Source organism: Paenibacillus sp. JZ16 (assembly GCF_015326965.1).
In the GTDB taxonomy this organism is placed as follows: Bacteria; Bacillota; Bacilli; order Paenibacillales; family Paenibacillaceae; genus Paenibacillus_AQ.
The window spans coordinates 4,181,544-4,239,214 of sequence record NZ_CP017659.1 but is presented as its reverse complement, the minus strand read 5'-3'; the positions used below and the strand labels follow the sequence as shown (position 1 = coordinate 4,239,214).

Genomic DNA, 57,671 nt, shown 5'->3' with positions numbered 1-57,671 from the left:
GAAGATGCGGATGCTGTCATTGCCGCACTCGAACGCAATACGGAGACCGATTTGATCGGAGAGTATATATAAATCATGGCCAATATATTTAGTTAAGCGGCAGGAGGAGGAAGAAATGTCTTACAGCGAATGGTTTATTCCGCTTTGCAAAATCGTCAGCCTGATGTTTACCCTTGCGGTACTGGGGCTGTTCATTGCAACGATGGCCCTTCGAGTTCGCGTACATCGAAAATACGACCGGAGGAAGATTCGTGGCTGACTTATTATTGATGTTTTGTATTGTTAGCATTTGGGCTGCCGTGTTGGAGTCGATCCTGATTATGGGGGGAGCGGTCCGGTTTATTTTCAGGCAGAGCCGCAGGGAGTGGACCATTCCTGATGTGGATGAGATGGAGCATTTCCCTAAGGTAACCGTCATGGTGCCTGCGCACAATGAAGAATTGGTGATCGCGGCAACGGCGGAAAATATTTTGCGGCTTAATTACCCGAAGGATAAGGTGCAGCTCATTGTCATTGCCGATAACTGCAGTGATGATACTGCCGGTAAATTGAAGGCTTTGAGAAGCAAGGAAGCGTATCGAGATCGGGACTTTATGATCTTTGAACGTACAGGAACGGGCGGCAAGTCCGGAGCGCTTAATGATGCGCTGGAGTATGCGAAGAACGAGTGGATTTGTATCTTTGACGCAGATGCGGCACCGGAGCGGAACGCCTTGTACTTCTTAATCGAAAAAGCAATGGAAGACCCTGAAACCTACGGAGCGGTATTTGGACGGAACAAGGCCAGAAACCGCGGGCAGAATTTCCTCTCCAAATGCATTAATCTCGAGCTTGTGACCGCGCAGCGAATCTATCATACCGGATTGTGGGAGCTGTTTAAGCTGGGGACGATTCCGGGAACGAATTTTATTGTGAAAACGGGGCTGATGCGCGAGATCGGCGGCTGGGATACGGAGGCCATTACAGAGGATACGGCCATCTCGTTCGAGATTATGACAAGGGGACAACTGATCGCCCTGGCTCCTCAGGCGGAAGCTTATCAGCAGGAGCCGGAGCAGCTCAGCGTGTATTTGAAGCAGCGGGAACGATGGGCCAAGGGGAATTTTTCGGTCGTGATCGAGAACATCCATCATTTGTTTAATCGGTCAAGCTGGCGGATCAAGCTGCAAGTGCTGTACTACGCGGCGAGTTATTTCTGGTTTTTATTATCCATTATCGTGTCGGATATCATCATCGTTGTCAACTTGGCCTACTGGGTGATTGCGCTGTTCAATCCGGATGTGGTGTCACCGTTCCAGTTTGCCGATGATGTATACGTCTACCTGATGGTGGCTTGGGGATTGATGTATTACCTATTTGTGCTGCAGATTAATCTGGCGCTGGCAACCGATGTCGGGCAAAGCACAACCCAGAATTTCATTCTGTCCTGCCTATCGTATTTCACGTATGCTCAGCTATTTCTGCTCATTTCCCTGCGCGCGCTCTATTCGTTTGTTGTAGACAAAGTAACAGGGAGAAAAGCCAAGTGGTACAAAACGCAGCGATTTGGATAAGGGAAACGATCCCGATTCGGAAGAGGATCGGCGAACGTAGGGTTGAAAAGGCGAGCGATTTCGGATTTACACTATTTCAAATGTCATGGTTAAACCTAGCGTCAAATCATAGGAAAAGCCACTCCTATTAAGGAATGGCTTTTTTTGTTCATATCCTGCTGCACGGATAGTTCGTCAAAGGACCTTGTTGCTAACTACGATTGCTTTTGTTCGATCTTGGTTTTGTTTTTCATAGGCATAAAAAATGTGATAACAAATGCGATGACGGCCAGAATCATCATGAAGGAATAGGCGTCGCTTGCCCCTATGATGGATGTAAGGGATTTAAGGAGCTTAGCAGTCGTTGTAGGATTGTTCTGCATCACATCAGCTGCATGGCTTGTTGCCTGCACGGTATAAATCGTAATCACGACGGCAGTACCAATGGCGCCGGCAATTTGGCGAACGGTATTATTCACCGCGGTACCGTGCGTACCGAGGTGTTTGGGCAGCGCATTGAGTCCGGCCGTATTGAGTGGCATGGTGACGAAGCTTAATCCGATTCGCAAGCAAATGGTACGAATCATCAAATACATATACGTGGTTGACTCAGATAAATCTGTTACCGCCCACATCGATGGAATAATAAACAGCAAACCAATGATGAACAGCGGCCTCGCACCGAAACGGTCATATAACCTGCCGGTGACCGGTGACATCAGCGCATTGACAACCGCACCCGGCAATAAGAGCAGTCCTGCATCGAATGCCGTAAAACCGCGACCATCCTGCAGATAAATAGGCAGTAAGATCATGTCCGCGTACATCAACATCGTGACTAATACGTTAATAAGAGACGTTAACGTAAAGATTTTGTTTTTGAAGACAGACAGGTTCAACAGGGGATCATCGGACCTGACTTGCCGCATACAGAATATGGCCGTGACCACGATCCCGATGGCTAAGGACAGGATGACCATGGCATCGTCCCAGCCTTTACTGCCTGCACTGCTGAAGCCGTATAAAATAAAGCCGAATCCAACGGTTGATAGAAGAACGCTGCCTACATCAAGCTTCGACTTGGCCGCTTCGGAGACATTGGCCAAATACTTGAATGCCAATGCGATGACCATGATGACAAGCGGGATGAGACCGATAAATAACCACCGCCAAGAGTGGTATTCGACAATAAATCCCGAGAGCGTCGGGCCGATGGCCGGAGCGAAAATCATGGCCAGTCCCAGCAGTCCCATAGCGCTGCCGCGTTTTTCCACGGGAAAGATGGCGAGCACAACACTCATCATGAGCGGCATGACAATTCCCGCACCGGCAGCTTGAATCATCCGTCCTAACATGAGCACAACAAAGCTTGGCGCCGCCGCGCAGATGATTGAACCGATTAATAAAAACAACATGGCGCTTATAAATAATTGACGCGTAGTAAAGCGTTTCATTAAATAGGCCGTAATCGGGATCAATATCCCGTTAACCAGCATAAACCCCGTTGAAATCCATTGTACGGTGGCTGCCGTGACATCAAATACACCCATTAGATTGCTCAAGGCTACATTTAACAGCGTCTGATTGAGCGTGGATAAGAAACAACCAAGGATCAAGATGGTTAGTAATATCCCTTTATTTATTTTCTTTATGTCTTCTTGCATGGTGCTGTCCTCTCTTCATTGCTTTTTCGACATAGTGTCAATAAAATATATCTTATCAGCATCGAAGAGTGATTCCTATTTGCAATTCTGCTGAAATTGTCGACTAAACGACAGAATGGGAAGATCGGTCGATGAAGTGACAAATAAACGATAATCGAGGGATGACATGCCTGAACATAAAAGGATGGATCCACGAGCCATTCGCTCCAAAAAGCTGCTGAAGCAGGCCGTTTTTTCATTACTGGCCGACAATCTGGAAATCTCTCAATTGACCGTCCGAAAAATTGCAACTCGCGCAGAGCTAAATCGTGCCACGTTTTATTTGCATTATGAGGATATTAACGATTTGCTGCGTCAGATCGTGCATGAGATCTTTGACGACCTGTCCAAGAAAGTCGAGCCGCTATTACAAGTGAAGAGCCGAAACGAACGGGAGCAGCTGATTGCATTTTTAAATTATTTTTATGAATACCGGAAAATTTTCGCTGTATTGGTTGAGCATACGGGCTTCAAAACCCACTTGTCGAACCTGTTGAAAAATACGATCAAACAACGCAGAGACGCAAGAAACATCCATTCCACAAGTCGAGTTGCCTCCGTTGATATTGTGGCATCATCACTTCTCGGGATTATTATGTGGTGGATTAAGGATGGTACCGAGCATAGCGCAGAATATATAGCGGATCAAATTACCCTGATGTATAGAAGAAAGTATTTGTAACCGATTAGGCGTAAAGAGGCGAAGCTGGCAACTTTGGAACCAATATTCATAGAAACATTGAAAATATCTCCACCCCTCTATATCATGGACGTATCTTAAGTAAAAAGCCTATCTAATGGAGAGTTGATGGGTGATCACCATTTATGAGGAACAGCGGCAAGGAGCTGCGGCGCACACGGTCGAGCATGCTCATGCATCGCTTCAGCAATTATTAACCGATACATCCGCCGAGCTGCACTGGGAAATCATCGAAAAATAATAGTGGCAGCCAGATTTTGATATCCTGGCGTGGAAGGAGAAGAACATGTATACATGGGAAAGCTTAATGAAGCAATTAGAGCAGCTGGGCATTGACGGCAAAGGGACGTTGTTGGTCCACTCTTCGATGAAGAGTATGGGGCCGGTCGAGGGTGGCGCGGACACGGTTCTCGATGCACTCACAGCGTATATGAAAGAAGGGCTGCTGGTGCTGCCCACCCACACGTGGTCTTATATCAATGCGGATAATCCGAAATTTTACGTGGATCAGTCACCTTCTTGTGTCGGGATCTTACCCGAGCTTTTCCGCAAACGGCCTGGTGTGGTGCGTTCGCTGCACCCTACTCATTCCGTGGCGGCATTGGGTCAGGATGCCAAAGCGTTCACAAACGACGATCATCGTTTCGACACGCCATGCGCTAGAGGTTCTGCCTGGGGGAAGCTGCTCGACCGAAGGGCGACCATCTTGTTAGTTGGGGTCGATTTAAAGCGCAACACTTTTATTCATGGAGTCGAAGAGTGGGTGGACATTCCGGGCAGGTTAACGGATGATCATGAGAAGCTGTACACGGTTTTACCGGATGGAACGGAAATCCCGGTGCCTTCCCGCAGACATTGCGGGTTATCGTGGTCGGAACATTTCTGGAAGGTCGATGAGGTTCTGGAAAGTCGGGGCGCGATGCATAAGGGGCATCTTGGCGATGCCGTTGTCCGGGTATGCGATGCGGCCGCGGTGGCGGATGTCATTACGGACATGCTTAAGGACAATCCGGATTTGTTCTCGGACAATCATCCCTTGGACCGAGATCAAATTTAACTTCGATGGATGGGAAGACGGATGTTAAGGATAAACCAGCCGTCCTGCAACGCGGCATCCATTTTCCCGTTCATCTTCTCAACTAACTGTTTAGACAGATAAAGGCCGATCCCGCTGGATTCCGTGTTTGTTCTGCTGGCGACCTCGGTATAGAAACGCGTAAATACCTTCTCAATGGCAACTTTGCTGTCGGGTTTGATATCGTTTTTAACGCTAAGTATTAGATCGTTGCCCTCATCCCGGTAACGGATCACAGCTTGACTGTTGGCATAACGAAGGATATTTTGAACGATATTTTGGATGACACGCGTCATCAATAACGGGTCTGCAATGATATGACGGTCATGGGTTGGTTCGGGAAATTGGAGATCAATCTGCTTTTCCTCAAATTGTTCATAGAAGGACAAGAAGATTTCTTCAGCCAGGTTGGAGAGAGATAGGGAAGACCATGCCAGTTCCTTTTGATTCATTTCAATGCGTGCCAGGTCGTAAAAGTGGTCGGTCATTTCTATCAGACGCCGTACAGAATGTTCGATAATCTTAAGATATTGCGCCTTCTTTGTCTCATCTGTGGCTGCATGGAAAAGCTGAACATAGCCGTGGATGGATGTGAGGGGCGTCCGTAAATCATGAGAGAGCCCTGCGATGGATAGCTTCACATTCTCTTCCATCCGCTTAGCCTCACGATTTTTTTCTTCAAATGCATCGATCATCTGATTCAATTCATCGACCAGCTCCATGATTGCCTTTTGGCGAAAATCTACATAAAGTCTGGAGCCATAGCTGGCGTTCGTTGGAATCTCTTGGACCGCATGTTTTAATTTCCCCAGTTCCCGCTTTAAGAAGTAAATATAAAGAAGAAACGCAAAGGCCAGGAAGACAAAGATCCATCCCCACATCCCATTCACGTCCCTTCCTCTGAATCGAATTTGAAGCCGATACCCCATACGGTCTTAATGTAATTCGTGTCATCCAGGTTCAGCTTGTTCCTTAAATTGCTGATATGCATGTTAATCGTTTTATCGCTGCCCCAAAATGGCTCGTTCCACACACTTTCGTAGATATTGGCGCGGCTGAATACTTTTTGCGGGTGCTCTAAGAATAACAGAAGTATGGCGTACTCCCGTCCAGTAAGATGAACCGCCTGTTCATTGATTGTCACTTCACGCGTGTCTAGGTTTACGCTGATATTCTTGTAACGGATTTCATCCATAGGGCCGGCTGAAGCTTTGGCTGCATGGCGCAATTGGATGTGAATTCGTGCAAGCAGTTCCTTCACATCAAAAGGCTTCGTGATGTAATCATCGGCCCCGTGTGTCAAAAGCTCCAATTTCGAATGCTGATCATTTTTTGCGGAGATCACAATTACGGGCGTGTTTGAATTTTGCCGAATGTGCTCCAGAAGTTCATCTCCATCCATCCCCGGCAGCATCAAATCCAGGAGAACCAGATCAACCTGATGGTGCTCAAACAGCAGCTTCCCTTCTGTTCCGGAATAGGCGCTCTGCGTTTGAAAACCATGCAGCTCCAAGGCTTCCTTGATGAGTGAATGAATGGCTGTATCGTCTTCAATGATTAATATCGCTGGCATACATATCGACCTACTTTATGTCAGTTCGTGTAAACCGAAGAATTCCTATAGCTGATGATAACACGATCGTGATGAGACTGACCAATATCATCTCAGGGAACTTGCCGATATCCGCCGATTTGGCGAAATCGGAATAGAACAAGAAGGATAACGAAAACCAGTAGGTGAGCTGCTTGAAATGCTCGGTTTGCAGGAAGATGGGTGCGCCAAAGCCAGTCGCAATCGTATAAATAAAAGTCCAAATCAGCGAGATGCCGCTATTTTTGGTTAAGAAGCTAATCATCATATAGATCGATACGTTAGACAGAATTAATACGTACAGCGTGAGAAACGCTTGGATCGCATAGCTGAAGTAATGGTTAATCCCGGCAACTTCGCCGAAACCAAACGCGATGGAAAAGCTGACCATGCCAAGCGCGGTCAATATGATGACACCAACGAGCGAGAGGAGCGCGGCTACCACCAATTTTGACAAATAATAATGCGTGCGGCTGCGTCCTAAAGAAAGCGCATTTCGAATCGTCCCATTCTGAAATTCTTCCCCAATCAAGAAACTGATAAAAGCGCCAATGACGAGTAAAATCGTTAATCCATTCTTCTCGATCATCAGAATGCCTGTCGCTCCATTAATGACGGTATCAACGGGCTGGACGAGCTCGTTGCCATAATGCACGGCCGTCAGGCTATTTGCGACCTGGAAGATCGGAAGCAAAGATAAAATGCCCAGGACGATCCATAGTTTTTTGCTTCGGCGCAATTTGATTTTTTCGGCGGTTAGCAGATTAAGCATGGGGGGCACCTCCTGTTAATTGCAAGAAATAATCCTCGAGTTTTTGTCGGGTTGTACCGATTCGCAAAACGTTCACGTCAGCCAAAACCAGCGAGCGGTTGATGGCGGCAACGTCATCGAGGCGTTCGTAGATATTAATTTCGGTTCCGTTGATGACTTCATAGTCCCGGATCCCTAGATCGTCCAACACCACGACGGCGGAATGGACTTCCGTTGTCTCCAGTTCAATGTATTGGCGAGTTTCGTTTGCCAGCTCCTCTCGTGAAAATTCACGGATAAGTTTTCCGTCATGCAAAATCCCGTAATGCGTAGCCACCTGTGAAAGCTCATCCAGCAAATGACTGGATAGCAAGACGGTCATCCCGCGTTCGGTCACCAACCGCTGAATGATTTCGCGCATTTCAACCATTCCTGACGGATCGAGACCGTTCGTCGGCTCGTCCAGGATCAAGAACTCGGGGTTCGTAATCAGGGTGGAAGCAATCGCCAGCCGTTGGCGCATGCCTAAGGAGAAGTTCTTGGCTCTCTTCTTGCCGGTATTCCCCAGGTTCATCAAGCGAAGCAAATCGTCGATTTCGCGTTCGCTTACGCCGCCGTTTGCCGCTTGGACTTGCAGATTCTCCCGAGCCGTTAATTCCGGATAAAGTGCCGGCGTTTCAATGGATTGCCCCATTTTTCTTCGTGCACGCTGCAATCCCTGATTGCCTGTTGCTCCAAACAGTTCGATGCTGCCCTCGTTAATGGTGATGAGTCCCATGATGATGCGCATAAACGTTGATTTTCCCGCACCATTCTCCCCGATCAAGCCGTAGATCATCCCGCGCTTAATCTCGATTGATACTTTATCAAGGGCTTTGTGTTTGCCGTATATTTTGGATATGTTTGCTGCTTTCAGAATGGTATCCGACATCCGTGATCATCCTTTCGATGTTGATGAGTTTAGGATAAGCAGCAGGTATAAATATTTGGACCAGAAAAGTATAAAGAAAGTGTAAAGAATGGACGCGGGCATGCCCGTACGAGGGCGAACAGGGGTCATAACAGGGCCATTCATCGGATAGGGAATAAGTGAGATGGGGGAATGTGGCACTAACACAATACGGTTGATCGGATATACGCGAGGGGATTTTTTACATTAGGTGACAGGTGGGCATAATGGAATCATTGTGTTCGACAGAAAGGAATGAATTACATGTCTACGGAAATGAATCATCCCTGCGTCATCTTGCCAGAAGAGCAAGCGCCCGAAGATATGCAGCATTGTGAACGCTGCGAATTGTGCAAACAGCGGAATCGCGTCATTTGGGGGGAAGGTAATCCGCAAGGCACGCTGATGATGATCCTGGATAACCCGGGAGCCAGGGAGGACCGGGAAGGAAATCCGTTCTTGTGCGGGACCCGGGAAACCCTCCAACTCGGCATGAGGGAAGCAGGCATGGATATAAACTCGGTTTACATCACCTATTTGCTGAAACGCCGGCCAACCCGTGCTTACGATAAGCCTGCAACCCGAGCGGCATGCCTGCCGCATCTGCAGGCGCAGCTCCTTCAGAAGCAGCCGCTCGTACTATTCGGCTTCGGGAATGTCGTAGTCGAAGGATTATTCCCCGAGATGGAGAACGCCACCGTCAAGGAGCTACGGGGGAGCTGGCATGAGTTCCAGGGCATCCCCATTAGCTTTACCTATCACCCGCTGGCCGTAAGAAGAAGACCCAATTTGCTAAGATTCTTTGTCGAGGATTTGAAAGGGTTGAGGGCGAAGTGGGAGGAGAGAGCAGGGAGGGGGACATAAAGACATAAAGAGGAGCGAACGCACCCGGCGTTCACTCCTTATGCTGCAGCTTATTTCATCAAGGTCTCCATAAAATGCTCCTGAAACCGCTTGGCGTCGACACCGATACATACGTTAACATTCGGCTGGTCGGTACAACGCGGACGCAGATCGGCAACGGTTCTGCCATAGGAGTGGATGCCTTCCAGATCGACCTGGAGCACCATCGGCTGAACCTCGATCAGGCTCGGGTCGATCGCCACGGCTACCGCCAGTGGATCATGTAGGGCACAGCCGGTCCGGTCGCCATAGGCTTCCCGGTAGCCTTCAATATAGTAGGAAGTCATGTCGGCCAAGAAGCGGGTCAGGTCCGAATCCAGGTCTCTCCAGCGCTGAATATCCTTTAGACTGAGCTCGGTCTGCATAGTCACGTCCAGCCCGACCAGCGTGATCGGAGCTCCCGATTGGAAGACGAGTTGGGCCGCCTCCGGATCGGAGTATACATTCGCTTCCGCATGCATCCGGCGGTTGCCCGCCACGCCAACGGCTCCGCCCATCACGATAATCTGACGGACCAGCGACGATATCTCCGGCGCCTGCAGAATGGCTGCGGCCAGATTGGTCAACGGGCCGACGCAGATCAGCGTTACCTGCTTCGGATACCGCCGGATCTGATCCACCATAAAGGCAGCGGCAGACGTGGAGACCGGCTTAGCTGCCGGATCGGGGAATGCCAAGTTGCCGAGTCCGTTCTCGCCATGAAACTGGACGGGATGCGACTTCATCGAGGCATGGAACAAGGGGGCGGCTTCCCCCATGGCAACCGGAATCCCGGCTGCGCCAAGCCGCTCCAATACATGGAGCGTATTTCGTGTCGCATGCTCCACCGGTACGTTTCCGAAACAAGTCGTTATTCCAAGGATATTGAGTGCCGAGGATCGGACAGCATAGGCAATCGCTAACGCGTCGTCAACGCCCGTATCCACATCCAATACGATTCGATGCATCAATCATGCTCCTTCCTCTGACGGTTATGACAGCACCGTTCGAATATAATGCTGCATGAATGCTTCTTCACGAACCTGCATGCAGACAGAGGCATTGGTCCGTGACTGCGGACGTCTGAAGTCTACCAGCGTCGCACCGGAGGAAATCTGTCCTTTTGTCTCGATATAGACGTAATAATCCTCCGTCTCCACGAGGGAGGCATCCTCAACGACAGCCAGCGCCAGCGGATCATGCATCAGCCGGTATCTGCCTTCGTTCAAGCGGTCGCTTGCCTCAAAGCTGAAGGTGAAGATGTGATGCATGAAAGCTTTTAACTCCGCCTGTTCCTCCGTGAAGCCGCTCATGAGTTGTTGATAATGAGCCTCGCCGAACTTCGCCTTTCCGGTCACGTCCAGGCCTACCATCGTAATCGGAATTCCGGACTCGAACACCCGATGCGCCGCTTCGGGGTCGCCGTGGATGTTGGCCTCGGACACGGGTGTTATATTGCCCGGCATCTTGATGGCGCCTCCCATCAGCACCAGCTTGGCTTTCTGAGCGATCGACGGGTCCTTGGCGAGCGCCACCGCTAAATTGGTTAACCTGCCGGTGAAGACAAGCGTAATGTCATGCGCCTGTTCCCGCACCTTCCGCACGATGAAATCGGATGCCCTCTCGTTCACCGGCGATTGGCGTGCCTTTGGCAGTACATATCCGGCCAGGCCGTTGGCTCCATGGATGGCGGTGACGTTCTCCCGGCGAGGGCGAAATAAAGGGGCATCCGCTCCCATGGCAACGGGAATTTCGTAGCCGGGCTGCGCCAATTGCAGCACTCGGAGCGTATTCTCCGTCGCCTGCTTCACATCTACGTTGCCGAATACCGTTGTAATGCCTTCTATATGCAGCTTATTGGACTTGACGGCAAAGATAAGCGCCAGGGCATCATCCACGCCGGTATCCACATCCAAGAGGATGTGTTTAACCTGCTCCATCGTTGTCACTCCCCTATTCCCTCACTTATGCTTGGCAAGCTCGTCCGCAAGCTCTGGTATTGCCAGGATGTTATGGCCGATATCCAGGGAGTGGCTGAGCCTGCTGATATGCGGCTGCTTCAGCATCGCCTGCTCCAGCACATCCAGATTCCAGAAGATGGCCCGCTTGTCGTCATCCGCAATGACCTGACGGTTCGCCATGACGATGACCCGCTGGAAGTTGTTCACGACAAATTCCATATCATGTGTGATGGTGATGATGGTTTTTCCTTCCTGGTTTAAAGCCTCGATCAGATGGGCGAGACGCGCCATAGCCGGAAGATCCTGGCCTGCCGTCGGCTCATCCAGAATGATGACGCTGGAATCCATCGCTATGACGGAGGCAATCGTTACGAATTTACGCATGGAGTAGGGCAGGTTGTACGGATTGTCCTTAAGAAACGGGACGACGCCTGCCAGCTCCGCCGCTTTCATGACGTTTGCTTTGACCTGTTCTTCCGATAGGCCCAGCTTGCGGGGACCGAATTCAATCTCGCTGTACACGTCGTTATGAAAAATTTGGTCGTCCGGGTTCTGGAACACATAGCCGACCTTTCTTGATATTTGGGCGGTGGTATAATCCCGTGTATTCCAGCCGTCGATGACGACATCCCCCTCGGAGGGCTTGAGCAGCCCGTTCATCATCTTGACGGTGGTCGTTTTACCCGCCCCGTTCTGGCCGACGATGGCAACGGATTCGCCCTTTCGGAAGGACATATTGACGCCGTCCACCGCTTTGTAGCCGTTTGGGTAGGCAAAGGAAACATTCGTCAAAGTCAGAAAGCTCATGCGTTAACCCCCTTCTTCATCCATGTCTTGACGGCATCCATGGCTTCTTTTTCAGTTAACGGGATGCTGCCAAGATCCATTCCCCGTTGGCGCATGTCCAGGCCGAACAGCGAATATTGGGGAAGTGCAGCTCCGAATGCTAGTGCGCGCTCATCGGTGAGAATCTCCTGCGAGCTGCCTTGCATGGCCACTTCACCCCCATTCAGCAGGATGACATCGTCGGCATATTCGGCAATCAGCTCGATTTTGTGCTCGACGAGAATAATGGTTTTCCCCTTCTTCTTCATCAGCTCGATAATCTTGAACACTTCTTCCGTTCCCTTCGGATCAAGCTGCGAGGTCGGCTCGTCAATCACGAGCACATCTGGCTCCATGACGATGATGGAAGCGAGCGCAACCCGCTGCTTCTGGCCGCCGGAGAGCTCGAACGGGTTTTTCTCCCGCAAATAATCGATCTCCAGCATCTTGATGACCTGATCCACCTTCTCCCGGATCAGTGCGGGCTCCATGCCTAGATTTTCCAAGCCGAAGGCAATCTCTTCAAAGACGTTATCCTTCACGCCGCTGATCTGTGTAAAAGGATTCTGGAACACATAGCCGATTTTTTGGGAGAGCTCGCCCATTTCCCATTCGCGGATATCCTTGCCTTCGATCAGCACCTCGCCGCGCAGATCTCCCTTATAGAAGTGGGGGATAAACCCGCGGATGACGTTGCACAGGGTCGTTTTTCCGCCTCCGTTGGCCCCGATCAGCGCATACAGCTTGCCTCTTTCGATCGTTACATTCACGTTCTTGAGCGCATCGGACTCGCTGATCGGATATTGGTAGGATAGATTCTTGATCGTAATGATACTCATAGCGCAACTCTCCAGACGATTAAGATAGCAAGCAGTACGACCAGCAGCATTCGAACCAGCCGGTCATGCTTTGTTTTCTCCAGTTTGTAGATGCTGCTCTTTTTGACATTGGCCGAGAAGGCTCTCGACTCCAGCGTCAGTACCCGTTCCTCCGTGCTGGCCACGGATCCGAGGATGAGTGGACTAAGGGTGGGCAGGAAGGCCTTCATGCGGACAAGCAGCTTGCCTTCGGTTTCAACGCCTCGTGTTTTTTGGGCATCCATAATGACGTGGGTCAGCTTTTTCATCTCCGGAATGAGCTGCAAGGTGGACAAGATGACATAGGTTACTTTGGACGGCAGGCCGATCTGTTCCAGGGAATGGACTAAATCCTTGACCTTGGTGATGCGGAAGAACAGAATGAAGGCCGAGGCCACCGCCACGATTTTGGATGTCAGGAACAGGGCGAACTCCAGTCCCTCCCGCTTGATGGAGAAGATGCTCCAGCTCCACAGAATGTCGTTGCCAGGGTAGAAGAAGCTCTGCAGGATAAAGATGAACACAACAATCATCAGCAGTGCCTTGATCGCCAGATTGGAAAACTCCTTAAAGCTGCCGGCAAAGTAGGCGAGGACCATACAAATCGGCAGAATCGCGTAGCTGAACCCGTAGCCGGGCACGATAAATGCGGCCATACATAAAGCGATGGTAATCATAAACTTGGTTGTTGGATAAAGACGGCTTAACAGGGACCGTTCGTTATGCACAAAAACCCCTCCCTTATGAAAGCGTATCCATTACGGACTATACGTCATTTCTTTTTGATAAAAGCTGCACCGTAATTGAGCTTGGACAAGTATCTTGGGGACATCTTCATCACGATGACAAAGGCAATGACGTTGCTGATGATTTTGTCGACGCTTTCCACCAGGATTTTGGTTGAGAATACCGCTGTCCAAATCTGTTGACCGGAGGCCAGGAATGTAGCAACCACGGCATCCGAAGAGTTGCCGGTCGCTCCGCCGAACATCAGCACCTGGATCGGAGAAGCCACGATCAGAACGGTCAGTACGACTGCGAATGAAGACAAGATCACTTTCCACAGCTTCGTATACATGCCTCTCATCGAGAGCAGGCCGACCACCAGACCGACGGCCATTTGTACAGGCGTAAATGCGAACGAGACCGGGTTCGTTATGCCGACAACAAGATTGGTGCTGGCCCCCGTAATCATACCGACCCAAGGACCGGCGATCATGGCCGTCAGAATCGTCCCGATGGTGTTCAGGTATATCGGCAGCTTGAGCAGCAGAATGATTTGCGCCCCGACAAAGTTGATGGCGATCCCGATCGGGATCAACAAAATGGCCAACAACGAAAAATCATATTTAAATCCGCGTTTGATTCCCATTGATTTTTCCCCCTAGAGCAAAGTTTGTTAAGATATCCGAACGTTTTTGTTATGCAAGCAATCCTGCGGCAGACTATTCGTCCGCTAAAATGGTATGGAGCGCGACCTCGACCATGTCGTGGAAGGACTTCTCGCTGTCTTGATGGGACGAGCGCTCATTGGTCAGCAGATGACTGCCTACCGTCAATATGGACAGGGCCCTGACGCCGTACTTAGCAGCCAGCGTGTACAGGGCGGCGCTTTCCATCTCGACCGCGAGCACGCCGAACTCCATGAATTTATGAAGACGGTCCAATGTTTCCCTATAGAATTCATCGGAATTATAGATGTTGCCGACAAAGACATTCACCTGCTTCTCCTGAGCCAGCTGATGCGCTTTGCTTAGCATGGGGTAATCAGCGGTTGGCGCGTAATTGCAGCCATGAAATATTTTTTCCATCAGATTGCTGTCCGAGGATACGGCTTGGGCCAGTACGATGTCGCGGACCTGAAGTTCTTTTTGCATGGCGCCGCAAGTACCGATGCGGATCAGCTTTTTGACCCCGTAATCCTGAATCAGCTCCGTCGCATATATGCTCATGGTCGGGTTGCCCATTCCCGTACCTTGGACAGAAACGGGAACGCCTTTATAAAGGCCGGTGTACCCGTACATGCCTCTCACTTCGTTGTAACAATATACCTCCTCCAAAAAGTGCTCAGCCACAAACTTCGCCCGCAGCGGATCGCCGGGCAGCAGCACGCGTTCTGCGATATCTCCCTGTTGTGCTCCCAAATGTATGCTCATCTTGCTCCTCCTGCTTACTGGCCTCCCTTTTAAGAAAGCGCTTTATTCTTTGATCTGCCTTCATCATAGTCAGAATCGGAGGGATAACCAAGACCAGAAAGTTACGGAGCTTAACGGAAAAATGCAACCATGAGGTCTCATGGTTGCATTAATTCCTTGCGGATATTTTCCAAATCCCGTTTGGTCGGTATCGTTGAAATAATGACCACGGGTACTGTATTCAGCTTAACTGGAAACGTGCTGATCACGAAATCGATGCCGTGCTTCTGAATCATTTCATCGGTAAGCCCCTCCATAATGGAGGTGTTGATGATCAGCTCGTCGCCGATTTCATTCTTGATGAGCTTGGCGACGTAATGGCGGATGGAGAATTCCTCGCCGATCAGCAGGAAAGCTTTTTTGCTGTTATAGCGCAGGCTGGAGCTGATCAACAGCGTCAGCTTCGTCAGATGATAGTCGTTATACCGCATGCCGGGGTAACGCTGGCTCCATTCCTGCATGCAGCTCTTTACGCTTTGATACATGGGGCGGCAATCCCTTTGGACATATTCCGTCAGGCTGCTTGCCGAGATGGCGATTAGATCGGGAAGCGCATTTTCCAGCCGGAGCTTCTCGAAGAAATCCCCGATTTCCCAGATGAACCGGTCGTTCATATCGATCGCAGGGAACGCGGCAAGCGCCAGCATGAGGAAATGATTGATGATTTGATATTTTTCCTCCTCGATTTGCATCAGATTCGCTTTCTCCCTCGATAACATCGCGCTGACTTTCGCTTCATCATAATAATTGTATTGGCCCAAGCTGAACATGGCCTGCAGAAACCGGATTTCGTCCAGCGGCAAATGAATGGCGTACCGCTGCTCCAGCGCTCTGGCCAGTGTGGCAACAGAGGCGTGAAGCATGCGATTCTCCCAGTCATATGACCCGCTCTGAACATCCGCGTATTTGCCCTGCAGCACTCGGGTAATCATGATTGCCGCCAGAAACGACAAGCTGCGCTTAGCGTTAAGGAAATACACGATGTCATTCTCCGACTCGATCGCCGTAATGTACTCATGGATCTGGGCTTGGTCGATGTCGGTAAATGGCCAGCCGGAAAATTCATAGGCATCGTAAAACATTTTCCAGTAAAAATAACGAATACTGATTTCACTGCCTTTGACCTCTGGCATGGAATACGCAATGCGCAAATGGTATGGCTTCAATTCATGGTTGTTCAGCCGGATGATCAGCTTTTTCAGCGAAGAAGAGCTCATATACAGCTTGTCTGCCAGCTCTTCCAGCGAGTAACGCCCTCCCTCGGCAAAAAGCACAGCGAGCAGTTGGTAGAAGGTTCTCTGTCTGTACATGGAAGAGATGACTTCGCCAATCGCGACATTTCGTTTATCATAATGGAGAATGACGCCTTTTCCCCGCGAAATCTCGAAATGTATGGAAGGAGGAAGCTCCTGCTTGGCTTCATCGATAATTTTACGGATGGTTTTGTCCGATACGCCAATCTGCTCTTCAATCTCGGCAAGGGTGAACCAGCGATATTCGGAATCGAGCAGGGTCAACAGCTTGTGTGTCAGTATGAATTCCTTTTCCATGTGTCTGCGTTCCCCCTTACTAACGAGTCGGTTAGAGACATTCGTCTTACCTGTTGATAGACCTAAGTATGGGACGTAATGTACGGATTTATAAACAGCCGTGCAAAACGTTCAGAAGGCATCCCGTTTCACGCGGCTTACAGTCCATGTGCTTTTTCTATTTGGAGGATAGCTATGCCTCGGGACAAGTATCCTTATAAGTAATCGTAATAGGCTTTGGGGTTTTAATCAATCGGTATATCAAAAACTTAACGCATGTGGGTGTAAAACGCTTGATGACCTAATGATCAGCGAAATGTTGGTCGCACAGCCTATAGCAAGATACGCCATGAAAGTCTTGCATTCCAGACAGGTGAGTAAAGAGAGTGTACATTCGTAATATTGAGCTATATGCAAAAAATATGAAGACAAGTGAATCAGCTAACCAACCATAGCTGATCAACTGAAGAAAGGCCGTCGATGATGTCGACGGCCTTCTGTTTGCCCAGATTAATTTGACATTGCGCGATTGCAACCCGGAGCAGGCACCTTGTTTACCTGCAGCGACATGTCTGTCAAGACTTACCCGGTTTACTCCGGTGTTCCTTGCGTTACCCCATGAACATACGTCAGCCAAGGGGTGTCCAGTGCTCCTTGCCCCGGGTTATAGGTAAAGAAGTATTCGACGGTATCACCATGCTTCAGGTTGTTGACAGGGTAGGTATAGTTGCCGTTCCCCTTTGGGGCCATGGCTACGTTTAATTGCCCGCCATTATTGATCTTATAATGTAAATCGGCAAAGGTCGCGCCATTGACATAGAACAGCAGGTCATCGCCGATCTTCTTCAGGCCCTTCGCCTCATCACCGATGACGATCACGGTGGACGGTGCCGGTACAACGATAATCGAGGCGCTGGCTGTTTTATTGCCGTCAGCGGTTGTCGCCGTGACGGTTGTCGTGCCCGGAGCGAGCCCGGTCACGAGACCGCTTGCACTCACGGATGCGGATGCGATGCCGCTGCTCGCAACCGACCACGTGACCTGCTTATTCGTTGCATTGGACGGCGCCACGCTGGCGTTTAGTTGAACACTTTGCCCGACTTCCACCTGTGCCGTGGTCGGATTCACCGTTACGCCGGTAACGGACACGTTTCCTGGATTCTGGCCACCGCCTTGCCCTTCTTTATAAACACGGACATAGTCCACCTGCATCGTTGCAGGGATATCGGACGGATCCGGGGTCCGGCCGCCGTCAAAGGTGCCGCCGATCGCCAGGTTCATAATGAGGTAGAACGGCTGATCGAATGGGGCGTTCGGATTGTTCGGCGCGGCTGCGGAATACCATTGATCGCGGGTTACCTTAAAGAAGAACTTGCCATCCACGTACCATTTAATATTGTCCTCTTCCCAGACGACCGAATAGACATGATAGTCATTGGCAAAGGTTTGGCCTTCAGGGAAGTGATACTCACCGGAAAGATGCCGGTTCGTCGGCCATTGGCCCCCAAAGTGTACGGCGCCGCTCGTCGCACCTGGCAAGCGTCCTCTTGCTTCCATCACATCGATTTCGCCGGAGGCTGCCCATGTTCCGTACACATGATCCTGCGGAAGCATCCAGAGCGCAGGCCAGATGCCGTTACCGGTAGGCAGCTTGGCACGGAAATCCACTCGGCCGTATGTGAGGGAGAAATGATCTTTGGTGTTAATTTTGCCAGAGGAGTATTGTGCATACCGACTAGGATCCTGCGGGAAGGATTTTGGCTCGTTCAAGGCCTTGATATTAAGCTTTCCGTCCTGTACAAAAACATTTTGCGCACTATTGGTATAGTGCTGCAGCTCCGAGTTGCCCCAACCCCAGGTATTCGGATCATCATTGAGATAATACCCTGTTTCATAATTCCATTTGCTGTTATCGAGCGTCGTTTCGTTAAACTCATCCTGCCAGATGAGATTCATGCCCTCGATGGCAGAGTCGCTTGGCGTTCCGATCGGAATATCCTCCTGGTCGGTTACATCCGGGCGCGGAGCATCCGGGTTGCCAATCAAGGTATAGTTGACAAAATTGCTGCCCACACTTCCACCTGCCTGCCCATTTAGCGGATAGCCGATACGGATCTGCATATCCTCCTGGATCGGCTGGAACCATAGGCCATAGATATGGTCGGCCCAATATCCCCACTGATTGGCATCGGACATGTTATTGTAGCCATTAGCGGCATATACAAATCCGCTCTGGCTTGAATTGTCCAGATCCACCCACTGTCCGTTGATGTTAATCTGGTATACGAATTTGCCAAGCTCGGTGCCGATTGGAGCGCCCCCGTCAATCTTAGGCAGCGGGATGCCGATAGCGCCGCTTGCATCAGCTGTAAAGGTCGTTCCTTCATAAGGCGTAAGGACATAAGAGTTTCTTACGGGCTCATTAAAGGTGATGGTATAGACGATGTTAGCCGAAGAGGTCTTCGATTCTAATTTGACGTTAATCGATTCCGTTACGTTAAACCAATAGCCGCCGCCTCCATCGGTAAATTGACCAAAGTTCTGATCATAGATCCAGCCGCTGGCTGCATTGTTGTCGATATCGATCCATTGGCTGCTGTTGACAGGCTTCACGTACACTTTCAAATCATCCGCTACGGCCGCATAGGTAATGGCCGGGTCATTGTTGAATATCGGATAGGTAAAGCCGGCACCGCCCGTAAACCCTGCCGTAATTTGCGGTCCTTGCGTCGGGGTCATCGCCGTGATGGTTGTTTTGTTGATGTTTTCAAAAACGAGTGAATATTCAAGCGTGACCCCATTGGCTTTGGAGTACAGCTGAATCTCCGTTGTTGCGGAGAGCGTGAACCAATAGCCGGTAAAGCCGCCGTCGTTCCAGTGGCCCCAGTTCTGGTTATAGACAAAGCTGCCGACACTGTCGATATCGACCCAGCTGCCATTTACTTTCACCTTTACTCCCAGGTCCTGGGCAACATCATTCCAGGTGGCAGAGCCACCGTTGAATAGCGGCATGACAAAACCGTAGCTGGCTTCCCCGACTCCTGATTTTGTGATGACAGGTCCGTCCGCAGCTGAAAAATAAGACATCGAGGTGATGGTGGTTCCAGCAGCGTCAGCTGCCTGAACCTTCGAAGTCGGCAATAAGCCGATGCCAGCCAGTATCATGACCGCCAAGAACAAACTCAATACCTTTTGCCTATACCGCCTTTCCGAAATCTGAGATCGCTTCATAAATACCCTCCCTTAAAAAAATATGGATTCTCCCAGACTATGCGCGTGATGGAAAACGCTTACACCGAAGGAATATCTTTATTCTATCGAATTTCATAATCAGAAGGATAGGTACCATTTTTTTGGTTGGGTCCCATAATTTCGGGTTTATATATAATACTGGCTATATACTAGAGCCTATGGCAGCGTTAGTCCCAAGACGGTCAGAATGAGCGCAACGGTCATCAAGATCCAGCTGGGATGAAGGCGACGCATTACCCAAAATGAGATGATTGCACCGTACAGAAAAGAACTGCCGGCTAGCAGGCCCGTCACGAGCCTTGCCTCCTCCCCGAACCAGATCGCGGCTGCAATCAAAAAGAGCCCGCTGAGTAACCAGTTGAATGTGCTGAAATGTAAAAGCAGCGTCCCAAGCCTTCGCAGCGGCGCAGATATTCGCCCATCCGCTTCAAAAACCGTCTCCATCGGCTTAATGATCACCCGTTTCATGAGAATGCCGTGTGCCACTGCCGTGCCGCCGCCTATGACACCGGCCGTTGCCAAAACCATACTACTCCAATCCATATCCATGCACCTCCAGCAACATATTAATACGATTTCGTAGTAATGACTGGAAATCAATGTAACACTGAGCATGAAGTGCTGTCAATCGTAGGTTTTACCTGCTAATAAAAACATCGTATAAAAATTCGGCAGGTGATTGATATTATTACGAAATCGTATTAAAATAGGCGCAGACGTAATATTACGAAATCGTACGAAAAGGAGTGACCGGTATCCAACACCTATATGACCTTTTCCTCAAGACCGGTCTGCGTCCGTTTGCTTTTATGACCGATACGCTTCAGCTTGAACAAAAAGTGACTCGCTCCGATATGTCAACGCTGCTTATTTTGCTCCTCCGCGGAGATTTGACGATGTCGCAGCTGGCCTCCGAGATGGGGGCACCTTTAAGTTCGATGACAAGCATAGCTAAACGGCTTGAACGTAAAGGCTTGATTGCACGGGCTACGTCTGCACAAGATCAACGGGTTAAGCTCGTCACGCTGACGCAGGAAGGTCTGCAGCTGGCAAAGGAATGGGAGCAAATCATGATGGCGATGCTGAGCAGATTGGAGACGGCATTTACGCCTGAGGAAATGGAGCAATTCACGACACTACTGTTCAAGGCAGCCAGAGTCTTCCAGGATGGGGGACCTGTAACGCTTCAAGAAAAGAAACGTCACTCTGTAAAGATTCAGATTGAGGAATAACCGGTTCAAGCCGGATTTTCTCGGCTATTTACTACGAAATCGTACTAAAAGGAGCGGATGGATATGAGGATCATCATCTACACAGGCAAAGGTGGCGTCGGCAAGACGAGTATTGCGGCGGCGACGGCAGTGAAAATGGCCAAACAAGGCAAACGGACCCTTATTCTCAGTACAGATGCGGCACATAGCTTAGCAGATTCGCTGGCGGTACCGATCGGACCGGATCCCGTCCAAATCAGCGACAACTTGTGGGGGCAGGAAGTGAACGCGATCCGCGAGACGGAGCGCAATTGGGGAACCGTCCAGGGCTGGATCACGAAATTACTCGACAAAGCGCAGCTTAAAGATGTCACTACAGAAGAAATGCTCGTGTTCCCAGGTATGGAGGAGCTTTTCAGTTTGCTGAAAATCAAGGAACATGCTGAAAGCGGGCAATATGACGTACTGGTGGTGGATTGCGCCCCGACCGGAGAGACGCTGCGGCTGCTTAGCTATCCAAACGTATTGAATTGGTGGCTGGAGAAGATATTCCCGACCGAACGCAAATTGATCAAGATCGTGCGGCCTGTGGCCAAAATTGTAAAGGATATCGATCTTCCTTCGGATGACGTGCTGGACAGCATCGAGCGGTTAGCACGCGGCTTGGAGGAAATGCAGCGGCTCGTTCTGGATCCGGAGATCACGTCGGTCAGGATCGTGCTGAATCCGGAGAAGATGGTGCTTGCCGAAGCGAAGCGCTCCTTTACCTATTTGAATCTGTTCGGGTTCAATACGGATGCCATTATCGTTAATCGGGTGCTGCCGGATGAGGCAGGGAAAGGATTCTTCGCGCATTGGCGGGACATTCAAAAGAAATACGAGGAAGAAATCGTATTGAACTTTCAGCCGCTTCCGATTCTGAAGGCGCCTATGATGCAAAAGGAAGTTATCGGACTCCCTATTCTTGAGGAATTAGCGGATATCGTTTATGGAGAGCAGGTTCCTTCTGCCATGTTATATCGTGGCAGAACGGAGACGATCCGGGAGGATGACGGAGACATGCTGCTGGAGCTTTCCATTCCTTTTGTCGAGAAGGCGGATCTTGATTTAACGCAGACAGGTGACGAATTAACGGTAGATGCAGGCGCCTACAAACGCAAGGTCATCCTACCAAGAACGCTGATGGGCCGCGAAGTTATAGGCGCAAGGTATGCGAAGGACCGTCTTATCATCCGATTTGGCAAACGGGAATTGACTGCACAAGGAGAGGTTGAAGATCAATGAGAAGCGCAGAGCTTAGGAGGGAACGAGTGATGGAAAATCTGCTTCGAGTGGAGCGTTTGTTGGAAAATCTGGAGCGACATCAAACCAAGGAGCATGTAAAAAACGCGGTCAAGGAATGGCTGCTTGCATCGCGATCCGTGATCGACAGTGTCATCGACACGATTGAGGAGGAAAAAGCCCCCCCTGTTGCCCGCAAAATTAATATTTCAAAAGAGTAGCAACGATTAGCATTTCCATTTCGCGTTCGGTCAGAACGAACGGGATGCTATTCCTTGCTGCCTTCGCAATTCATCAATTCCATACTAGAATACGTTTTATACCTCGTTCGGTGGCATGAAGCGGAGTGCCGCATTCGTGGGCCGCGGAAAGCGCGTGATTTATTTCATTGAACTTCATAAAGATGCAAATTTCAATTGCCGGGTTTACGGAAAGGGTGTACACTGGGTGCCGAAGTGACCATTATAGAACAGGGTGTGTTTCATATTTTCAGACTGCGCCAATTCTATTTAAATCATCTGAAGCGAAAAATGTTCAACAAAATCGTTGTGCTGTATTCGACCGTCATGATCGTGCTATTTGCGATTGCGGCAACCCTGGTTTATCAATACCAGACGCAGCGCATACTCCGCGAGCAGACCGATGCGAATCTTAAATCCGCGCATGTTCTGAATATTTATTTAAGCCGGCAGTATGAGGGCATACAGAATATATTTCAGCAGATATATGGAGATGCCACGCTGAGCGATGAGCTGATCTATTTTTTGAACCACGAATATGAGAGTTACCTGAAATACCGCCTGGATTTGTACACCAGGACGGGAGAACAGCGTTTGCGCTCTTTCAATACCTTGCTGAAAAATTACTTGGAGCAGGAATCAAGCGCCAGAAGCGTGTCGATCTACAGCTATCCGAACAATTTCTACATGCATATCAGCCGGACCAACCAGCAGCTGAATAATGAAGCGGGCTCCAAGAACAAGTGGGAGACCTGGTTCGCCCGCCGGGAGCAGCACAGCTGGGATACCATGCCGCAGAACGAGTCTTCGCATTCACCGGGAGGCTCCAGTCCAAGATCGTATTCTTATTCGAGAGAGCTGAAGGACCCGTGGACCCTGAATCGGGTGGGGATGATGAATGTGGAGTTCGACGCCCGGCAAATTTCATCCTGGCTGGAGAGCCGCGCATCGGTCAAAGGCCGGATCCTGGTGTTGAACGCACAGGAAACCGTGATTTACGATTCGGAGGACGAGTACTACGGTCAAACCTATCCCTACCACCTGGAGCAGGAGAAAGCTGGGGACTGGGTTCAGCTGGATGAACCCTCCAAAGTGAACATATTGAATGTCGGCAATGCGGGCCTGTCGGTGGTGGGCATTGTGTCGCAATCTTTGATTAAAGAGAGCACGGAGAGTCTCAGAACCGGACTGATTCTGGTCACCCTGGTGTTTATGGCGGCCAGTTTTGCGATTACGTTTACGATCGTTCGCAAGTTCTCCAAAAAAGTGCAGCGGATTATCCGCTCGATGAACCGGATCGGCGAAGGGGACCTGTCGACGCGCATTCAAATGTCCGGCGAAGACGAGCTTCAGCAGATTTCCCGCCGGTTTAACGACATGGGCGACCGTTTGGAGCAATATATCGATAAAATGTATACCTCGGAGATCAAGCAAAAAAACGCGGAGCTGGTTGCCCTGCAATCCCAGATCAACCCCCATTTTCTATACAATACGCTTGAATCCATTCGCATGAAGGCGTACTTCGTGGGGGCAAAGGAAGTGGGGCAGATGATATACAGCTTGTCGGTCATGTTCAAGAACATGGTAAAGAAAAGCACGGTGGTTACCGTTGAAGAGGAAATGGACATGTGTTCCGTTTATCTCGACTTGTTTCGCATTCGCTATGATGGCCGGCTGGAGACGGAGATCGAGGTGGATCCGGAAATCCAAAGTGCCAGCATTATCAAGCTGCTGGTCCAGCCGATCGTGGAAAACTATATCGTTCACGGATTTCGTCCGCTGGAAGACAACAATAAAATTTCAGTCCGAGCTTATGGGGCAGGGGACCGGGTTGTGATCATCGTATCGGACAATGGAACGGGCATTCCGGAGGAAAAGCTGACCCAAATTCGCGGCACGCTGAACAAGGTTCTCCAGCCTCCCGAAAAGGGCCATCGTTCGATCGGGCTGATGAACGTGCATGAACGAATCGTGCTGAACTACGGGAATGATTACGGAGTGACTATAAACAGTACGGAAGGACAGGGAACCGAGGTCCGCATGGAAATACCGATGCTTCGCAAGGGGGAGACGACATGAGGAAGGTATTTTTTGTTGATGACGAGCCTTTGATCGCTCAGGGCTTAGCCACCATTGTGGATTGGCAGGACTACGACCTGCATGTGTCTGGTTCGGCCAACGATGGGTTACAGGCGCTTGAGAGGTTGAAGGAAGAGCCCGTGGATCTGCTGATCACGGACATTATGATGCCCAGAATGAACGGGCTCGAGCTGATCAAGAAGGTAAAGGAAATGCATCCCCGCACCAAATTCATAGTGCTGAGCGGGTACGAAGAATTTGAATATGTGAAGGTGGGGATCACGCTCGGCATTCAGAATTACATTTTGAAGCCGATCAACATTGAGGAGCTGGAAGCCACCATTAAGCATATCCGAGGCGATTGGGAGCGCGAGGAATTGAAACGGTTTCGCTCCGAAGAGGATTGGAAGATTCTCCGCAGCAATATTTTGCAGCGATGGGTCAACGGCGACATCAAAAGCTCGGAATTAAAACAAAGAGCCGAGCTTCTCGGAATTCCGCTGAATTATGTGTCTTACCAGGTTTACGTATTGCGGCTCATATCTGACGAACGCCCGGTATCCCAGCTCTATCGCTTGACCAGCCTAGCCGATGAATATTGCCGGGCTTTCTCGGAAGAGCTTGGGGGAGATCATGAGGTGATCTGCTTCCCCGATGCGGATGACGACATCGTGGTGATGTCGGTCGCGATGACTGAGCGGAGGGATGCCGCACGGGAGGGTATGAGAAATGCCATGGTCAAGCTGAGGGAGCTGACTGGCTTGCGCATGTGGTGCTCCGAAGGAAATGCGGGATTCAATGATTTCAAAGACATTCAGGAGAGCTACAGGAAGGCGAAGAGCCACTTCAACGCCTGTCTGATTGCCGGAGATGACATGACGCTGTACAGTCCGCCTGCGGAACCGGAGACCGTTCAGGCTTCTTCGCCGTCCGCTCGCCCCGACACGTTCGCGAAGCTACTGATCGAGGGAGACGTTCCGTCCTTGCAGGCTTATATCGAGTCCGTTCTCGGCGGTGACAGCGGAGAGCAGACGGTACCCCGGGGAAGCTGCTTGAATGCGGCAGTCCAGCTGATGATCGCGGCGAAGGATATGGAGAAGAACCCCGATTACAGCGAGGTGTTTACGCCAATGCACCGGATTAATACGCTCCAGGGACTCCGAAATCATGTGTGGCGTATCGTCGAGCGCAGCCTTGCGCGCCTGGAAGAAGCGGATCAGGGCTATAGCCTGCACGTCTCGTTCCTTGTAGAGCAGGTCCAGCACCATTATCCGGAAGAGCTTTCCCTGAAGACGCTGAGCCAGCGGCTGCAGATGCATCCGAATTATTTGGGGCAGCTTTTTCAGCAGGAGGTCGGAGCAAGCTTCTCGGATTATTTGAACCAGTACCGCATCGAGAAAGCCACGCAGCTTCTGTTACATACCGATCAAAAGACGGCGGATATTGCGTTCAGCGTAGGTTACACGGACAGCTCGTACTTTTACAGGCAGTTCAAAAAATATACGGGCGTGTCTCCAACTGAAATGAGGTCCATGTATCGGATCTAAATAAACCGTAAACCGTCTAGTGACAGGCTCAGGGCTGATAAGCTTTGGCCTGTTTTTTGTTATTTTCTGGGGATTCTTTAATTTATCCATCCCGTTCTAGTATTTTTCAACTTGAGCGCGATAGCGCTTACTTGGCACAATGATAGTAGTTAAGGGTGAGTGATAGAATAGCCGCATTGACATAGATCATGGGGGATCTTCTAGAACAGTCGCATCACTTGTATTTAACGGGGAAGAGGAGGAGTGCTCATGTCGGGGTTCATCAAAAAGGTTATACGCAACCGGTTTATGCTGCTGATGATACTGCCCGGAACCATCTGGTTTCTTATCTTTGCTTACTTGCCCATGTTTGGCACCGTTCTCGCGTTTAAGGACTTCCGTATAAGCCCGGACGGATTTTTTGCCAGCGTGTTCAACAGCGAATGGGTAGGGTTCAAAAACTTCGAATATCTGTTTACAACCAATGATGCCTATATCATTACGAGGAATACGATTCTGTACAACCTGGCTTTTATTATCCTGGGCCTGATCATTGCGGTGGGCTTTGCGATCATGCTAAGCGAGCTGGTCAACAAGCGGACGGCCAAGGTATATCAGACCGGCATGTTTCTGCCGCATTTTTTGTCGTGGGTTATTATCAGTTATTTTGCGTTCACCTTCTTGAGCGTAGACAAAGGGACGTTGAATCAAATCATCACTTATTTCGGGGGAGAGCCGATCAGCTGGTACGCCGAAGCTAAATATTGGCCCTTCATTCTCGTTTTTGTCGGCATCTGGAAAGGCGTGGGCTACAACAGCGTTATTTACCTGGCAGCTATTACAGGGATCGACAAGTCTTATTATGAAGCGGCTGTTATCGATGGAGCCAACAAGTGGAAGCAAACGCGGTACATTACGATTCCGCTCTTGAAGCCGCTTATGATCATACTGACCATACTGGCCATCGGGGGCATCTTCCGTTCCGATTTCGGATTGTTCTATCAGCTTCCGAAGGACTCGGGCGCTCTCTACCCGGTAACGAATGTTATCGATACCTTCGTCTACCGCGGACTGATCAATATGGGGGACATCGGAATGAGTACGGCAGCGGGCTTGTACCAATCGCTTGTAGGGCTGGTTCTGATTCTAGTTGCCAACTATATCGTTCGACGAATTGAAAAAGATCATGCGATCTTCTAATCCGAGGGAGGTGTACCGTTCATGACGCAGCTATCCACGCAAACCGCGAATCAGCCGGCAAAGCGTTCAAAGAAGAGAGACTACAACGCCATCTCCCCATTGTGGAATACGATTTTTAATATCGTGATCGGCATCTTCTCGTTCTCCTGTATCTTTCCGTTTCTATTTGTTATTATTATTTCCTTGACCGACGAACAGACGCTGGTCTTGGAAGGCTTCAGGCTGCTGCCGAGTCAGTTCAGTACGGCGGCGTACGAATATATTTTTGAAACGGGAGGCGAGCTGCTGTCCTCATTCAGCTTAACGCTCCTGGTTACGGTACTGGGGACGCTGGTGAGTCTGGCATTGGTTACGACTTATGCCTATGCATTGTCTCGCCGAAACTTTGAATTTCGAGGCTTTTTCAGCTTCCTTGCATTCTTTACCATGCTGTTCTCGGGCGGTATGGTACCTGGTTATATCGTGATGACCCAGTTCCTGCATCTGCAAAACACGATCTGGGCGTTGATATTTCCTTTATCCTTGAGCGCGTTCTCCATCATCGTCATGAGGACCTTTTTCCAAACGACGATTCCGGATGAAATTATCGAGTCCGCCAAAATCGACGGCGCCGGCGAGTTTCTGACCTTTATCCGAATCGTGCTGCCGGTCTCGCTGCCGGGGATTGCAACGATTGGTTTGTTCAGCTCTTTGGGTTACTGGAACGACTGGTTTAATGCCTTGCTGTATTATAACAATCCACAGGCAACGCCACCGCTGCAGTTCATGCTGATGAAGATCGAGAAGAACATGGACTTCCTGACGCAGAATGCGCAGAATATCGGTTCATTCGATGCAGCAGCCGGCCTGCCAACAGAGACGGTAAGGATGGCGATGGTCGTATTGGCGACACTGCCGATTGTTATGGCGTATCCGTTCTTCCAGCGATATTTTGTCCAGGGCCTGACGGTAGGCTCGGTCAAAGGCTAATTTCATATGGTTGTACCCGCATCGCACACTGCCGGAGAAATCCGGCTTTGATGTTTCAGGTGTGTAAGCGGTGTCAATATAGCATTAACCATTAAGTGATACAGGGGGAAAACACATGTTTAAGAAAAAGGTTTCTATACTGTCCCTTGCTCTTGTGCTTCTGCTGACGGTTGTATTGTCGGCTTGCGGCAGCAAGGAAGGCGCTAAGTCCGGCGAGCCTGCGAAGGAAGAGGCAGCCGTTCAGAGCGACGGCACGGTCGATGTTTCCAAGCTGGATCCGGTCAAACTGAAAATGTATATGATCGGGCCTAACCAGAAGGATCTTCCCGTGGTTCAAGAGGAAATCAATAAATATTTGACGGAAAAAATCAATGCAACGCTCGAGATCAGTATGATCGACTGGGGCGATTACAGCCAGCGGATGCAGGTTATTACAAGCTCCGGCGAGAATTACGACATCGCCTTCACTAGCTCATGGGCGTTCGATTATCTTCCAAATGCAGCGAAGGGCGCATTTAAGCCGCTGAATGATCTGCTTGATCAATATGGAAAAGGCATTAAGGAAGCGCTGGATCCTCGTTTCTTGGAAGGAACGAAGGTCAACGGCGTGAACTATGGCATCCCGGCCAACAAGGAATTGGCACAGCAGTTTGTATGGCGTTTCAATAAGAAGTATCTGGATAAGTACAACCTGGACATTTCCAAGGTGACAACACTTGAGGATCTGGAGCCGCTTCTGAAAACGATTAAAGAGAACGAGCCTGCGGATATTACACCGCTTGCCGTACCGAAAGGCTTTAAGCCGTACTTACCGGTCGACTTCCCGCTTGGCGATGAAATTCCAATCGGTATGTACCTTGACACCAAAGACTTTAAATTTGAGAATCTGCTGGATTCACCTGAACTGAAATCGGCTCTGACCACGATGCGCAAATATTATAAAGCGGGTTATGTACGCGAGGACGTAGCGACGCTCGACGGCATTGATAACATCAAAACCGGCAAATGGCTCGTGGACCGCGAGATTACACAGCCATACGCGGAGCTCGGCTGGTCCAGAAACGCGGGATATGACATTGTGACAAGACCGATGCACGATCCAGTCATTTACACCAGCTCGGCTGCGGGCTCGATGATGGCGATTTCTTCGTACTCCAAAAATCCGGAGCGGGCGATGATGTTCTTGAACCTGCTGAACACGGATGAGAAGCTGCGCAATATGATTCAATACGGTTTGGAAGGCACGCATTACAAGAAGCTTGAAGGACCATACATCGAGGATATGCCTGCTATGCAGGAAAGCTATGCCATGCCTGGATTTGCGCTCGGCAATATGTTCCTGACGTATCTTCATGAAGGCGAGCCTGAAGACAAATGGGAAGCATTCGAGAAATTTAACAGCTCCGCTGTGGTAGCTCCTACGTTCGGCTTTAACTTCGACACGGCTCCGGTAAAAACGGAGGTTGCGGCCATCACCAACGTAGCGAAAGAATTCATTCCTGCACTGTACACCGGCTCCATCGATCCTGAAGAATACTTGCCAAAAGCAAAACAAAAATTCCAGGATGCTGGAATTGACAAAGTTATCGCTGAAGCTCAAAAGCAGTTTGATGAGTGGAAGGCTCAAAACAAGTAATCCATAAAAGTGTATGAGGGGGTAGAAACGGCTGATCTAAAGCGGCCGTTTCTCTCTGTCATTCCTTCTATTAGATGGAAAACGCATTCATTGTCACCACGAAATCATGAATTAAACAGGAGGTTTTCCCATGAAACGAATCAAACCGGATTATTTAACGAAAGCCCAGTGGAAACGCAGAATGACGGTATGGATGAGCACGGCAGTGCTGGCCGCGTCCCTGACGGGTTTTGCTGGAGAAGCCGAAGCAGCACAACCTCACTCGTCATATTGGTATCCGAACACGCTGCTGGAATGGTCGCCGTCCACGGATAAGGATGCCCTGTTTAATCGGGGAACGGTTAAGCTGGAGGATCAGCGTATCCAGGGTCATAAGATAAACAGCAATGCCAAGGAGGAAGTGAAGGTTTTATCGATCGCTTCCATGTATCCAAGCACAAGCGGAGCTCCTTCCCAAGGCTCGGAGAAGTTCCATACCTATACGTTCAGCAATTGGCAGTATATCGACAAGCTGGTGATGTGGGGCGGTTCGGCAGGCGAGGGATTGATCGTTCCGCCAAGCGCCGACGTGATCGATGCGGCTCACAAGAATGGCGTACCTGTTTTTGGAACCGTTTTCTTGCCGCAAACCGAGCATGGAGGCAAAATCCAGTGGATGCATGATCTGTTAAAGCAGCGGGAGGATGGATCCTTCCCGGTTGCAGACAAACTGATTGAGGTTGCTAAGTATTACGGATTTGATGGCTGGTTCATCAATCAGGAGACTCAGGGCGGAACGCCTGAGGATGCCGCCAAGATGGCTGAGTTTTTAACGTATCTTCAGCAGAAAAAAGCGCCGAGCATGGAAGTGATCTGGTACGATTCCATGATCAAGGAAGGACCGGTGAAGTGGCAGGGGGCTTTGACGGACAAGAACGAGATGTTCTTCCAGGAGGGAAATCAGCGGGTTTCCGACAATATGTTCATCGATTTCCGCTGGCAGTTCAAAGACGAGAAGAACGGCCAATACGATTACATTACTCCGTTCTTGAACTCTCCGGCCAAAGCGGCGGAGCTTGGCCGCAGTCCGTATGATTTATATGCCGGCATCGACGTGGAGGCGAAGGGCTACGAAGGCAAGTTCAATTGGCCGGTTGTGTTCCCGGATGGGAAGAAAGCCACGACTTCACTTGGCATTTATCGTCCCGATTGGGCGTTCAACAGCTCCGAAACCCATGAGGAGTATATGAAAAAGGAGCAGATCTTCTGGGCGGGACCTGGCATGAATCCGGCTAATACCTCGCAGCCTGAAGGGACCGATCCGCTCGCCTGGAGAGGGATTGCGAATGATGTGGTGGCCAAAACCGTGCTCACCGATTCCGAATTTGTCACCCATTTCAATACCGGGAACGGCCATATGTTTGCGGTGGACGGTAAAGTGATGCGGAGCAGGGACTGGAGCAATCGGAGCCTGCAGGATATTTTGCCGACCTGGCGCTGGATCACGGAAACCAATGGCAAGGGTGAAGCCCTCAAGCCTGGATTTGACTTCAGCAAATCTTACTACGGAGGCAGCTCGCTTCAGGTGGCGGGTGCCGTAAGCAAAGGCTCCTCTACTCATGTCAAGCTGTATAAGGCGAATATCCCGGTAGAACCGACGACGGAAGTATCGCTCGTCTATGCGGACAATGCGAAGGACGCCAAGGTGAAGATTGGGTTGGCATTCTCCGATGCGCCGGATCGGTATGAATTTTTCGAGCCTGGCAAGTGGACCGCCACGGGTGCCGATCAGGATTGGAAGCAGGGCAGCGTTAAGCTGAACAAGTATAAAGGCCGCACGATTGTGGGAATCTCGCTGCAATTCGAATCAGCCGCGGATATAGCGGATTATCGGGTGAATATTGGAAAACTGGCTGTTACTCAGGTGAACGATAAGGCGAAGAAACCGCACCAGGTGACCGATCTTCAGGTCATCGATAATGATTTCCGCGACGGAATATATGGAGATGCGCGATTGTCTTGGAAGGCACCGAAACAGGCTGAGGACGTGATGTACTACCAGGTGTACCGGGTTCATCCGGACGGCAAGTCCGAGTTGATGGGCATGACGGGGAATACGGTATATTACGTGCCGGAAATGAAGCGGATGCTGAAAGAGCAGGCAACCAAGATGGCCGTGATTCCGGTAAACCGACATTACGAACAAGGAAAAGCATCGTCGGTAAGCTTTGACTAGCCGGAATATCCGAAGCCGGTTGCAGCCTTCAAAGCGGATAAAACACTGATCGCACCGGGAGAAACGGTACAATTCACAGATCTTTCCTCGGAAGTGACGGAGTCCTGGAGCTGGAGCTTCCCGGGCGGACAGCCAGCATCCAGCACGGAGCAGAATCCTAAAGTGACCTATCCGGAGGAAGGAACGTACGAAGTGACGCTAACCGCTACAAATAGCGTTGGCGAGGACTTGGTTCGGAAGAAACTCATCACGGTTACACGGGAAGCGGAGAATGGCGTGGGCAACCTTGCTCTTGGCAAGGAAACATCAGCATCCAGCTTCGTGAATGAGAAGGAAGCACCTGCATTTGCGGTGGACGGTAACGCCGCCACCAAGTGGTGTGCTGTTGGAGACGGGCCTCACTGGCTGACGGTGGACCTGGGAGCCGAGCATAAGCTCAGCGAATTCGCGATCAAGCATGCGGAAGCCGGGGGCGAGCCGGCCGCGTTCAATACGCGGGCATTTACCATTCAGGTAAGCTCGGATGGCAAGGAATGGAAGGACGCGGTATCGGTCAAAGACAATACGAAAGCGGTCAGCAGCCATGCCATCGAACTCACCTCCGCACAGTACGTGCGTCTTCAAATAGAGAAGGCGACGCAAGGCGGGGACACGGCTACGCGGATTTATGATTTTGAAGTACTGGGCTTGAAATAATTCGGAGAACTAGAAAGGGCGTTTCCCATAAGGGGGACGCTCTTTTTTTGTTGTCTATATAGTTTGTGTCCCGTCATAGAATCGCTGTCAATGCCCTAGGCCACCCTGTATAGATTTTGTATAGATAGGGTTGTTAATCTAATGTAGGACAATTTTTGGATATTGAACAATTGACGCGTGCAGCGGTAAGAGTATTAATTGCATAGCTGCTGAAATTGATAAATTGAGCAATAAATAATGAAGCAACTTAAAACAACCATTGATGGCATGGAAGTCGTCAATGGTTGTTCTTGCATGGAGCAGTGCCTACATTAGAATGGATTAGGAGAGAATACTTCTTGGCAAACGACTCACCCATATACCAAATGAAAAAGAGTCATATGATCTTGTTAATAGGGTTATTGTTAGTCATTCTATCGAGCCTGCGCATGGTGTGGATGGTATTGTTGCCTCATCAAGAGCAGGTGTCCATTACGAACGGGCAGCTGGATTTGCGTCATTGGAATGCAGATGATGGCGGCGTGCTCTTACTTGATGGGGAATGGGAGTTTTATCCTTCACTATGGTTGCTGGATGGTAGTCGTCGGCAGCGTGTGTCAGCCGAGATCGAGCCAAAGCTGATTTCGGTTCCGGGAGGATGGAACGAAGCTTTGCATAGTGAAGAGCCGACTCCATATGGTTATGCGTCCTACCGCCTGCGTATTAAGGTAAACCCGAAACAGAACGTTAATTATAGTATTCGTGTACCCAGCGTACGCACGTCATCCGAATTATATGTAAATGGACGACTGCTTGCTAAATCCGGGCAGGTGGCAAAAACAAAGGAAGAATATACGGCGAAGAACCTGCCTTACTCTACAAGCTTTACAGCAGACAAAAACGGCGTCATCGATGTAGTGATTCAGGCGGCAAATTATGTGGATAGTCGAGGCGGCGGCATTGCCAGGTCCATTAAATTCGGTTCGGAAGAAGCCGTCGCACAGGAAATGAAATTCTCCGTTTCCATGCAGACGCTGGGAGCCATTATATTTCTTATGCATTCCGTGTATGCACTTATTTTATTTTTACTAGGAAATAAAGAGAAGAAGCTGCTCTATTTTTCCCTGTTAACACTATGCGTAACCATTTCCAGCCTGTTTAGTAACGATGAAAAGCTGTTTCATCAATTATTTTACATCGGCAGTGATTGGGATTTTCGGCTATCCAATGCCGCTTTTATGATCGGATGCTATGCGTTGCTGGAATGTACGGATCATCGTGAGCTCCCTTACTGGCGCAGGGTATATCCGGTTTATACCGTAATGGCTCTGGGGACTGCCGCGGTTACGTTATTTTTAGCTCCGCATCAGGTGATCATGCTCTTCCCGGTTTATTACCTATTGGGATGCATCGCAGCCTTAATCACGATCATAGCCATTATAAAAAAAGTAATCCAGGATATAAAAAGCCATCTGTTACTGCTCTTTTCTATGCTTGCGCTGGTTCACCATTTCCTTTGGTCGTTATTCTGGCGGGAGAGCGGTTTGAGCATTGTCCATTATCCGTTTGACCTGATTATATCGATGGGGTGTTTGGCCTCTGTATGGTTTAAGGCTTATTTCATCATGCATGCTAACACCAAGGAGATTGCCGCAACCTTGCAAAGAGTGAATGACCATAAAGATCAATTCCTGGCGAACACGTCTCATGAATTTAAAAATCCGCTTCATAGCATCCTTAACATGTCACAGTCCGTGCTGAACAGAGAAGGGCATTTGTTACAGGATCGAAGTGTCAAGGAGCTCGAAACGGTACTATCTGTAGGACATCGGCTAACACTTATATTAAATGATTTGATTGATGTGATGAGTCTGCGGGAGGGCAATCCTCGTTTACAGGAAAAAGCCATATTGATTCAGCCGATCATAACGGGAGTCATTGATATGCTGCAATTTAACGCAGAGGCGAAGTCCGTCAACATCGCAAATCAGATTCCTGAGGATTTTCCACCTGTTATTGCGGATGAGAATCGGTTGATTCAAATTGTTTTCAATTTGCTTCATAATGCCGTGAAGTATACGAATGAAGGGGTCATTACGATTCAAGCTTTGGCAGAAGACGGAAGAGCGTATATTGTTATTGCTGATACCGGGATCGGCATGGATGAGGACATGCTAAAGCGTTTATTCCTTCCGTATGAGCAAGCCAGCGCCAGCGAAACTATGATTGAAGGCGGCTTTGGCTTAGGCTTAAGTATAAGCAAGCAACTGATTGATCTTCATCGAGGTACGTTAGAGGTATCTTCTGTTTTAGGAGTAGGCTCGAAATTTACATTTTCGTTAAAGCTTGCGGAATTGAATGTGGAAGATGAGGAACTTGTTTCTAACTCATTCAAACCATTTACAATACAACCAGCGCCGACTCAGGAAACTGCCCCCATCATCTTGGATAAAGAGGATATCCCGCCAGCGGCAAAACCAACAACCTCTATTGCAATGAATTGTGATCGTCCGCTCTTATTAATTGTGGATGACGATCCTGTTAATCTGCAAGTGCTCGAAACCATACTACCGCCTGATGATTATGATGTCACGATGGCAACGAGCGGTAAAGAAGCATTGGCTATACTGGACACGAGGGAATGGGATCTGGTCATCTCCGATATTATGATGCCGCAGATGTCGGGCTATGAGCTGACACGAAGAATTCGAGAGCGGTACACGCTTACCGAGCTCCCGGTGCTGCTCCTTACCGCAAGAAGCCAGCCGAAGGATATCCAGAGCGGTTTTTTAGCAGGAGCAAACGATTATGTGACAAAGCCGGTGGAAGCATTGGAAATCAGATCGCGGATTGAAGCACTAACGACGATTAAACAAACGGTTCGGGAACAATTGCGATTGGAGGCGGCATGGCTGCAAGCCCAAATCCAACCTCATTTCTTATTCAATGCTTTAAGCGCGGTAACCGCTTTGAGTGACATTAATTTGGATAAGATGCGCCATTTGCTTGATGAGTTCAGCAATTTTTTGAGGTATAAATTTAGGTTTCAAGATACGGATGGACTTGTTTCGATTAAAGAGGAATTAAGTCTAGTGCGTTCATACTTATATATCGAAAAGGTCCGGTTTGAAGAGCGGCTGCAGGTCGTTTGGGAGGTAGATGACTGCGAAGAGTTACAAATTCCTTTCCTCTCGATCCAGCCTTTGGTTGAAAATGCAATAAGACATGGCATTATGAAGCGCACTCGCGGAGGGGAAATACATATTCGAATTTCTGTCCATGACACGCTTACAGAGATAACGGTTCAGGACAATGGGATCGGCATGGACGAAGTTCAATTGCAACGGGTATTGGAAAGAAATGCAGATCGCAGCTCAGGAGTCGGCCTGATCAATACGCATCAGCGCTTGAAGCGACACTTCGGCACAGGACTTCATATCAAAAGCACGTTGGGTAAAGGAACCGAGGTAACTTTTTACGTGCGCAGCGAAACGAGGTAAATGTAATTTTATATACGAAAAAAAGTCGGAGCATTGAAGTGACCCCCAAAAGTTAGACACGGTTATTTCATTAGGCAGCTTTCTCAAAATGAGTTCGGTACTGTACCGGACTCATTTTTAATTTTGCCTTTAACCGTTTGGTATTGTAGTATTCAATATATTTTTTCAGTTCTTCCTTAAAATGTTCCACACTTTCAAACTCTTTGTAGTACAGAAACTCCGACTTAAGAATGCCGAAGAAATTCTCTATGACGGCATTGTCGTAACAATTCCCTTTTCGTGACATGCTTTGGAGAATGCCACTCGACTTAAGCGCATGGCGATACGGCTTCATTTGGTAATGCCATCCTTGATCTGAATGAAGGAGAAGTTGGTGTTCTTCTGGCAGACGCTTCAGTCCTGCATCCAGCATCTCGGATACCAGAGAATAGGTTGGTCGTGAACCCAGGGTATAGGTGATAATTTCCCCGTTGAATAAGTCCAAAATGGGCGATAGATACAGCTTTTCTCCAAATAACTTAAACTCCGTAATGTCCGTCACCCATTTCTCATTTGGCGCCCCAGCCGTGAACTGGCGGTCCAGATGATTCGGTGCAATCTTGCCGACGGTCCCTTTATATGACTTATACTTTTTCATGCGAACCAGGCATTGAAGGCCCATCTTCTTCATGAGTCTCTGAACCTTTTTGTGGTTAACTTTCCACCCACGGACGGCCAGTTCATCACGAATACGGCGATATCCGTAACGCCCATCATGTTCCACGTAAATGGACTGGATTTCAGCCCCCAACTCGGCATTCGGATCTGGTTGGTTCATACGCTTTATAAGGTTGTAATAGGTGCTGCGCGGGATACCAGCCAGCTGTACGAGTGCCTTCACCGGATATTTATGCCTTAGTTGCCAGACGGCTTGTGCTTTGTCTTGTTTGGTGATTTTTCCTTGTTTCGAACTAAGGCATTCAACTTTTTTAGATACTCATTTTCCATTTCAAGCTGTTTGATACGTTCTTCGAGTGCTTCGACAGACCCTTGAACTACGGATCGTTCGGTAGACGAATTGGGATTTTTCTTCATGGATGGACGCCCTTTCTTTTTTGGCTCAAGGGCTTCTAAACCGCCTGTCTCCATCTTTCTCTGCCAGGAATACAACATGGAGAAGTCCGGAAGCTTAAACAAAGCAGCGGTATCCATGAGAGAAGCGTCTGATTGAGCCATATGATTGAGTACGTCCAGTTTAAAGCTTGCCGAATATTTTGTATAGCCGTTAGTAAAGGCAGTCTCTCCATGGATCTCATAGAGCTTCAACCAATATTGGAATTGAGACTTGGTAACGCCCATTTGATTTGCGTATTCGGTCTGAGATAGAAGATCAGAGTCATACCCTTCAATTAATGTCAATTTGCTATCCTTAGTAAATTTAGTCATAAAAAACTGCACCTCCAACTGTTAGATGTGTCTAACAATTGGGGTGCAGTTCACATGGAAGCTGCGGCTTTTTTTCGTTACCGGGGTTGGCCGTCTGTTCATGGAATTGGGAACGCATGGTCCTGCGTACAGAATAAAACGACATCCCAATAGATGCCTGGCATGAAGCACGATCGCCATAACGACGGAACCGGAGTGGCACCTTGCAAAGGCACCACTTATGGTCAACGATGTTACACTTGTTTCCCCTTAGGTTTGCTATTCAGCAGCTGGTATACGGCAACGGCCAGCGCTGAGCCGGCAAGCGGGGCGATAAGAAACACCCACACTTGGGATAAGGCCTGCCCGCCAAGCAGAAGTGCGGGTCCCAGGCTTCTTGCAGGGTTAACGGATGTTCCCGTTAAGGCTATGCCTAAAATATGTACGAAAGCGAGTGTCAGTCCGATCACAAGGCCGGTTACGTTTCCGTTGCTCTCCGTAGAGGTTACGCCCAGGATCGTATAAATAAATACGAAGGTTAAAATGATTTCGACAACGAATGCCATAGTGGTTGAAATCCCGAACCCATACCCAGGGCCGAAACCATTCTGACCGAGCCCCGTAGTGGGCATACCCGCGGAGACGATGATGGCGTACAGAATAGCGGCGCCCGCAATGGCACCGGCGATTTGCGAAACAAGGTACCCGATGAAGTCGGTACCGGTTAGCTTACGTTTAATAAGCATGGCAAGTGAAACCGCCGGATTGATATGACATCCCGAAATCGGACCGATGACGTAGGCCATCGCTACGATAGACAGCCCGAATGCCAATGCAATCCCCAAATGGCCGAGCGCTCCTCCCGCCGTAGCGGCACTGCCGCAGCCGAACAGAACAAGCACCAAAGTTCCAATGAACTCGGCAGCGTACTTTTTGAATGACGCGTTCATAATCTACCTCCTAATAATTAAAAATCGATTCTCATTATATATGAGGCAAATAGACAAAAACTGGACATAGAGCGGGAGGATGTCTGATTTTTGAACAAAAATGACCCGCAAGGGATCACTTTTTCCAAAGTGCCTTATGCGGGTCATCGACTCATACTTATGGATTTAATCTCCTTGAAAAACCGAATTCGGATATTTCACTTCCGGATACTCCTCCGTGGGACCGGCTAGAAGCTTACTCTCGATTCCGCGTAAATGCTGGTTGAAAAACTCCAAAAGATAGCGATTGACGATTTCTGCGCCCCTCTCTCCATTCAAGCTTCCGGTCATGCCAGTCAGTCCGATAAGCGGAGAGTACAGCTGGAGATCGGTGAAGTTATAATGTCCGGCTCCTTCAATATAAATGGTTCGTCCATACCCTTGCTGCGATAAACGGTCCATCAGCTTCAGTTCCGCTTCCCGATTCGCCAGTATGGTGTCAAATTGTTCTCTCGTTAACCGGAGCTCCTTGAGCTCAGCATCCGTGGCCGGTGTTTTGCGGTACTTCGCCTGCTGCTCGTTCACATTCTTAAAATCTTCGGATTCCATGAACATAAACGGTTTCTTCATGTCGTCACGGTTCTTCGTTATGAACAACGTGCCATCCATATTCACGCCGGCCTTGATTCGCGGGTTGGAATAAACGGCTTCAAAAGCTGCTGCTCCACCGAAGGAATGACCCAGCATCCCGATGTTGTCCATATCCAGCATTCCTTCGAATTTGCTGGCGACGGCCCCTGAGTGCAGCTTCTCTAGCTGATCCACAATAAATGCTGCATCCTTGTTCCACACATCTAAAATGGCGCGGCTGTCTTCAAATAATCGCTCTTGAGACTGCTCCGTTAGGAATCCGGTCATGCGTCCGTCCGGAAATGCGGTCATAACGGTACTATAAGTATGATCGACTGCGAATACGATATAGCCGTGGCTGGCAAGATGTTCAGCCTGCGACGTATGCAAAATTCTGCCGACCCCCATGCCGTGTGACAGCAGTACCACTGGATACGGATTGTCCGCGGGATGCAAATCTGCATGTATAGATGTATTGGCCTTGCTGTATTTCCAGTAGTCGAGGGCGGGAGCGGGAAGGCCCAGATATCCGGAATAAGCTTGCATATAGGCATGGAAGAGCCCTCTGTCCTTAGGGAACACTGAATTTTTCTCGGCGCTCCGTCCAGATTCCGCAGCAGGGTACCATACCTGAACGACCATCTCTCGCTTGTCGCCCTTCTGCTCGGTAAACGTTTCTTCTCGGTCGGCATCGATAAAATGGAATGTTTCCGTTCCCACACTGAACTCGCCTGAAGGCTTGGGTAAATGAAAGACCGGCAGCAATACAGATAAGGCAACCGATACGCCCAGCAAAACAACGGATAGAGCCAAAATCGTGTAACGAAGCGGTTTTCCTACCTTTTTGCGTCTAAATAAGACGAAGGTGAGGAGCAAAGCAGCGATATAGGCCGGAATCATCTGCCACCTATAGCCCTCAAACAGCAGTTGCGCTGCTAACAGTGAGCCACAAGCGACGCCGGCTATAGCCCCTGTCATCCGGTTGATTGTGTTACGAAATAGTAAGACCATCAGCACCAAAACGCTGGATGTTATCAACAACATTTCCAATACTCGCATACGTTCTCTCCCTTATTGCTCCAGTTTCTTTTAATCGTAACGGATCAAGGTTAAAACGAACGGGCAGTTCCGTTTAAAAATGGTTTAAATATGGGAGAGTCGTTTGCGTAGAGGATGGGCGTTTCAGCTCATTTAAGGAAAATCGCCTCAAAATAACAGCTGCCCCCCAAGTCGTCTTCACTTGGGGGGCAGCTGTTGGCAGTTTATACTTGTCTTCTTTTTCTTAACAAAAGCAATCCTGCAAGAAGCATAATAGCTCCGGCTAACATGTAGCTGTACATATTCGTAGCCGTATTCGGTAATTTATTTCCGTTAGGCTCGTTCGTTGCCGGATCTCCGGACTCAGCCGGATCTCGTGGAGTCGAATCCGATACGCCTAATGTTGAATCGTCATGATCTTCCGGTGTTTGTGCCCCTGTATTCGAATCCCCGTTGGAGTCTCCATTCGAGTCTTCATTCGGGTTCCCGTTGGAATCTTCGTTCGAGTTTCCATTCGGGTCTTCGTTCGAATCTCCATTCGAGTCTCCATCGGAATCTCCCGTTCCACCCGGGTTCGTAGTATTTCCACCATTGTTCTCGTTGTCTGTCACTTCGATGACATTTGATGGCTTCTCCGGACTTGTCACATTATCCCCTGTGACTTCACCGATGTTAACGATCGATTTGCCGGCTTGTCCCGCCTTGATGGTTGCCTGGAACGTAATCGTATGCCATTCGGTATCAGCAATCCGTCCAAAGTTACCGCTCACTTTGCCGTTAACATATTGACCTTTGTCGCCATCAGAGTTATCGGTTACGGAAATACCGTCCACCTTCAGGCTGCCTGCTACATATGCCAGTCCTTCCGGCAGGATATCGGCAATCACAAGGTTCGATACATAGCTGCCGGCAACGGTATTGCGTGCGGAGATTGTATACTCCATCTTATCGCCAACCCCGGTGATGCCACCACTTAGATCCCGCGATGTCTTCCGTGACTCGATGACTGGGGAAGGCGGAGTCGGTGGTGTTACAGGCGGTGTAACTGGTGGATCCGGATCTACCGGCGGATTGACTGGTGGGGCGACTGGCGGATCAACCGGTGGGTCCACCGGCGGCGTATCGCCTTCCTCAACCACAATCTCATCCGTTGGACGGCTTGGCTGATCGATGTTGTCTCCGGTAATCTCTCCGGTATTTCGGATCGATTCCCCTGCGTTTGCTACGATTTTCGCCCGGAACTCGAGCGTATGCCATTTCGTATCCCATACATCCCCGACGTTACCGACTACCCGACCTGAGGCATAGTGGCCTTGGTCGCTATCCTTGTCATCGGTTACCGAAACGCCGTCGACCTTCAAGCTGCCCGGAATATATTCCAGACCAGCCGGCAGCGTATCGGTGATGGCCAGATTGGCCATGTACGTGTCCTCTATTACCGTTCTTGTCCGGATCACATAGGTAACCGTATCTCCGACTTCAAACGTATCCTTGCCCGCTTCAAGATTTGTTGCGGACTTCTCGGATACGACAATCGGCTCTCGCGGATAGACCTTGACTTCTTCTTCCGGCCTACTTGGCTCGTCGAAATTGTCGCCGCTGACGTCGGCAATATTTCGAATATCCTTGCCGGCTTGTCCGGTTTGGATCGTCGCATGGAATTGAAGCACATGCCACTCCTTATCCCAGATGTCGCCGAATCCGCCATACACCGCGCCGGTTACACCGTATACATCCCCGGTGACATAATGACCGTTATCGTCGCCTTCCTCATCGGTGGCGGTTTTGCCGTCCACGGTTAGGGTGTTCGGCACGTATTCCAGTCCTTCCGGCAGCGTATCCGTAATCTTCAAATTCGAGATATACGAATCTTCCGTCACCGTTCTTGCCCGAATGGTGTAGACCACCGTATCCCCGACTTCAAAATGGGTTTTACCCGTATCCAGGTTTTCGGCGATCTTCTCCGATTCCACAACCGGATGGCGCGGATAGACCTGAACAACTTCCTCGGCATTGCTCGGCGTGCTTACATTCTCGCCGCCGGCGACGGCGGTATTGCGAATATTCTTGCCGGCTTGGCCCGTCGCAATGACCGCTTCGAATTCAAGCGTGTGCCACTCGGTATCCGTGATATCCCCGAAAAGGCCGACTACCTGGTCGCCATTATACAGACCACCGTCTTGATCGCTCTCGTCATCCGTGACGGAGACGCCGTCTACCTTCAGGCTGCCCGGTACATATTGCAGTCCAGCCGGCAGATCGTCGGAGATGACCAAACTGCTGACGAAGCTGTTAAGGACCGTATTCCGTGCCTGAATCGTGTACCGCAGCGTATCGCCTGGTTCAGGATGGTCAGGGTCCGTGTTTCCAGCGGCCTTGGTTTGAAGGACTGCCGATTTGTCGGACTCCAGAACAGGAGGATTGAGACGGACCGGTGTTGTGGTTTCGTTCGTTTCCTTCTCTTCCGTGTCGCCTGTTAATAAGTTGTCGTAGCTGATTAGCGCTTTGTTTTTAATTTGCTGATTGGCAGCGTTCGCTAAGACCTTGACTTTAAATTGCACGGTAACGCCATCTGCCAATTGGCTCGTATTCGCTAAATCGCCTAACTTAATGCTGACCTGGCTGCCTTCAAGGCGACCTTCGTCGGCATCGTCCGCATCCGTCAGGTCCTTGGTGGTCGAGCCTTGGATCAATTTCATGGAACCAGGGACGTATTCCGTTCCTGCAGGAATCAGATCCGTCACACTTGCATCGGCTGCGATGTCTCCGCCTTCGTTCTTGATCTGAATCGCGTAGGTTACTTCATCGCCGGCACTCACTTCTTGTGGAGATGCGGTCTTGTTGGCCGTTACACACGGTGCCGTGCCAAGGAAGATGTCATCGATGAAGTTGCCTGCACCTATGCTCGCGCTTGCTGTGCTCACCGCCTCAAAGCCGAAGCGAGTGACCTTTTGCCCAGCAGGGACTTTATAAGTACCCGTATAGGTACCCCACGCGGTTTTATCATCCGTCATTTGTCGTTGGACTTCGGCATCGTAAGGGTTAGCCGTTGCTGCCCCAATACGAAGCTGCATCGTGTCAACCCCATTCCGCCCCATATGGGATAGGCGCCAATATATGGTTTGCCCAGGGGTTGTCTTCACATCCTGATACAGCATCCCGTTTTCGAAAGCATTGAGTTCTGCCCATTTCCCGCCATCAGGGGGAGCCGGCCAGTTCTTTACAACCGAAGGATTATTTCGTGCCCAGTCCCATAGCTCAATGACTGGATAACCGTTAGCATCGTCCGTGGTCTTCCATCCAGGTACTTCGGATTCATAATAGTAAAGCCCGGATGTATTAACAGCAGATCCTTTGACAGCGCCTTGCTCAAAACTGCCGTTAATCATCGCTACCGGAGCCGGGCACACATTGGCTTCGCCGGTTATTGACGTACTCACTTCATTTGTAGCTACCTCTTCTGATTTGTTTGTCAAAAGGTTTTCATATTTGATAATGGCCTGATTCTTTGTGATGATGCCCCCATAACCGGATAACACCTTCACCTTAAATTGAATGGTTTTTCCTTGAGGCAATTGGGCGGCATTCGGCACCTCACCCAAATCGATCACGATCATGTCGCTGCTGCTATCATAGTGGGAGTCGTTAACCGGTTGGCCATCCACCACAATAGAGCCTTGAACAAATTCAGTTCCAACAGGAATGCTGTCTTCAAAAATTACATTTGCTGCGGCGTCGCCGCCGTTGTTCTTAACCGTCACTTCATACGTTAATTCTTGACCGGCAGATGCCTCTCCCTGTGGAGATACTGTTTTATCTGCAATGACGCAAGGTTCTGTTCCGAGGAAAATATCATCGATGAAGTTACCTGCTGCCGGGTTGCCGCCCGTGGATGAGACGGCTTCGAACCCAAAGCGTGTCATCGTTTGGCCGGTCGGAACGACGTAGGTACCGGTATAATATTTCCAAGCGTCCTTACCCGTCGTTAGTTGGTCGACAATCGGAAGAACCTTCGGATCCACATTGGCCGAACCTATTTTGACAGCCATGGTATCCACGCCGAGTCTTCCTTTATGCGCTATCCTCCAATAGATCGTTTGCCCGGGAGTCGTCTTCACATCCTGATATAGCTGTGCAGGCTCTTTGCTATTCAATTCCGCCATTTGCTTCCCATGGGGAACAGCATTCTTAAGGCCTTGTTGATCGTTAGGAGAACCAGGCTGGATTTGATCCATTAAACCTTTGTTAAATATTTCGAAGGATCCCGTAGAATCGGTTGTCTTCCAGCCGGGTACGTATTGACCTTGGACCGAAAAATAGCCTGGGCCGGCCGGGAAACTGGGATCGTTAGCCGCATACACCGGCTCCTCAAAGCTGCCATTGATCAACGCTACCGGCGCTGGGCACGTGGCTGGAGGAGTTGTTCCGGTCGTAACCGTCGAAACGACTTCATCGGATTGAATGGTTCCCGATTCATTTGAAGACACGGTGGCTGTATTTGTGATCTTGGTGCCAACCGCTGTATTGTCCTTGGCTTTCACGCGGAATGTAACAACGGCAGCCCCGTCTTCCCCAACCAATAGGGAACCGTTCATGGCAGACGGATTAGGCGACTTAACCAACATGCCTTCATTTGCAAATAGAGGACTTGTTCCGTTAAGATCAGCGACTGCTTTGCCATTCAAAGTCGTGCTGTCCGCTACATATTCCGTATCGTCTGGCAGCTGATCTTTTAGAACGGCTCCGCTCGCCGATACATTTCCGCTGTTTATTACTCTCAGCGAGTATGAATATTCTTGCCCGGGTGAAATCTCATTGCTCTTTTCAGTACCGTTAATCCATTTTTCAACGGTCAGTTTCGGTGCATATGTAGGATAAGCTCCTGACGTAAGATCCCAGAGCAAATTAATATCCGGAACCTGCCCAATTAATGTCAAAAGGTTATTTTCAGGATTTCCAATATACATGGCCCCTGATGCATCCGAAATCAGCAATTTCCCATCCGGTAAAATACTGATGCCGCTGCCCCAAGTGATCGGATTCGTTCCGTCCGAAAGCCTAAACTCACCGAGCGCGTGCTTATCCAGTGTTTTCGGATTAAGTCTGACAAAGGATTCGTCACCAGTCTGAATATAATAGATATTTCCTTCCTGATCGTATACGAGATCCCGTATATCCGTATCTAAACTTGTAAGCGTGGTTATCTGTCCAGAGCTCAAATCGAGATTCCGAATCTCGCGCTCAATGGTCCCCGAGACGTCCCTTTGAACATTATAGGTGAACGTTGAACCGTCTGGGCTAACCCCTCCGGCACCGACTACCGTCCACCCGGAGTTCGTTGCCGCCAGGGTACTGGTTCCATCCGGCATAATTTTATGGATCTCTCCGGTACTGTACCTAAGTCCATAAAAAACACCTTGATTTCGATCTAAACCAATCCCATCGAAAACGGAGTTCAGAGGTACTGTCCCGATCGGGGTTCCCGATAGCGACTGGCCGTCAAATTGGTACAACCATGAGGTGCCATCGGCAGCCCTAACCGTTGCATAGGAATCGGTGCCATTAATGGTTATTCCTCCTGCAGCCTCCACAGGTACTGTCATTACAGGCTGTAACCCGCCAAGAATAACTAATAAGATGGAAAATTGAATGAAAATCCGTTTCAATACGGTTTTTCCTGCCGAGCGGGTAGAATGCAATTTTGTCTCCCTCCAATCGTTATGTTTTCGGATCACCGGAGCTTTAGTGCGATATGCTCATCTCCTGTTTCCGGCACCACTCCTTTTCACCTCCAAATTTATACAATTTCCCGTCAAGTATAAGCTAGCAACCATTTATCGACAATATTCCCGTGGTACCATATATAACCAGCAAAAAATGGACGTTTGGCCCATACCATGATTCGACAAAAAACTACAATGTTGCCGTGCTTAAATAGGCAGTTTGTTTAGGCTGTTGGTCACCGTATGACTTCAATAGATAACGCTGGAATTGCGTTTCCAGTGGGAGGTTAGCAATTGGACGAAGCCCCAACCTAATATAGATTCAGGTGGAGCAAATCCTTAGTACAGAGAGGGGGAAATCCTGCAGGGGGGACATATTACTTTTGGCTTATTGTGCAGCAGAAGTATGGCCTTCAGCTGGATTTTATAGATAAGAAACAGTAAGATAACATTGTAAAAATATAGAGGATAATCAAACTCTTATTGGCTATCCGGCAGTCATCAATTGATATATTAATGCAGACTGGAAGGAGAGAACATGCGAAGAATAGTAGGTATGCTGTTGCTGCTCGCAGGTATGGGGATCGTGACTTTCGCTGTCATTCAGTATGTCGAACACCAGGCAAACTTGAAGGAAGCTATGGCGGAAGCAAACGAACTGATTCGCCAGTCAAATACAATAGATGCTTCGAAAGAACGGCGTGCGGATCCTATATCCTATCGTGATCAAGTGATCGACAAATCCAAGTTCGATCCAAAACCGAACGATGTGATCGGAATGCTTCAAATCCCAAAGCTGGAAGCAGAACTTCCGATCATCGAAGGTACGGATGAAGAGATGCTCGAGAGAGGCGTCGGGCATTACAGCGGTACCGCTTTTCCAATGGATAACGAGCAGATTTTGCTGTCTGGGCACCGGGACACCGTTTTTCGGGATTTCGACATGTTGTCGGTAGGGGATCATTTTATCGTAAAGCTACCTTACGGTACCTTTGAATATGAGATTAAAAGTACGGATATTGTAGATAAAGACGATACATCGGTGATTCGTTCTATGGGAACCGAGGTGCTGGTCATTTCGACCTGCTATCCGTTTCGCTTTGTAGGAAATGCGCCGGAGCGTTATATTTTCTATGCTTACCCGGTCGGGGAAGATGGATAGATTGGGACACAGACTCGCATTGCTTTTGTAAGTGTGTACTCAATAAAAAACAACGCAGCTAATGAGGCTGCGTTGTTTCAGCAACTAAAAAACGTACACTATCGGGGCTTTCGCACCTTATCGTTGAACTTACATAACGCTACTCACCGGTACGGAGGTTCAAGCAAAAGCAGCAGCTCCGCAATAAGGGGAGCAAGCTTATCGGTACCATTTGAGCTGTGTCCGAGGACGTTTACAGCCACCCTTTCTCCTCGGCGATCGCCACGGCCTGCTGCCGGGAATCAGCCTCCAGCTTCTGTATGGCGGAGGAGAGGTAGTTGCGAACGGTGCCTCTCGTCAGGAACAGGGCTTTGCTGATGTCGCCGGTGGTCATGCCTTCCTTGGTTAAGCGAAGCATTTCGATTTCCCGTTCGCTGAGCGGATTCTCCTCCTTCATGAAGAGCGCGGCCGCCAGATCGGTGCTCACAACCCGCTCGCCCTTCATGACCCGCCGAATGGATTCGATCAGGAAATCGATCGGCTCATCCTTTAACAGATATCCCTCTACTTGAGCATCCATTGCTTTTTGCAAATAACCCGGGCGCGCAAAGGTTGTAACGATCATGATTTTGCAGGGCAGACCTGCTTGTCGTATGGATTCGGCCAATTCCAGGCCGCTGATATGAGGCATCTCGATGTCGAGCAGGCACACGTCAGGCTGATGCTGCCGGATCGCGTCCCAGGCTCGCTGCCCGTCGGGCACCTCGGCAACGACCTCGATGTCATCTTCGAAATGAAGCAATGAGGCGAATGCACCGCGAAGCATTTTCTGATCTTCCGCAATAACGATTCGAATCATGAAGCGTCCTCCTTTTCATGCCGGCGAAGCGGGAGATTCAAGGATACCCTGGTGCCTCCCTCAGGCGATGGGGCGATGGCGAAAGAGCCGCCAAGCGTCTTCATCCGCTCCATGATCGACGGGATGCCGTTTCCGTCGCCGTTCCCCGCCAGCCCCACGCCGTCATCCGCGATATGGATTCCGAAGGCATGGTCCTTCGTTTCTAGTCTGATCGTGCACCGCTTGGCACGGCTATGCTTGATGATATTGGTCATGGCTTCCCGGACGCAGAGCGCAAGCATCGTTTCCTCCACGCTGGATAACAGCGGGAGTTTCTCCGGATTCTCGATGCTCAGCGAAATTCCTGCTGTATGCAGCAGTTTGGCCGAATGCTCCAGCTCGCTTGCCAGCGAGATGAACTTCATATCGGATACCAGCTCCCTTACTTGCTTCAGGGCCGTTCGGGTGGTATCGAGAATCTCGCTTAGCTCTCGCTTGGCTTGGACAGCATCCTTATCCACCCATTTCGTTGCCAGCTCGCTCTTCATTTTTATCATCATGAGGGTCTGTCCCAAGGTATCGTGGAGATCCCTGGCGATACGCTGCCGCTCCTCCTGCTGGATATACTTTGCGATCTGCTCGTTGGCTTCATCCAGCTCCCCCTGCAGGCTTTTCGCTTTCTCCTTAATGTAGATGACGATCGGATATACCGATTGAATGATCATGATCGGAAGGTAAATGGCATTGGACGTTTCAAGCAGGGGGTCCTTTCGGAAAACGAACACGAGCAGGAATGATAGGGCAATGGCCCCGCTGCCGATGGCGATATGCACCTTGGACTTGGACCGGCCCAGCAAGTCGGCAAAAATAATCCCGAACATCAGGGTGGTCGGCCCCGTATATACCGCGAGTACGCCAATGGCGAACAGGCCTGTCAGCACGGCAGAGAGCAGCCAGCCGTCCCGGCGCCACAGGGCGATATAGAACGAAACAAGGAACAGCAGGAGCAGCAAGAGGCTGCCCCACAGTCCCAGCGCCGTATCCGAACGAAACACCTGGTAGCATAAGAATACGGTCAGTACGACATCGATGAGCAAATAACTTTTAATCTGATCCCTCGGATACAGCTTATAGAACATATCTAGCCTCCAATCCGGCTATCTTGATTCGAAGAAACCTACCGCCTGTTTACGGACGGTTTCCATGGGTCCCAGCTTGAAGCCGCGAAGCCACAGGGATGCCATGCCCAGCTGAAACGCGGATATTACCAGCCAGACGGCGATAATGACGGCCGAATTCAGCTCGCCGGCAAGGCCCAAGCCCCAGCCGTAGAATACCGCGGATGCCATGATGTTCTGGAGCACGTAGCAGCTCAGCGACATTTTCCCGGCGTTCTCCAGAAGGCGCCACAGCCATTCCAACTTCGTATATTGTATCATTCTCGCCAAAATTGCTATATACCCCATGGACATCAGCGGGGCGAATAAATAGCGCACCGGCAGATCGAAAGCGCCGCCAGGCACAAAAATAAGCAGGTTGAGCGGTACGCCCACATATATCCCCAGCCTAAATAGCCTTTTCCGCAGGCTTTTGCCGTTCTCGTCCGGGGAGAATACGCCTGAGCGCATGAAACGAATCCCGAGCAGGAACAGAAACACGTTAGTCGGTATCACCAGGATGGCTTCCATTCGCAGCGGAAGGAAGTTCGCCAGCCGATATTGGACTTGCTCCATCCAGGTGCCTTCCTGATAAAGGGCAACAACATCGTCAAAACTGCCCAACGATACGCTTGCGCCGCTCGCCAGCATTAGTCCCGCGAGGGCCAGAATCGCAATAGCGAAGACGCTGCCGATTACGTTCATCGTACGTGCGATGAGCCGGTCGCCGCCCTTTACGATGAAGGCTGCAATGATGGCGGTTACTCCATAGCTCATTAAGATGTCATACTCCATGACCAATATAAAATGCAGCAGGCCTTCGAAGACCAGAAACAGGACGGTCCACAAATAAACGCCAGGCCACGGCTTTCCCTTGCGCTTGGCCTGCCGATACTTCATTTCCAGACCGACGCCGAACATGATGGTCAGCAGTCCGAGCAGTTTCCCGTTCACAAGGAATAAGACAATCATGCGAAGTAAGTCATTCGCTCCCCACCAACCGGAATGATCAAAGGTAGTAATGTACCTGAGGTCCCCCGCATGCGCAAAAATCCAAATATTCGTCCCGAGCGTTCCTAGGATCGCGAAGCCCCGCAAAATATCCAGCAGGCGGATTCTGTCCTTTCGTTGTTCCATTTCCCATTCCTTCTTTCTTCTAAGTTCTCTTGTCACTATTGTAGGAACAATCCGTCGGGCGCAACATTCACACCTGTAAAGAGATCCGTATGACACGTGTCATAAATGTTGGGAAAGGGTGGTGTGAGATGGGGTTCTCGTCATGATTTGAAAATTGTGGAATAATAGAAGAAAACAGGAGGAGTGATCATGTACATCGTATCGGCACCAAGGCAGCTGTCGTGGCGCCGAAGTGGATAAGATCCGCTCATTCATGAGCTGGGGTTGGATATCAAGCTGCATGGCAGCGTTGTACTGCGCCAAGCCGTGTCGGACCATGATTATAAGACCCTCGATTATCTACTCGATTATGGGCGGACATCAATTATAATCAGCCCGATATGGTCTATCCTTATCGAGCGACTCCGTTAACGATTGCTGCGCGGATGGGGAATCTTGCCATGGTTAAGCATTTAATTGAGCGAGGCGCGGACGTGACGATAGCGGAAAAAGACGGGGAACAACCTTATGCGATTGCTGTGAGTAATAAAGATACCGCCTTGGCGTACTATTTGAAATCGCTGGAGCCGGCTGAATATCATAGTTTAGAGAACAAGAAGTATGCGCTGAAAAAATATAAATTGACCGATGAACTCGTTCGCTTTCTGACAGGAGACCAGTTGCGGCTTGAGCTATCGCAGAATGAATATGAAATCGGGTATATCGACTTCTTTGCACTGACGGATATAATCGAGAGAAAAGTCGGAGGCACCTGCAACCTCAAATTTAAACTCATTGTCTATCGTCATATGCTTTACTTCGATAAAGTTGCCTTTTTGAAAGGCGGGGATATTTACGATCGGGATGACGGTTCTTACCACTGTGTGGATAGCCTGCCATTTAGTTTCGTGACGCTTAGATCCAGCAATACTTAGAAAGGGGATGAATCCGTAAACGTCAGGGATTCAGGAAAATGGCTATGAATCATTTCAGGAGCATTTTAGAAGAGAGAACAGAAAGTATACTTTATTCCGCAAGCCCATGTTCATCCGAACATGCCGCGGGCTGGATCGGCGGCAATGCCCCGGCCTATTTCGACGACAAAGCGGATACGATCCATGATGGCGACCAGAACTATTACTTTTATTTAAGTCTCGTTCATCCGTTCAAGCCAGCATCTATGATCTCCATTTTCATCCCTAATGACTATGAGGAATACGTGGAGCACAATCAATACCCCGATTGCTCAATCAAGGTGATGGAGCATCCGATGACCGACGAGAGCTTGAACGATCATGTTGCGCACCCGGGCCTAATCAAACATCTTATTTCGCATCCAGAGTCATGCAGCGACTTCCAGTCGATCGATCAGTCTTTCCTGGTCAAATTCGGCGGGAGTCCGAGACTGGTTCAAGATGAAGATTATTATTCGGAGAGGCTGAGGGAGGAAGGGTTCTCCTTTTTGTTGCAGGTAGACGAGGAAGGGTATCCCGAGACGCTGCTCCGAGAGGACAGCAGTTATCCTTTTGGTTTTGGAGCTCTGTATATTTACGCCAAAATCACCACGAATGACGTTCAGGACCTGATAGCGGGCTTCTGGCAGTTCTCATAAATATAAATAACAATTTACCCAAAAAGCGATTGCCGGGACCTGCGGCCGTCGCTTTTTTTTATCACGAATGAGAGTGAAATCATTCCTCATTTTCCAAAGTCGTAATACTTTCGCCCTGTTGGCCGGCTATCGGGTATGGGATGATGGGTTCATCAAAGATTTGAGGTCTTGGACTTTGAACCATTGGCCTTCAGGCTATTGTGATCCTTCCTTCTATTTCAATTGGAGAACCTAGGGTCGCAGCTTTCCTGAAGGAGTTTTATTCAAGAGAGGAGGCGTCCAGGCTATCATATTCCTTCCTTCTATTATTCCTTTAATGACATTAGGGATATGGCTCTCCTGGACTCTTTTATGATGATGAATACCATTTATTTGCGAAGAGCGAACAAATTGATTGTAAGCGAAGGCCAAGGGCCGGGTCGGCTCTCGAAAGCTTATTTGGCAACGGCCATAAACAACATTGAACACCTTGGCTTCGCGTTCTCATATCCACTATTACACGCGATTCGTACCTTATCCAAGGAGCAGTTTGAAGCGTTTTATCAACCACTCATTAATGATTTAAGGGTGCTGGTAGGTGCGCATGTGAAATATGAGCCGATGTATCCTGCTTTCCCGAAACAGGTGATGGATGAGGAAGATGCGGAGCTCTATCTGAATGCCATTTATCATTATCTTACATGGGACTTGCCTGAGTATGAGCTTGAGGAGAGACCTCCGTTGCAGGACGAAGTCAAACTGAAGGTTATTGACCTGGGGAGCAAAGCGGACTTCTATGCCACGATACGTCAGCTTATCCAGGCTAAAGGCTCCATCTCCCAAACAGATAAAGAGGATATTGAGACCGTTATCGAGCATGCAGATCCCGATGAGCTGGAAGCCATTCTTCCTCCCGAGATTCCGTTCAAGGAGAATGCGGGATTCGTGGCAGCCTCATTAATGAAGCATGACAAGGGGAATGTGGAGCTGATCGGGCGTTATTTCAAAACCGCAACCGATGTCCTTCGTCTGGCGGTGGCGTGGTCAGACGGAGATGTCAGTCTGGCGGAAGCCACGCGGTTTCGTAAATTTAAGCGGCGTGAAAGACGACTGATGCTCGGATTGCTGGAACGCTGCCATCCGATAACGGAGGATATGCTCAAATTTAAGGACCGCTGGATTCGTTTGGGTGAAATTCTGCATCCATCCGAATATAAGCATCGGTATATACGCTGCGAGGAAGCTTTTGATATTTTACGCAATCGTAAGCCCTTTACCACGTATAACGGGAGTGTGGAGCTTGCTTTTCAGTACAACCAGGTCTGGAATTTGATTGATCTGTTGATGCAGCGTCCGGGGGAAATTGCCCGCAGATTGGATCAGTTATTGCGATCCACCGAACATACGGAGTATGTTGCAATGGCTTTTGGCGAAGTCGCGAGTCAAGTATCGACGCCGGTATTGCTGCAAGTGAAGGAGCATTTTGCCCGCCGCCGTGAGCCTCAAGAGCTGCGCGTCTTTTTTCCAAAAGGAAATGTGGCGAAAGCCTTTGCCGTACCCCATACGCTCCCGCAGATTGATGAAGCGGCATGCCGGAACATCGTGCAGGTATGCGAGCAGGCGTTGATCCAGCGGTTTGCCGCACTGCCGCCCTTAGGAAAGGCCTATGTCGACGAGCGCTTAAAGGACTATCACGTGCCGTTCTCCCAGAGATCGGCAAGCAAAGCCCTGCATACGATAGTTCGGGGGAGCCGCATGCCGATGACGGAAGGGGATACCATCCGTTTCTTCAGCTGGTGGAAGGAAGGACGGGTTGACGGGGAGCCTACGGGCCGCGTGGATATTGACCTGTCCGCCGTCATGTATGATCAAGATTGGCAGTATGTCGAGCATATCTCTTATACGAATCTGCGGTCTTCCAATTACAAGGCTGTCCACAGCGGAGACATCGTGTCGGCGCCTCAAGGAGCATGCGAGTTCATTGATTTGCATATTCCATCCATCGTCCAATATGGGGGGCGTTATATTGTAGCGACTCTTCATTCGTTTACGAATCAACCGTACTGCAACCTGCCGGAGTGCTTCGTGGGCTGGATGATGCGCAAGAAACCCGGTTCCGGTGAAATATTCGAGCCCTCGACGGTGGCTAATAAAATCGATGTCGCCGCAGATACGCAGATCGCTATTCCTGTTATCTTGGATTTGGTGGAACGTACGGTTATCTGGACCGATCTGTCCCTGACGAGACATCCACATTACTACAACAACGTAGAAGGGAATCAGAAGGGGATGGTTTTGATGGGCAAAGCCATGACAACCCTACGGAAACCTGACCTGTATGATCTTTTCATACTGCATGCCAAGGCAAGAGGAGAGTCGGTAGATACAGCGGATCAAGCGGAAACGATCTTTTCGGTGGAAAATGGGGTTACTCCATTCGATATTGAGCAGATTATGGCGGAATATGTGGTGTAAAAGTGGATGGAAGTGGGAGGTCATGATGAATGAGGAGCAGCTTACGCTGCTCCTTTTGGGGCTGGAGCGTGAAGTAACATAGAAGGTGAAGCATAGTTTCGGCTTTGAGGAGGTTTACTTCCCTAAAAGACGACCATCATCATTCCATTTTCCATACATTTTATTCATACGAGTATGTTCTATAAATTTATCCAATCGTGTATGATACAGACCTGCGTCGCTCTGCACGGACTGGATGTTGTCGATCCTGACTCTAACATACAGCTCTGGCAGGGCTTTGAAGTTGTGATACAGCTCTTCATCCTGCTGCAACTCCATCAATATAGATTCTTGAATTACAAAAGCTTCGGTCCTCATATCAGGAAGTACTTTCTTTCCTGCTTCAGTCATGAGGCCTAATCGCTCTAACCGTCGGACACGCTCTTTATTGAGCTCTGACCAGTTGCTGTTTTTCTTCCTGGGTGAGAATCGTTGTGCTGTATGCGTGGCATCCATTTTTTTACGTGTGCTGTCAATCCAGCCAAAACATAAGGCTTCCTCAACCAAATCCAGATAATTTACGGAAGGATCGGTAATGATCGACCAACAATAATCTTCAGCACGGTGATTATCGCTTAACCACTTCCGCCAATCCTGCCGAGTCTGCACGTGTACCGACTTATCGATTTCCATGGTTTTTGGGTCACCCCTGGCTTCGTGAATTCAGCATCTCTAGATAGTGAGCATTGTACATAATACCGAGCACGTTGCCGAATGGATCTGTAACAGATGCCGTGATGAAGCCTTCCCCCCGATGTACGAGCGGCTCGTACTCTTTAGCACCCATGGATTTCAATTGGCTGAAGGTGGCTTCTATATCATCGACATGCCAGTACATGATCGCTCCGCCGGGGCCGGACATTGGTTGTGCAGGGGCAAAACGGCGATCAATGAGACCCAGCTCGTGCTGGTAGTCTCCAACTCGAAATTCGGCATAGGCCAGTTGACCATCGGGTCCCGAACGTTCGAAATAAGGTGTTATACCCAGCAGATCCGAATACCAAGCCTTTGCCGCTTCCATATCGTCCGCCCAGTAACTGATGGTCGCAAATCCTCGTAAAGTTGGATGTGTGCTCATAATTTATACTTCCTCCTAAAACCCGTTATGATGGTTGTTATAGCTATTATGAGCTGCGATGACTGACGGCGTTATGTCAGTGTTCCTACAAGTTTTATTTATTCCCTTGGCGCACCTTTAACAGTTTGCCTTTTACCGTCGTGTTTTTCATCATTTCAAGCACAAGAGGTCCCTTGCCATTCAGAATCTCAACATCCGTCACAAAATCGTGGATCGTAATAATCCCAATATCGTCGGCGGTTACCCCTTCAAGCTTGGCAATCGTTCCGACAAAGTCTACGGCTCTAAGCTTCTTTTTCTTGCCGCCATTGAAGTTAAGCTTCATAATTTGTTTGTTTAATTGCTCACGCTTATCCTTTTTCAGCTCGGGTTGGATTCTTAGTTTGTGCCCGAAAGCTTCTCGCCGGTGATCGACTTCTTCTTTGGAGGGAGCTTTCACTACTGGTATGGGAAACCCAATATACTCTTCAATGTCGGCTAATCTTCTATCGTCCCTTGGTGTGACGAAAGTAATCGCTTTACCGGTTTTGCCTGCTCGTCCCGTACGTCCCGTGCGATGAACATAGCTTTCCTTCTCAAGCGGGATATCGTAATTAATCACATGAGTGATATTCGTGATATCGATACCTCTGGCGGCTACATCCGTCGCTATCAAGTAACGGAATTGCCCTCTTCTGAACGCATTCATGACCTCGAAACGCTCTTCCTGCTCCATTCCACCGTGAATACGATCACATGGGTAGCCAAGATCAGCCAATGATCTGAATAGATTATCCACATGCTCTTGCGTACGGCAGAACACGATACAGCTCTCCGGACTCTCAACAATGAGCAGATCCTGAAGAAGGGCGAGTTTCCTCGTCTCCATCACCTGAATAAGCTCGTGTTCTATCGTGGCAGTTGTTATACCGCTTGCTTGAATCTCAATGTGGGCAGGATGGTTCATATATTTGTGGGCCAAATTGGCCACATCCTCAGGAAACGTAGCGGAGAATAACATGGTGACCCTGTCACGCGGCAGCCGTTGAATAATCGACTGAACCTGCTCAATAAAGCCCATATTCAGCATCTCATCCGCTTCGTCAATGACGAGATAAGCAATCCGCTCCAGTGAGAGCGATCCGCGTTCCATATGGTCCAGCACACGTCCCGGCGTACCCACAACCATGTGCGTTCTTTGCTTTAACTCGGCTTTTTGTATGTGAAAAGGATGTTTCCCAAAAAGAGGTGTTGCTTTGATTCGCTTAAAACGCCCAATATTCGTGATATCTTCGTTGACCTGTAACGCCAGTTCGCGGGTTGGCGTCAGGATTAATGCCTGCGGCTTATTCTCATTCCAATCCACTAGCTCGCAGAGCGGGATCCCATAAGCAGCTGTTTTGCCGCTACCTGTTTGTGATTTGACCACCAGGTCCCTTTTCTCAAGCGCAACCGGAATGACTTCCTGTTGTACCTCCGTCGGTGTCTCATAGCCCAAGCTATTCAGCGCTTTCACAATCGATTCGCTTAATTGATAATCCGTAAAGTGTTTCTTACTCATCTTCAACCTCTTCTACGCTATATTCGAATACCTATATATACCGGCTCTCACCGTACATCTACAGTATGCTCATTTATTATACTGTGAATCTGGTTTTGATATTGAAATTTATACATTCTAACCAGAAGGGATCGTAAAGCAGATCCAAATAGAGCATAATCACGTACAAGGGCATAGTATGCATCGCTAGCTTCACTATGCTGGAGAGTGACATGCCGGAATGGTATAATCTCAGAAAGGATGATTAGTGTGGGAGGCGTGAAACGATGAGTGAGGAGCTAATAGAGCAGCTGGAAGAGTGGCATGAAGAGGATGAATTTGAAGAGATCGTAGATGCGATTACGGAGATTCCTGCGGAAGATCGCGATTATGTGCTGATCAGTCACTTGGGCAGAGCGTTGAATAATCTTGAACGTTATGAAGAGGCGGTTGAGCAATTCCTGGCCATTCAAGAAGAGGGCAAGGATGATCCCTTATGGCATTACCGCATAGGCCTTGCTTATTACTATTTGGAGCGGTATGAAGATGCTCGCAAAGCATTTGAAGTGGCCGATCACCTGGATCCCGGCGATGAAGATACGTTGGAGTTTCTGGAGTGGATTCGGAACAAAACCGCTCCGCAACCTGCTAAGGAACCCA

45 protein-coding genes and 2 pseudogenes (2 of these 47 cut by a window edge) are annotated in these 57,671 nt (G+C 49.4%); 22 read left to right on the top strand and 25 right to left on the bottom strand.

Annotated features, from left to right (window positions below; translation table 11 throughout):
- The 3 genes in view from BJP58_RS19295 to BJP58_RS19285 are tightly spaced (at most 43 nt apart) and all read left to right on the top strand, a layout consistent with a single transcriptional unit that may run on beyond the window.
- On the top strand, nt 1–72 hold the final stretch of the coding sequence (locus tag BJP58_RS19295) for a GGDEF domain-containing protein (protein WP_194540208.1). It extends 804 nt beyond the left edge of the window; the window shows 72 of its 876 coding nt (coding positions 805–876); its start codon lies beyond the left edge, outside the window; the stop codon is at nt 70–72.
- Between the two features lie 43 nt (nt 73–115).
- Nucleotides 116–259, top strand: coding sequence for a hypothetical protein (locus tag BJP58_RS19290; RefSeq protein ID WP_181469756.1), 144 nt, complete (start codon nt 116–118; stop codon nt 257–259).
- Nucleotides 252–1,553 (top strand): glycosyltransferase family 2 protein, encoded by a 1,302-nt coding sequence (locus BJP58_RS19285; RefSeq protein WP_194540207.1) that lies wholly within the window; start codon nt 252–254, stop codon nt 1,551–1,553. Before BJP58_RS19290 ends, BJP58_RS19285 begins: the two co-directional genes overlap by 8 nt.
- A gap of 194 nt (nt 1,554–1,747) precedes the next feature.
- Here the strand turns inward: BJP58_RS19285 and BJP58_RS19280 are convergent, their stop codons facing one another.
- Nucleotides 1,748–3,196, bottom strand: a complete 1,449-nt coding sequence (locus tag BJP58_RS19280; RefSeq protein WP_194540206.1) for a DHA2 family efflux MFS transporter permease subunit — start codon at nt 3,194–3,196, stop codon at nt 1,748–1,750.
- 166 nt (nt 3,197–3,362) lie between these two features.
- Between BJP58_RS19280 and BJP58_RS19275 the strand changes: the two genes are divergently transcribed.
- The 3 genes from BJP58_RS19275 to BJP58_RS19270 all read left to right on the top strand — a co-directional run bounded on the left by BJP58_RS19275 (nt 3,363) and on the right by BJP58_RS19270 (nt 4,992).
- Nucleotides 3,363–3,917 carry a TetR/AcrR family transcriptional regulator gene (locus tag BJP58_RS19275; RefSeq protein WP_194540205.1) on the top strand — a complete coding sequence of 185 codons (555 nt, stop codon included), beginning with the start codon at nt 3,363–3,365 and terminating at the stop codon, nt 3,915–3,917.
- A 130-nt stretch (nt 3,918–4,047) separates the two neighbouring features.
- The gene (locus tag BJP58_RS33945; protein ID WP_267907808.1) at nt 4,048–4,176 is read left to right on the top strand and encodes a hypothetical protein; all 129 of its coding nucleotides are present in this window, start codon (nt 4,048–4,050) and stop codon (nt 4,174–4,176) included.
- Nucleotides 4,177–4,221: 45 nt separating this feature from the next.
- Nucleotides 4,222–4,992, top strand: coding sequence for an AAC(3) family N-acetyltransferase (locus BJP58_RS19270; protein ID WP_194540204.1), 771 nt, complete (start codon nt 4,222–4,224; stop codon nt 4,990–4,992).
- Here the strand turns inward: BJP58_RS19270 and BJP58_RS19265 are convergent.
- The 4 genes from BJP58_RS19265 to BJP58_RS19250 are packed head-to-tail and all read right to left on the bottom strand — an operon-like array spanning nt 4,989 to nt 8,283.
- The gene (locus BJP58_RS19265; protein ID WP_194540203.1) at nt 4,989–5,891 is read right to left on the bottom strand and encodes a sensor histidine kinase; all 903 of its coding nucleotides are present in this window, start codon (nt 5,889–5,891) and stop codon (nt 4,989–4,991) included. The genes BJP58_RS19270 and BJP58_RS19265 overlap by 4 nt on opposite strands.
- A gap of 5 nt (nt 5,892–5,896) precedes the next feature.
- On the bottom strand, nt 5,897–6,583 hold the full coding sequence (locus BJP58_RS19260) for a response regulator transcription factor (RefSeq protein ID WP_194540202.1): 687 nt from the start codon (nt 6,581–6,583) through the stop codon (nt 5,897–5,899).
- A gap of 10 nt (nt 6,584–6,593) precedes the next feature.
- Entirely contained in the window at nt 6,594–7,373 is a 780-nt protein-coding gene (locus BJP58_RS19255) for an ABC transporter permease (RefSeq protein ID WP_194540201.1), read from the bottom strand.
- Nucleotides 7,366–8,283, bottom strand: coding sequence for an ATP-binding cassette domain-containing protein (locus tag BJP58_RS19250; protein ID WP_113057970.1), 918 nt, complete (start codon nt 8,281–8,283; stop codon nt 7,366–7,368). Before BJP58_RS19250 ends, BJP58_RS19255 begins: the two co-directional genes overlap by 8 nt.
- A gap of 282 nt (nt 8,284–8,565) precedes the next feature.
- Here BJP58_RS19250 and BJP58_RS19245 point away from each other — a divergent pair, with 282 nt between their 5' ends.
- Complete coding sequence (locus tag BJP58_RS19245; RefSeq protein WP_194540200.1) at nt 8,566–9,165, top strand: uracil-DNA glycosylase; 600 nt, start codon at nt 8,566–8,568, stop codon at nt 9,163–9,165.
- Nucleotides 9,166–9,215: 50 nt separating this feature from the next.
- Here the strand turns inward: BJP58_RS19245 and BJP58_RS19240 are convergent, their stop codons facing one another.
- The 10 genes from BJP58_RS19240 to BJP58_RS19195 all read right to left on the bottom strand — a co-directional run bounded on the left by BJP58_RS19240 (nt 9,216) and on the right by BJP58_RS19195 (nt 20,345).
- Nucleotides 9,216–10,151 carry a nucleoside hydrolase gene (locus BJP58_RS19240; RefSeq protein ID WP_194540199.1) on the bottom strand — a complete coding sequence of 312 codons (936 nt, stop codon included), beginning with the start codon at nt 10,149–10,151 and terminating at the stop codon, nt 9,216–9,218.
- 24 nt (nt 10,152–10,175) lie between these two features.
- Nucleotides 10,176–11,123: a nucleoside hydrolase gene (locus BJP58_RS19235; protein ID WP_194540198.1), complete on the bottom strand. Its 948-nt coding sequence runs from the start codon at nt 11,121–11,123 to the stop codon at nt 10,176–10,178.
- Nucleotides 11,124–11,144: 21 nt separating this feature from the next.
- Complete coding sequence (locus BJP58_RS19230; protein ID WP_194540197.1) at nt 11,145–11,951, bottom strand: energy-coupling factor ABC transporter ATP-binding protein; 807 nt, start codon at nt 11,949–11,951, stop codon at nt 11,145–11,147.
- Entirely contained in the window at nt 11,948–12,808 is an 861-nt protein-coding gene (locus BJP58_RS19225) for an energy-coupling factor ABC transporter ATP-binding protein (protein WP_194540196.1), read from the bottom strand. Before BJP58_RS19225 ends, BJP58_RS19230 begins: the two co-directional genes overlap by 4 nt.
- Nucleotides 12,805–13,554, bottom strand: a complete 750-nt coding sequence (locus tag BJP58_RS19220; RefSeq protein WP_194540195.1) for an energy-coupling factor transporter transmembrane component T — start codon at nt 13,552–13,554, stop codon at nt 12,805–12,807. Before BJP58_RS19220 ends, BJP58_RS19225 begins: the two co-directional genes overlap by 4 nt.
- 44 nt (nt 13,555–13,598) lie before the next feature.
- Nucleotides 13,599–14,198, bottom strand: coding sequence for an ECF transporter S component (locus BJP58_RS19215; protein ID WP_015738050.1), 600 nt, complete (start codon nt 14,196–14,198; stop codon nt 13,599–13,601).
- Between the two features lie 73 nt (nt 14,199–14,271).
- Nucleotides 14,272–14,982, bottom strand: coding sequence for a purine-nucleoside phosphorylase (deoD, locus tag BJP58_RS19210; protein ID WP_194540194.1), 711 nt, complete (start codon nt 14,980–14,982; stop codon nt 14,272–14,274).
- Nucleotides 14,983–15,119: 137 nt separating this feature from the next.
- Nucleotides 15,120–16,571, bottom strand: a complete 1,452-nt coding sequence (locus tag BJP58_RS19205; protein ID WP_194540193.1) for an AcpB/EbpR/MafR family transcriptional regulator — start codon at nt 16,569–16,571, stop codon at nt 15,120–15,122.
- 570 nt (nt 16,572–17,141) lie between these two features.
- Nucleotides 17,142–19,781 (bottom strand): family 16 glycosylhydrolase, encoded by a 2,640-nt coding sequence (locus BJP58_RS19200; protein ID WP_194540192.1) that lies wholly within the window; start codon nt 19,779–19,781, stop codon nt 17,142–17,144.
- 177 nt (nt 19,782–19,958) lie between these two features.
- Nucleotides 19,959–20,345, bottom strand: a complete 387-nt coding sequence (locus BJP58_RS19195) for a hypothetical protein (RefSeq protein WP_194540191.1) — start codon at nt 20,343–20,345, stop codon at nt 19,959–19,961.
- A 203-nt stretch (nt 20,346–20,548) separates the two neighbouring features.
- On the opposite strand from BJP58_RS19195, the gene BJP58_RS19190 reads away from it, so the two are divergent.
- The 10 genes and pseudogenes from BJP58_RS19190 (at nt 20,549) to BJP58_RS19145 (ending at nt 36,333) form a co-directional block, all read left to right on the top strand.
- Nucleotides 20,549–21,034, top strand: coding sequence for a MarR family winged helix-turn-helix transcriptional regulator (locus tag BJP58_RS19190; protein WP_233354695.1), 486 nt, complete (start codon nt 20,549–20,551; stop codon nt 21,032–21,034).
- A 63-nt stretch (nt 21,035–21,097) separates the two neighbouring features.
- A complete protein-coding gene (locus BJP58_RS19185) occupies nt 21,098–22,297 on the top strand; it encodes an ArsA family ATPase (protein ID WP_194540190.1) in 1,200 nt (399 codons plus the stop codon).
- 29 nt (nt 22,298–22,326) lie between these two features.
- Nucleotides 22,327–22,515 carry a hypothetical protein gene (locus tag BJP58_RS19180; protein WP_194540189.1) on the top strand — a complete coding sequence of 63 codons (189 nt, stop codon included), beginning with the start codon at nt 22,327–22,329 and terminating at the stop codon, nt 22,513–22,515.
- Between the two features lie 195 nt (nt 22,516–22,710).
- Entirely contained in the window at nt 22,711–24,612 is a 1,902-nt protein-coding gene (locus BJP58_RS19175; protein ID WP_233354694.1) for a sensor histidine kinase, read from the top strand.
- Nucleotides 24,609–26,159: a response regulator transcription factor gene (locus tag BJP58_RS19170; RefSeq protein WP_194540188.1), complete on the top strand. Its 1,551-nt coding sequence runs from the start codon at nt 24,609–24,611 to the stop codon at nt 26,157–26,159. Before BJP58_RS19175 ends, BJP58_RS19170 begins: the two co-directional genes overlap by 4 nt.
- 249 nt (nt 26,160–26,408) lie before the next feature.
- Nucleotides 26,409–27,338, top strand: a complete 930-nt coding sequence (locus BJP58_RS19165; protein WP_071219420.1) for an ABC transporter permease — start codon at nt 26,409–26,411, stop codon at nt 27,336–27,338.
- 21 nt (nt 27,339–27,359) lie between these two features.
- Nucleotides 27,360–28,307, top strand: coding sequence for a carbohydrate ABC transporter permease (locus tag BJP58_RS19160; RefSeq protein ID WP_194540187.1), 948 nt, complete (start codon nt 27,360–27,362; stop codon nt 28,305–28,307).
- A gap of 115 nt (nt 28,308–28,422) precedes the next feature.
- The gene (locus BJP58_RS19155) at nt 28,423–29,943 is read left to right on the top strand and encodes an ABC transporter substrate-binding protein (protein ID WP_194540186.1); all 1,521 of its coding nucleotides are present in this window, start codon (nt 28,423–28,425) and stop codon (nt 29,941–29,943) included.
- A 130-nt stretch (nt 29,944–30,073) separates the two neighbouring features.
- Nucleotides 30,074–32,854: pseudogene (locus BJP58_RS19150) on the top strand (endo-beta-N-acetylglucosaminidase).
- Nucleotides 32,855–33,219: 365 nt separating this feature from the next.
- Complete coding sequence (locus BJP58_RS19145; RefSeq protein WP_442953970.1) at nt 33,220–36,333, top strand: hybrid sensor histidine kinase/response regulator; 3,114 nt, start codon at nt 33,220–33,222, stop codon at nt 36,331–36,333.
- 70 nt (nt 36,334–36,403) lie between these two features.
- On the opposite strand, the gene BJP58_RS19140 is transcribed toward BJP58_RS19145, so the two are convergent.
- From BJP58_RS19140 to BJP58_RS19125, 4 genes are all read right to left on the bottom strand, one after another.
- A protein-coding gene (locus BJP58_RS19140) for an IS3 family transposase (protein ID WP_194544992.1) occupies nt 36,404–37,758 on the bottom strand; the annotation gives its coding sequence in 2 pieces (ribosomal slippage) (nt 36,404–37,305 and nt 37,305–37,758; 1,356 coding nt in all).
- Between the two features lie 233 nt (nt 37,759–37,991).
- Entirely contained in the window at nt 37,992–38,687 is a 696-nt protein-coding gene (locus BJP58_RS19135; RefSeq protein ID WP_194540184.1) for an MIP/aquaporin family protein, read from the bottom strand.
- A 165-nt stretch (nt 38,688–38,852) separates the two neighbouring features.
- Nucleotides 38,853–40,355, bottom strand: a complete 1,503-nt coding sequence (locus tag BJP58_RS19130; protein ID WP_194540183.1) for an alpha/beta hydrolase — start codon at nt 40,353–40,355, stop codon at nt 38,853–38,855.
- A 203-nt stretch (nt 40,356–40,558) separates the two neighbouring features.
- Nucleotides 40,559–46,033 carry an isopeptide-forming domain-containing fimbrial protein gene (locus tag BJP58_RS19125; RefSeq protein WP_194540182.1) on the bottom strand — a complete coding sequence of 1,825 codons (5,475 nt, stop codon included), beginning with the start codon at nt 46,031–46,033 and terminating at the stop codon, nt 40,559–40,561.
- 562 nt (nt 46,034–46,595) lie between these two features.
- On the opposite strand from BJP58_RS19125, the gene BJP58_RS19120 reads away from it, so the two are divergent.
- Nucleotides 46,596–47,219 carry a class D sortase gene (locus tag BJP58_RS19120; RefSeq protein WP_194540181.1) on the top strand — a complete coding sequence of 208 codons (624 nt, stop codon included), beginning with the start codon at nt 46,596–46,598 and terminating at the stop codon, nt 47,217–47,219.
- A gap of 232 nt (nt 47,220–47,451) precedes the next feature.
- Here the strand turns inward: BJP58_RS19120 and BJP58_RS19115 are convergent, their stop codons facing one another.
- The 3 genes from BJP58_RS19115 to BJP58_RS19105 are packed head-to-tail and all read right to left on the bottom strand — an operon-like array spanning nt 47,452 to nt 50,330.
- A complete protein-coding gene (locus BJP58_RS19115) occupies nt 47,452–48,057 on the bottom strand; it encodes a response regulator transcription factor (RefSeq protein ID WP_194540180.1) in 606 nt (201 codons plus the stop codon).
- Entirely contained in the window at nt 48,054–49,175 is a 1,122-nt protein-coding gene (locus tag BJP58_RS19110) for a sensor histidine kinase (protein ID WP_194540179.1), read from the bottom strand. Before BJP58_RS19110 ends, BJP58_RS19115 begins: the two co-directional genes overlap by 4 nt.
- Nucleotides 49,176–49,193: 18 nt before the next feature.
- The gene (locus tag BJP58_RS19105) at nt 49,194–50,330 is read right to left on the bottom strand and encodes a DUF418 domain-containing protein (RefSeq protein WP_194540178.1); all 1,137 of its coding nucleotides are present in this window, start codon (nt 50,328–50,330) and stop codon (nt 49,194–49,196) included.
- Nucleotides 50,331–50,573: 243 nt separating this feature from the next.
- On the opposite strand from BJP58_RS19105, the pseudogene BJP58_RS19100 reads away from it, so the two are divergent.
- The 3 genes and pseudogenes from BJP58_RS19100 to BJP58_RS19090 all read left to right on the top strand — a co-directional run.
- A pseudogene (locus tag BJP58_RS19100) lies at nt 50,574–51,076 on the top strand (ankyrin repeat domain-containing protein); the annotation flags it as partial.
- Between the two features lie 212 nt (nt 51,077–51,288).
- On the top strand, nt 51,289–51,921 hold the full coding sequence (locus BJP58_RS19095; protein ID WP_233354693.1) for a hypothetical protein: 633 nt from the start codon (nt 51,289–51,291) through the stop codon (nt 51,919–51,921).
- A 351-nt stretch (nt 51,922–52,272) separates the two neighbouring features.
- On the top strand, nt 52,273–54,375 hold the full coding sequence (locus BJP58_RS19090; protein ID WP_194540176.1) for a TerD family protein: 2,103 nt from the start codon (nt 52,273–52,275) through the stop codon (nt 54,373–54,375).
- Between the two features lie 114 nt (nt 54,376–54,489).
- Here BJP58_RS19090 and BJP58_RS19085 read toward each other — a convergent pair whose 3' ends face one another.
- From BJP58_RS19085 to BJP58_RS19075, 3 genes are all read right to left on the bottom strand, one after another.
- A complete protein-coding gene (locus BJP58_RS19085; protein ID WP_194540175.1) occupies nt 54,490–55,047 on the bottom strand; it encodes a YdeI/OmpD-associated family protein in 558 nt (185 codons plus the stop codon).
- 10 nt (nt 55,048–55,057) lie between these two features.
- A complete protein-coding gene (locus tag BJP58_RS19080) occupies nt 55,058–55,492 on the bottom strand; it encodes a VOC family protein (protein ID WP_194540174.1) in 435 nt (144 codons plus the stop codon).
- 94 nt (nt 55,493–55,586) lie between these two features.
- Entirely contained in the window at nt 55,587–57,032 is a 1,446-nt protein-coding gene (locus tag BJP58_RS19075) for a DEAD/DEAH box helicase (RefSeq protein WP_071220599.1), read from the bottom strand.
- 266 nt (nt 57,033–57,298) lie between these two features.
- On the opposite strand from BJP58_RS19075, the gene BJP58_RS19070 reads away from it, so the two are divergent.
- Nucleotides 57,299–57,671: the 5' end (the start) of an SMI1/KNR4 family protein gene (locus BJP58_RS19070; RefSeq protein WP_194540173.1), read on the top strand. It continues 500 nt past the right edge of the window; only the first 373 of its 873 coding nucleotides appear in the window; it begins with the start codon at nt 57,299–57,301; its stop codon lies beyond the right edge, outside the window.

What these genes read in the sequence shown, in the direction of transcription:
- BJP58_RS19290 (WP_181469756.1), top strand. Translation starts at nt 116, where the DNA reads ATGTCTTACAGCGAATGGTTTATTCCGCTTTGCAAAATCGTCAGCCTG.
- BJP58_RS19280 (WP_194540206.1), bottom strand. Translation starts at nt 3,196, where the DNA reads ATGCAAGAAGACATAAAGAAAATAAATAAAGGGATATTACTAACCATC.
- BJP58_RS19275 (WP_194540205.1), top strand. Translation starts at nt 3,363, where the DNA reads ATGCCTGAACATAAAAGGATGGATCCACGAGCCATTCGCTCCAAAAAG.
- BJP58_RS19270 (WP_194540204.1), top strand. Translation starts at nt 4,222, where the DNA reads ATGTATACATGGGAAAGCTTAATGAAGCAATTAGAGCAGCTGGGCATT.
- BJP58_RS19265 (WP_194540203.1), bottom strand. Translation starts at nt 5,891, where the DNA reads ATGTGGGGATGGATCTTTGTCTTCCTGGCCTTTGCGTTTCTTCTTTAT.
- BJP58_RS19260 (WP_194540202.1), bottom strand. Translation starts at nt 6,583, where the DNA reads ATGCCAGCGATATTAATCATTGAAGACGATACAGCCATTCATTCACTC.
- BJP58_RS19255 (WP_194540201.1), bottom strand. Translation starts at nt 7,373, where the DNA reads ATGCTTAATCTGCTAACCGCCGAAAAAATCAAATTGCGCCGAAGCAAA.
- BJP58_RS19250 (WP_113057970.1), bottom strand. Translation starts at nt 8,283, where the DNA reads ATGTCGGATACCATTCTGAAAGCAGCAAACATATCCAAAATATACGGC.
- BJP58_RS19245 (WP_194540200.1), top strand. Translation starts at nt 8,566, where the DNA reads ATGTCTACGGAAATGAATCATCCCTGCGTCATCTTGCCAGAAGAGCAA.
- BJP58_RS19240 (WP_194540199.1), bottom strand. Translation starts at nt 10,151, where the DNA reads ATGCATCGAATCGTATTGGATGTGGATACGGGCGTTGACGACGCGTTA.
- BJP58_RS19235 (WP_194540198.1), bottom strand. Translation starts at nt 11,123, where the DNA reads ATGGAGCAGGTTAAACACATCCTCTTGGATGTGGATACCGGCGTGGAT.
- BJP58_RS19230 (WP_194540197.1), bottom strand. Translation starts at nt 11,951, where the DNA reads ATGAGCTTTCTGACTTTGACGAATGTTTCCTTTGCCTACCCAAACGGC.
- BJP58_RS19225 (WP_194540196.1), bottom strand. Translation starts at nt 12,808, where the DNA reads ATGAGTATCATTACGATCAAGAATCTATCCTACCAATATCCGATCAGC.
- BJP58_RS19215 (WP_015738050.1), bottom strand. Translation starts at nt 14,198, where the DNA reads ATGGGAATCAAACGCGGATTTAAATATGATTTTTCGTTGTTGGCCATT.
- deoD (WP_194540194.1), bottom strand. Translation starts at nt 14,982, where the DNA reads ATGAGCATACATTTGGGAGCACAACAGGGAGATATCGCAGAACGCGTG.
- BJP58_RS19205 (WP_194540193.1), bottom strand. Translation starts at nt 16,571, where the DNA reads ATGGAAAAGGAATTCATACTGACACACAAGCTGTTGACCCTGCTCGAT.
- BJP58_RS19200 (WP_194540192.1), bottom strand. Translation starts at nt 19,781, where the DNA reads ATGAAGCGATCTCAGATTTCGGAAAGGCGGTATAGGCAAAAGGTATTG.
- BJP58_RS19195 (WP_194540191.1), bottom strand. Translation starts at nt 20,345, where the DNA reads ATGGATTGGAGTAGTATGGTTTTGGCAACGGCCGGTGTCATAGGCGGC.
- BJP58_RS19185 (WP_194540190.1), top strand. Translation starts at nt 21,098, where the DNA reads ATGAGGATCATCATCTACACAGGCAAAGGTGGCGTCGGCAAGACGAGT.
- BJP58_RS19180 (WP_194540189.1), top strand. Translation starts at nt 22,327, where the DNA reads ATGGAAAATCTGCTTCGAGTGGAGCGTTTGTTGGAAAATCTGGAGCGA.
- BJP58_RS19170 (WP_194540188.1), top strand. Translation starts at nt 24,609, where the DNA reads ATGAGGAAGGTATTTTTTGTTGATGACGAGCCTTTGATCGCTCAGGGC.
- BJP58_RS19165 (WP_071219420.1), top strand. Translation starts at nt 26,409, where the DNA reads ATGTCGGGGTTCATCAAAAAGGTTATACGCAACCGGTTTATGCTGCTG.
- BJP58_RS19160 (WP_194540187.1), top strand. Translation starts at nt 27,360, where the DNA reads ATGACGCAGCTATCCACGCAAACCGCGAATCAGCCGGCAAAGCGTTCA.
- BJP58_RS19155 (WP_194540186.1), top strand. Translation starts at nt 28,423, where the DNA reads ATGTTTAAGAAAAAGGTTTCTATACTGTCCCTTGCTCTTGTGCTTCTG.
- BJP58_RS19145 (WP_442953970.1), top strand. Translation starts at nt 33,220, where the DNA reads ATGAAAAAGAGTCATATGATCTTGTTAATAGGGTTATTGTTAGTCATT.
- BJP58_RS19135 (WP_194540184.1), bottom strand. Translation starts at nt 38,687, where the DNA reads ATGAACGCGTCATTCAAAAAGTACGCTGCCGAGTTCATTGGAACTTTG.
- BJP58_RS19130 (WP_194540183.1), bottom strand. Translation starts at nt 40,355, where the DNA reads ATGCGAGTATTGGAAATGTTGTTGATAACATCCAGCGTTTTGGTGCTG.
- BJP58_RS19120 (WP_194540181.1), top strand. Translation starts at nt 46,596, where the DNA reads ATGCGAAGAATAGTAGGTATGCTGTTGCTGCTCGCAGGTATGGGGATC.
- BJP58_RS19115 (WP_194540180.1), bottom strand. Translation starts at nt 48,057, where the DNA reads ATGATTCGAATCGTTATTGCGGAAGATCAGAAAATGCTTCGCGGTGCA.
- BJP58_RS19110 (WP_194540179.1), bottom strand. Translation starts at nt 49,175, where the DNA reads ATGTTCTATAAGCTGTATCCGAGGGATCAGATTAAAAGTTATTTGCTC.
- BJP58_RS19105 (WP_194540178.1), bottom strand. Translation starts at nt 50,330, where the DNA reads ATGGAACAACGAAAGGACAGAATCCGCCTGCTGGATATTTTGCGGGGC.
- BJP58_RS19095 (WP_233354693.1), top strand. Translation starts at nt 51,289, where the DNA reads ATGAATCATTTCAGGAGCATTTTAGAAGAGAGAACAGAAAGTATACTT.
- BJP58_RS19090 (WP_194540176.1), top strand. Translation starts at nt 52,273, where the DNA reads ATGATGATGAATACCATTTATTTGCGAAGAGCGAACAAATTGATTGTA.
- BJP58_RS19085 (WP_194540175.1), bottom strand. Translation starts at nt 55,047, where the DNA reads ATGGAAATCGATAAGTCGGTACACGTGCAGACTCGGCAGGATTGGCGG.
- BJP58_RS19080 (WP_194540174.1), bottom strand. Translation starts at nt 55,492, where the DNA reads ATGAGCACACATCCAACTTTACGAGGATTTGCGACCATCAGTTACTGG.
- BJP58_RS19075 (WP_071220599.1), bottom strand. Translation starts at nt 57,032, where the DNA reads ATGAGTAAGAAACACTTTACGGATTATCAATTAAGCGAATCGATTGTG.